Genomic DNA, 57,671 nt, shown 5'->3' on the forward strand with positions numbered 1-57,671 from the left:
CTGCGGGGTCTCACCTGTCCAGCGTTTCCCGCAGGAGTCGAGCACCTTCCGCTCCAATCAACTGACGAAAAGTTTGACTATCACAAAGGAAATGTGGAGATTACATATGCCACTGCTTTTTCATTCGTTGTAGTTACTCATTTTATCTCATAGTCCCTTACTCTTTTTAAACTTATGGTCACAAACTATTTTGCTCTGTCAACTACATACTACTTTAGAGGGTGAAGGGAACTGCGTAGACTCCTACGGAAAACGGGCGTACCGAGAAACCCCGGAAGCGGTTTTTGCTGAGGAGGCTCGGCCGAACGTCCGTGGAAAGCGGGACTGTTCCCTTCACCCTCCTGCACCACAACTTAAATGACAGAGCATCATCTTAGTTTATTTGCGAATAGCAACAATCTTTGCGAAAACAGCCTTATTAAAAAAACACCTATCCTGATTCAGATAAGTGTTTCTTCCCGAAATCATTTATATAATTTCTTCAATTCTTCCAAAACAAAGTTCTCCCTTACAATCCATCGATTGTTCTCAAACCGGTCCATCAACCTCTCATTGCTATCAATGGCTTCTTTCAAGGTGACCCATTTGGGAATCATCTGAAGTTCTTTCTCGTATCCTTCTAACTGTTGAGGGATTCTATCATCATCTGATAGTTCACAATGAAAATAGTGTGACGTCATTTCAAATACCGTATCCTCTTCAAATAGGTCCATATGTCTTTGTGTCACGACTCCAACAGGCTCTTTCACTAAACAGTGTATGAACCCGGTTTCTTCAGCCACCTCCCTCCTAAGGGCAGCTGATAAAGTTTCACCTTCTTCAACACCGCCTCCAGGAAATTTATAATCACCGCGATTCGAATGCATTAGAAGAATGTTATGATCTTGAAAGATGACTGCTTTAACGGCAGTCCTGTACTTCATTTTATATGGGGATGTCTCGCTTTTCGGTTTTCCTAATTCGGTTTCAAACAATAGTAACTCTCCTTTACATGTATTAAATGATGGTTAATCCAACAACCTGGTCGGAAAAGACAATCATTTCATGCATCTCCATAATAGATTCGGGGGCAGCAAGAGATCGAAATCGAACATTTTTAATATGAATAGGAGCCGTAACATTAGCAGCCCTCATCTCAGGTGGAAGTTCAAGGAGTTCTTCCCCGAATCGATCGAGCCCATATTCAAGAAATGTCTGCTTCTCTTCGTCCCCGTCAAATAGATTGACTTCACCCTCAATCAAGGCAGTTTGAGTTAAGACTTGAAGACTGCACTGTGTGAGTACAATCGACTTTTCAGGAATCAATCCTTCGTCTAATTGTTGCTTTTGATCAACCAGGTGAGTGATCAACGCTTTCTTGTAATCCATTGATTTATGAATATGTTGAAGTTTTAACAAGGCTATTCTCCTTTATTTTATATTTAGTTTCAAAAATTAACCCATATACCTTCAATTCGACAAGGTATCCCAATATCCTCCAATTGCATGGGCGATTATTTCATTCCAGCATGATCCTTCAACATGGAAACTGTCATCCACATAGGGCATCAAAAAAATCGATTTCATTCAAGCATTGAAATTGATTCGATATTTTCTCGAATATGCTTTATTTGTTTCATCCCTACCATCGTCGAAAAAATCCCTTTCGTTCGTATGATATCAATTAACAATCTCTTAGGATTTACATCTTTACCGAATACTTTTCCCAGCTGAAAGGGAGCACTGGTAGTGGATAATAGTCCCAATTCTTCTGCAGCATGTAATAAGCTGTACATTTTATTTTGGATTCGTTGATTTTTGAAGGTTAACGATTGAGAGATCTTCTTATTTAAAGGATATTGGATAAATTGAAAATGATGATCATCTCCTGCAACTGCCTTGGCTTTATTCATCACTTCTTCAAGGGATATAAACCCTTTTTCATCCGGTGATTTTAAAAATCCATTCCACGTGGCTATACCATAATATCGAATATTCCCAAGTTGAACTTGAGATTCTAAAGTTAAAAAAAGATTTTCCAAATGGTTATAAAAGGTTTCAGGCTCAAGGGTCATCATGGAGATTTCCGGATTGTGAACATAGTAAATGTCGATTGTATCGAGGTTAAGATGTTGTTTACTTTTGGCGATTGCAAACTTATAGTAGCTTGGATTCAGAACATGTCTCTGATGCTGAAACTCATTAAGGTCACTTTCCTGAATGATACCAGGCTCCAGCAATTTCTTCTGAAGATAATCCTTCGGTACAAGATTCTCCATGACATCCCCGGGTATGATACCTGCTTTTGATGAAACGATAACAGCCTCACGGTTTAGTATTTTCTTAGAAAGAATCAAATCATTTAACACGCATCCGATATCCCGTTCCGATCGCATCCCGCGGTAGTTAATGGCAGTATCAATAAAATTGATTCCGTTTTTCAACGCGTATTGTATTCCTTCCTTGTACAGCCTAGAATCTTCTTCATTCATCTCACCAAGGTGGGTACCTATAGCAATTGGAGATACAAGAAATCTGGAAGATCGACGATACGGTAAATTGAATTTGTGACAATGCCTACTCGTTTCATTCAGTGTTGCATAGCCGCTTATCATAACATGATTCCCCCTCTTCACTCAGTTTATTGGATAAATAATCCAAATAAAAGGCTCATATTTTAATGGGTTATTTGGTATAATGAAAATATAGACAGCCCCAGATCAAATGACGTCTGGGGCTGTCTATATTTTTTATGCTATTTTATTTATCTTTAAAACGACAAGCATCTTCCCCTAAGTCGAATACTCTTGCAGAAGGAATTTTACTCTTGTCCCACCGTAGCACTCTTATCTGATAGGCGTTTACCTGTCAGTTTCTTTACTAGCGTTTTTTCAACCTAGTCGTCTACCTATATACTCTGATTGCGGTCGGTAGATTGAATTGTTTTCTGCCTGCTCCATTACATGAGCTGTCCATCCGACGATGCGGCTGGCGGTGAATGTCGGTGTGAAGAGATCCGAAGGGAGATGGATCGACTTCATGATGGCGGCTGCGTAAAACTCAACATTTGTATATAGAGATCTACCCGGCTTGAGTTCAGCTAAAAGTTCGACTGCCTTTTTCTCCACATGGAGTGAAAGATCCAGTGACTGATCATCCCCAGAATTTTCTACAAGTCGCTTTTTTAGGGCAATGGCTCTTGGATCATGTGTTTTATATACACGGTGACCAAATCCCATCAGTTTTTCTCCTTTCAGTAATTTTCTTCTAATAATATTTTCTGCCTTCTCTACCGTACCAATTTCGTTTAGTAAGTCAATGACCCCGGATGGTGCTCCCCCGTGTAGTGGCCCTTTCATCGTTCCGATGGCAGAAGTGATGGCTGAAACTAGATCAGATTCCGTTGAAGCTGTTACCCTTGCCGAGAAGGCAGAGGCATTCATTCCATGCTCCAGAGTCAACACCATGTATGCTTCCAATGCCTCTGTAACTGCTTTGGACGGATTGTTCCCTGTCAGCATATATAGATAGTTCTCTACATGGTTTAGCTGTGGATCGGGATCGATTAGCGGTCTATCCATTATCATATTAAATCGGTAGGCAATAATGGCTGGAGTGACTGCCGTCAATCTCATTGCCTGCTCAATCGTGGGCTTCCATTTGTATTCTGCTGACCCCTCGGAAGAAACGACAGTTCTTAACACACTCATTATATCCATATCTTCTGGCAAAGCATGAAGTATGGATTTCATCTCAGGTGTCAAATATCTGTATGTGCTCAGTTCCTTTTGGATCTTCATTGCATCCTCCTCATTCGGAAGATGGCTGTGCCATAATAAGAAGGCTGCTTCTTCAAATGACAAGTGACTGACTTCTCCTATATCATATCCCCTATATAGGAGGACACCTTCCTGGCCATTGATATGACTGATCGATGTTTGTGCTGCGATAATACCTTTTAATCCTTTGCTATACATCCATTTCATCCCCTTTTTGCTTTGTTACATTTATTGTATAATGGATATATAATTATGAAAATTAAATATATTTAAATTATTTGATTACGGTTATTAATGAATCAAGGGGGTGTAAACATGGACTTAAATGTAGTGAAAACGTTTATTTCCGCTGCTGAATTCAGTCATTTCAGAAAAGCGGCTGAGCGATTATACATCTCTCAGCCGACGGTTACCGTTCATATAAAACAACTTGAGAAGAAACTTGGGGTCAAGCTGTTTGAAAGAGAAGGAAAGAAGATTAAGTTGACGGAAGCCGGGAGGAGCTATCTTAAACATGCCAAAAGATTGATTGAAATCTATGAAGAAGGAATTACTGCTCTGCAATCTATAAGTCAGGGATATACTAAAACGCTTAAAATGGCTATATCCCCCCTGATTGCTGATAATGTTTTACCTTTTGTCTTAAAACAGTTTTTAGAAAATCATCCCCAGGTAGAAATATCGGTTGAAATCATTGAGTCGGATGAAATAGAGAAGGCTGTTTTGGAAGAAAGGGTCGATATCGGTCTTTCCTGTCTTCCCTGCTTTAGTCCTGAGCTTGAACAAACTCTGTTGTTTACTGATAAAGTCATTATGGTGGCTCCCCATGATGGAAGGGATTTTGAATCAGCACCTCCGTTGGAAGAAGAGGAGTTATTGGCATCGAATTACCTGTTGACCCATAATCATCCTGCTTATTGGGATGATCTTTGTTATACGATCAAACAATTTTATCCAAAAACCAGGATGATGAAGGTGTCGCAAACACATATCACAAAACGATTTATAACAGAAGGACTGGGTATTTCCTATCTTCCTGCATCTACAGTAAGGAGAGAGCTGCTGGAAGGAAGACTCTTGGAAGTTGAAACAAAGTCTTTTCCCATGCCGGTGGCTAAAACTTACGCCATCTTAAAATATCAACATGGAGTGCAAAAGGAATTATTACGTTTTCTGTCTCGTTTCAGGTTATAAAAGAAAGAGAAGATATGATCAGAACGGGCTGAGCATATCTTCTCTTTAAATGTATACTTTACACTTTATTTAATTCCTTTTTGAAAAAGTCCAGTCAGTAAGTCCGATGCACCGAAAAGGTTTTCTGACTCGTTTTGATCGATCATTTTTCTAATTTCTATGGGTTTCAACGAATGAAAGACATCTGTCAGCCTGCCCTCTGTATATCCCAGTCCACCCATAAGAGAACCTTTTCGATATACTTCCCAATCTGATATAGCAGAACCTCCTAAACTCCCACCCTGATGAAAACACGTGATACCAAAGTATCCTTCTGGCCTTAATGCTCTTTCTATAAGGTTTATGTAACTTATCCTTCTATGAGGAGCAATATGATGAAAACACCCTGAATCGTAAATAAAATCGTACTTTCCATTCTCAATTTCAAAATCAAAAATATTTCGGTGAAAAAAGTTTATGGAAAGATTTCTTTCATCCGCTCGTTCCTTAGCCCAATCAAGAGATGTCTTTGACACGTCAACTGCATCTACTTCAAAGCCGTTTTCTGCCAGATAAATGGCATTCCTTCCTGGTCCACAACCGAGTTCAAGTACCCTGCCACAGGTGATGATTCCGCTCTTTAAATAAGAGGCCAGGTTTTCGTCTGGTGCGTTAACAAATATAGGGACGGATTTCTCACGATCAGAAAAAAACTCATCCCAAAATGGAGCCGGCTCCCGTAAAAATGAATCCAGCATTCTCAATAAATCATCATAATGGTGAATGGTTTCTTGCATGTATTTCCCTCCTTTTCAATCTAATTCCATTGTACTTTATGACAAGAATAGGAAGGTTACGACGTTTTTACAATAAAGTTATATTTGGCAGAATCCCAAGATTAAAGATGAGGTATGTCTATGCTTTAAAACAGCCAGAAGACCCAATATGGAGTAAGGAGATACTGCTGAAGGGAATATATTCAAATTTCCTTTAATTCGTTGAGAGTCAATCTGGACATTCTGAATGAGACAGATAAAATCTATCGGACTCTTACTTTGTCATATTTGTTACACAAACGTAACATTATATAAGATAAAAGAATGACGCTTGTTCCCTGGTCTGTTTATACATGATTTTCAGCTATCTTAATAAGTCTTTCTCCATGCGTACATCAGCCCACATTTTTTCATTCCAATAAGTAAAGCCAGGTATTCTCGCTATCTCCTCGTATCCAAGCTTTTCGTACAGCCTGTGTGCATTACGATTAAACTCAAAGACTCCAAGTTCAATCCGGAGTAGTCCCTCCTTTCTAATCTCATTCTCCAGATATTGGATAGCTTCAAACCCTATACCCTTACCTCTTCCCTCGGGTTCACCGATTGTAATGCCCAGCCAAGCAGTTCCCTTCACTTTTTTATGAAGGTGACCTGGATCGATCATGTAATTCATTTCTCCCACAAGCTTATCACCCAAGTATATAAGATAAATATGGTGAGAATTCAGTCGACTTCTTAATTCATCCAATGTCATATGTGACCGCTTTTCAAGTTCCTCCCCGTTTCGATTTGGGCGGATGAGGTGAATTAAATCCGGATGATTATCCCACTTATTCAATGTCTTGACGATTTCCGTGTCAGGATTAACTAATTTTTTGAAATGAACTTTCATTCACTTTACCTCCTTTTGATTTATCTATAGCTTCCATCAGTGGCAGTTCGTGAAACAGAGGTTTTTTGACAACTCCTATTTTCTTAAGGATGGAATGTTAATAGTGCAACTACTCAGCAATAAACCTGTATAGTTAGACAATTGATTATGTTATGCTAAATGTAACCAACCTTTTAAGGACAAGGTAAATGATTCCCTGAGGCCAAGATTTCCATTCGATTGAGAGGTGAGGATATATGGAAGTGTTAAATGAAAAATTGGAAACGTTGCACAAAGGTCATGTCTTTTATCAATTTCAGGAAGATAATGCTTATATTCGGAACCTTATGATTTTTATTCGCGCTGGTTTGGAAAATAATCAACATATGCTGATAATAGAAAGCATGAGGAATATCACAAAAGTTAAAAGTAGAATGAACATGTTGTTTACACCAGAACAGGTATCATCCATCTCCTTAGTTGATAACTTTGACTACTACTTTTTAAATGGTGATTTTAACACTCAAAATATTCTCAGGAACTTCCAGAGGGATCTAACCGTTATAAAAAATTTCAATCCTTCTATTAGAACATGGGCTCACGTCGAATGGACTTCAAAAGAACCTGAAACAGCTCTCCTTAAAGAATTTGAATCAACGGCTGATGATTATGTTCTGCAGGAAGGCTTACTTTCAGTCTGCGCCTATTCCCAAAACAGGCTGTCGAATACCTTGATACTAGCACTGGAAGAGGTACATCAGTTTGTAATGACCGACGATGTCCTCAGCCTTTCGATGGCGTATAAAAGATAATAAATTACTCTTGAAGACCCGTCGATTAGACGGGTTTTTTTGATCATACTCTGCAGAGCATTTTAATAGAAGATTATATTGATCTGAATCGCCGGTATATCCTTATTTTAACATTAAACCTTTATCCGCTGTTTTTTTATTTGTTCGTTCTATCTGTGCCCTTCCTTCAGTAAGTATAACTGTAGTACATGCAATAGTTATACCTAGGAGGTGTCCTTGTGGAGGGATTCATTAATCCCATTGGGCTGAATGAAGTCATAAAGTATGATGATCTCTTTCTTGGAACGGATAACAGAACGTCCCTGAAGGCTGGGCGTATAGTACGGATAGTTTATTGGATGAAACCTGGTAAATCTTTAATTACCTATGACATACTTAATGGGAAAAAGAAATACGTGAATATTGAAGATTGCCCATCCCCTCCTTCGATTAGAAGATCTGAAATCAGCTATGTAACGCTATTTGGGTTGAATCAGTCGGTCAATATCGAAGTGGCAGGGGTGCAGAGATCTTCTGTTATCGTATCCATCAACACCATTTGGGACGATGAAGGTTATACGGTTTATTATGGGGTGACAGATCGGACGGATACAACGTACTTTGGGGTGAAAGAAGAGTTGCTTGTGAAATGGAATCCGCAATATGCTGAGTGGAATGATTAAGAAATAACACCTGCTGAATACATTCAAAAAGGGACCGTGGTCTTAGCTCAGACCAGAGTCCCTTTTTATTCTTCACTTATAAAAAACTTTATCTACATTATATTTAGCTTGTAATTTATTAATGATATATGTCTCATATATGTCGCGATCCATTGCGTCCTCTACTATGGCTACATCGATACGGTAGACTTCGCCTCTATGATTTCGTAATGGAGACACTGTATCTTCAAGATGCTTTTTGACTCTTTGTCTCAGCTTCCTGGCCTTACCTACGAATAAAAGCTCATCATTAATATTGTAGAATAAGATGATTCCGCCCTTGTCTCTTGGAATTTCATGAAGGTCGATAAAGCCTTGTATGCTTTTGATTTTTGGTTCTTCTGAGCCTCTTGGCTGTTTGCGTTCCGTTATGGATATATCCGCTTGTGGGATTTGAATCTTAATCATGAATGTTCACGTCCTTTGTTTGCTCTAAGAGGTAATGGTAACATATAAAGGTTTGAATTACTATACAACGTTGCACTTAACGATAAAAAAAGCGAAAATCACCTTATAAATAACGTAGTCCGATACGATTGTTAAATGTTTGATTCTTGTTTTTAAATATAAAGAAATTATCTCTGAAGTCAATCGTCAGTTCATGGTCGTATGTTTCTTCGAAATGATCGTCAACGATAAACTCAAGGTTTTCGGAATTGATCATTTTTTCATAGGATGCTGGTTCTCTTCGTTCTACTACTTTCATTTCATAGACATTATCGACAATGTCGCAGCTTCCTTTATCAAATGATAATTGAATGATTTTGTCTTCGGGGATTTCGTTTAATTTCTTTTTCGCTGTCTGAGTGACTTCTAGATCCATTCGAATCTCCTCCTACTCTTTTAATGGAATGAGTATGTCTAAATGTTGCTTTAAATTCTCAATTTCTACGGGAAGCTTATCCCCTTCGTCACCATCCACATTTGCAATCATTTCATAGGTGGATGATGCTTCCAGTTTGGTTGTTTTAATATAGTGGACGTGCTCACTATCGGCTAACTCACCAGACAAAACCTTTGGAATGAGCATAAGGAATTGAGGCAATGCGATATCTTTAATGATAAATACATGAAGCATTCCATCATTAACTTCAGCATCTGGTGCTATCGTTTCCATCCCGCCCACAGAATTAGTGAGGGCCACTAGCATCAATAGGGAATCTCCTTTCCAGTCATGGTCGGATTGAACACTTAGCTCGAAAGGCTGTTTTTCTTTCATTTTCTTCATTCCTTCTATTATATATGCGAGTGGACCAAGCTTTGATTTCTGCTCGATGGGAGTGGAGAACGAAGCCTCAGCCAATGCACCCACGGCTACAATATTGATGAAGAATCGCCCATTGATCTTTCCGATATCGGTTCTCTGCACATGATTCTGTTTGAAGATATCAATTGCCTCTTCGGGATTCATTGGAATATTGAGTGCACGTGCAAAATCATTGACCGTCCCGAGTGGGATTAGGCCAATTAATGGACGATTCTCCTGTTCAGCCATTCCGTTAATGACTTCACTGATTGTTCCATCCCCTCCCAATACTGCGACAAATTCTAATTTGCCATCACACGCTTCCCTTGCAAATTCCTTAGCATCTCCTTCTCCTTTGGTCTCCCGTACTTCTGTTTCATATCCCATTTCGTTCATGGTCTTAAGAGCATGATCACTATACTGTTTCCCAAGTTCCTTCCCTGAAGATGGATTTACAATGAGCATGGCTTGCTTCACGATGGTTCCTCCCTTTGTGTATGTATTCAATTGAGGTATACCCTATTTGGAAAGAGAGCAATCCTTCTCCATAAGGAATGAAACGAAAGTAGAGTTATTAAATAGTAAAGGTTTACCCATATATATTTCTAGGTTAATGAAACAAGCCCGACTCTTTCGATTTTCTCATAAATGCTTTAGTACGCTTACTTAGTGGTCCCTTAAGGAACGCTCCGAAGAGTATAGCAAGCACACCAAAAAGTCCAAGTATCAAAATATCCCGATACGCCCTCTCCCAAATGATACCACCTACGGCTTCCCTCATGAGATCGATGGCATATGAGAATGGCAAAAAGGGATGAATCGTTTGAAAAAATGTTGGTAAAAGAGCCACTGGATAAGTCCCGCCTGCCCCTGCAATTTGCAGAACAAGCAGCACGATCGCCATCGCTTTCCCGACGTTACCAAACACAGACACCAACGTATAAACGACAATCATAAAAATGAAGCTGATGAATAATCCGAATAATATAAACCAAATTGGTTCAGCGATGTGCACTCCTAAAACATAGATATCACCAACTGTTACGACCATTGCTTGAATTAATCCTATACTAAGAAATGTTAAAAGCTTACCAAAATAGATTTGTGGTTCTGAAAATTCATGCTCACCTAACACCTCTGTAGCTAAAAGGGAAATCAGAAGGAGCGCACCTACCCAAATGGCCAGAACGGTATAAAATGGTGTCATTGCCGCTCCGTAATTTTCGATCGGGAATAAACTGTTCTTGTTTAGAACTACTGGCTCTTCAAAAAAGCTTTTCTCAAGCGTTGGATCATTTTGTAAGAGACTAATGATTTCATTAATATCCGTTTTTCCTTGAATGTCCCTGATACGATCGGCCAACTGGCTGATTTTTTCTTTTACATAGGGATATTGTTGCATCACGCGCTGAAGGGTCTCAGTTCCTTTATCGATATTACCTTCTGTATTAGAAAGAATGCGCTGTACTTTTGGAATCGTACTCTGGATGTCTTGAAGAATCCTTCTTGCTTCATTCAATGTTCCCTTGGCTGATGCTACCTCATCCAGGACTGCCGGTTCAATCGTTTGTTTATATTCGTTTATAAAGGCATCTATTTCAGATTTCGTTTTGACAGCACGTTCTTTGATGCTGGTTATTACATTGTCCACGTCGTGTTGCTTTGTTGTAAGAAAGGCATTTAGTTTCTGCCCTTCTTGTTGAACCGTCTGTATTTCCTGCTTGACCATATCGAGCTTGATGAGAGCTTGTTTTATTTGTTCCTGATTTTGATTTTCTTCATTATTTTGCAAAAACTTTAAGGAAGATTCAATCGTATCGATTGTTTGTATTGAAGTTGAAAGTCTCTCTTTTATTTGATTATTAATGGTTTCTGCTCCACTAAGGTCGATTTCGGATGATTGTATCTGCTGGACGAAGTCGTTCACCTTAGCAGCCATATCTTGTACGTTTTCCAAATCTTTTTGAATGCCGGGAGCGACCTTATTTAATCGGTCCTCAGCTTTCTTTAGAAAAGCGGTTGTCTGGTCAATCGTGTCGAGTCCTTGATTCGTCAAACGCTTGGCATCCGGTATCCCTCTTTGTGCTTCATCGATAATTCCTTGGGCACTTTTGGCATCTGCTAAAGATTCATTTAAGACGTCACCAATCTCTGGTAGCTTCTCATCGATCTTAAATACGTACTCTTCAAATCTTTTGATATCGGGAAGGTCCTTTTCAATCTCGATACCCAGCTCATTAAACAACTCGAAAATAGTTCCGTTTACGGTTGAAATAAATGAACTGGTGATTTTGTCAACTATACCACCTGCTCCAGATTCCGTAATTTTAGGAGCGATGGCATTAATTTTTTCATTTACGTAGTACTCCAGTCCGGCTTTTTCAGGTTGATCCTCGATGACAGTGGCTAACTTACTGGAAAAATCTTCTGGAATGATGATAACTGCAAAATAATCCCCGTATTCCACACGATCCATCGCCTTCTTCTTATCAACAAACTGCCAGTTCATGTCGTCGTTTTTCCTCAATTCCTTTACGAGATCCTTTCCGATATTTATTTCTTGTTCTCTAATTTTCGCACCATTATCTTCATTTACAATTCCAACAGGAAGCTTATCCGTCTTGCTGTAAGGATCCCAGGAAGCTTCGATGTTGAACCATGCATATAAAGAAGGTAATAGCATCAATCCACCTATCAAAAAGGCTGCAACTCCGTTTCTTGATACATTTATCATATCTCTTGAGAAAATACGCCAGATGTTTTTCATTTCAAATCCTACCTTTGTCCCGAACTTTTAGTCTGGCCCTTAGTATGCCCATCTTCTATTTCCTCACTACCACAATGATTAAATACTGGAAGTCAAAAAGAGAAGATGCCTTCGGTATAAGGCATCTTCTCATATCATTCATCACCATTAGCATTTATTCGAAAATGGGGAAGCTCAATGTTTTTTTAATACATTTACCACTTCCTCATCTATACTCCGCAGATGAAGGTCTTGTTGTGGAAAGGGTATCTCAATTTCGTGTTCCTGAAGGGTTTTGTATATTCGAAAATGTAAGTTGCTCTTGATTAAAATGACTTTATCTGGATTCGTAATCCACACAAAGAGCTCAAAATCCAAAGAAGAACTGCCAAACCCAACAAAGTTCACAAAAGGTTTAGGCTCTAACAGAACGGTGTCGGATTCGATTTCTTCTTCTTCTGCAACCTTTAATAAAAGATTTCTCACCTGCTCAACATCACTACCATACGACACTCCGACAGGTATGACCAACCGAAGTCTCGGATCAGAATAAGAGCGATTCACTACCTGTTCTTCTAAAAAATATGAATTGGGCACAATGATATGTTCATTATCCAAAGTTTTGATAATCGTTGCTCTCATATTGATCTTTTCAACATCCCCAATCACATCGTTAACAATGACACGGTCTCCCACTTTAATGGGACGTTCAAATAATAAAATAATACCTGATATGAAATTGGATGCGATATTCTGAAGACCGAAGCCGATCCCAACTCCAATTATCCCTGCAAATACAGTCAAAGCACTTAAATCGATCCCCACTGTTGTCAAACTGATGAGTATCGCTAAAACCATAATGCTGTAATGAAAGATCTTATCGAAAGTGAATTGAAGTCCCCTATCCAAGTTGTAGCGTTGATAAATAGTAGGAAGTAAATACTTTGTCATGATATAAGAGGATCTATTGGCGATTGAAATAATGAGAATGGCAATAATCAGTAAAAAGAACGTCACTTTCACATTGCCTACGGACACTATTTCACGAAACATCCAAGAGGAATTTGAGAAGTAAAATAACATAAATAACAGTATCCCGTATGTCGTGATCCAATTTAAGATATAACGTACAAGGGAGTCCATTTGGAACAAAAATTTATTATCACTATTCTTCATCCTTTTTGTGAATGATAATATGATCATTCGGATAATGAAAATGAGTGCAACGTATACCAGAAAGATTAATAGGTTCAACCAGTCGAACTGTTCAATAACTTGATACCAATCAGTTGTCATTTTGTCTATTTCTTTGTTCATTTTTTTGACATCACTACCTTTATTCTTTTACAGATAGATTTTCCCCTTCTGATTCATGTGTAAACGATGATTTAGCCATATTTCCTTTTTCATTATTCCAACCCGTACAAAATCAGGGGATTAAACCTTGTTTTCACTCACCAATAAGCCCTTTATATGCATCAATCTTCTTACTCAACATTTCATTTGTAGACAGTAGGACTTGAATCTGTTCCTGTATGTTTTTCTGATGATCCTCTAATAACATTAGTCGATCTTTTGTTGTTTGGGGTCCTTCCAGGAACAATTGTGTATACTTCTTAATATCGGAAATTGGCATTTGTGTTTCCCTTAACTTCATCACGAAATTCAACCATTTTATGTGCGAATCAGTATAGCTTCTAATCCCTGCCGAGGAGCGGTCAGGGGTTATAATCCCTTCCTTTTCGTAGTAACGCAACGTGTGTGGATTCACCCCAAGAACTTCTGATGCTTCGCTGATACTATACATATATGTTTCCTCCAATGAATAAACACTTGACTTAGAGTCCACTCTAACCCTTAGGATTAAATTGTACCATAACAAGTTAGGAGGAATGAAACATGAATTATACAGTCATTACGGGGGCAAGTTCGGGAATCGGATATGAAGCAGCACTTGCATTTGCAGCCCGTGGGAAAAATATTATTGCTGTTGCAAGACGGGAAGACAAGTTAAACGAGCTGAAAAAAGCGATATCATCCATTTATCCAGAAGTGGATGTTGTCACAATGACAGCAGATCTATCTATAAGCGACAACGTTTACTCATTTTATGACAGCTTAAAACCTTATGAAATTGAAACGTTTATCAATAATGCGGGATTTGGTAACTTCGATTCCGTAGCGGATCAAAACCTTTCTAAAATCCAAAGCATGCTTAGGCTTAACATCGAAGCATTGACTGTGTTATCCTCCCTATTTGTACGGGACTATGAAAATGTAGCCGGCACACAGCTCATCAATGTTTCTTCAGGAGGAGGGTACACCATTGTCGCAGATGCAGTCACTTATTGCGGAACAAAATTCTATGTAAGTGCTTTCACGGAAGGACTCGCTCAAGAACTTTCTTCAAAAGGTGCACATATGAAAGCGAAGGTCTTGGCTCCGGCAGCGACTGAAACCGAGTTTGCTCAACGCTCCTTTGATGTAAACGAGTTCGAATATAATGGTACCGTCCCACAATATCATACCGCCAAGGAAATGGCACAATTCATGCTGGACCTTTATGACAGTGACAAAGTGGTAGGGATTGTGAATGGTGAAACTTACGAGTTCAGTCTGGTGGACCCATTATATCCTTATGCTAAAAGATCACGAAAATAATACCGACCATCTCCCTGCCAGATAAATATATTTTCTAAGCTCAGGATATATCCTGAGCTTTTTTCGTCGTGCTCCCCAATTCGAAAGAAATAGAAAAATTGTACAAGATACAAAAGAAATCATGACAGGTGTTCTATCAGCATTCCAAAATCAAACGTAAAAAAGTTCAATTTCTCTATTGAATGGGTTTATTCATCATTACATCAGGGTATAAGAAACATATTTGAGTTATTTGTACATATAAACAAATTCGATACTGTTGTTAATGGGGGTATAGGGCATGCAAAAATTTGATATTGATGTGAATGGATCTCTATTTGATTGGGATTTAGAAAAAGGTTCCATAACATTTGAAAATGACGAAGTGGTTTTATTTTGGGTGAATACTGCTTTTAAAACGTTAATTGACTCCATTGAGGAAATCGCTGGCGAAAAGGAAGCGAGACTGGTGCTCGAAACAGCCGGATACCGTACAGGACTTATCGTAAGTGACTTTTACCTTGATTCCATCGGAAAGCCTGACGAGATTCTTGATAAATTACCCAACACTTACGTAACTGCCGGATGGGGAATCACAGAAATTTTATCGTACTCAATTGATGAGAGAAAAGCCGTTGTCCAATTCTGTAACGGCTGGGAGTACAAAGTAAACATCGCCCAGGGAAAAGAGATAGAAGGAACCTTTATGCCTGGCCATTGGGCTGGTGTATTAACTGGTATATTCGGTTCCAAAATGTGGTATCGGGTACTCAAGAGTCAGATACAGGGTGATGATTGTAGTGTTTATGAATTTTTCGCATCGGATATCTCCCCTTCTTTGAACGTCAGCGCTCTTATTGAGGAACAAACAATTGCAGCACAGGAAGAATTAGAGCGTGTTACGAAGCAGCGGACTGAGATTTTATCTGAGATCATTAAAGAGATTTCTTCTCCCATTATTCCAGTACTAGAGTCCATTCTTGTCGTTCCACTTGTTGGTCGCTACGACGAGATACGTGCTGAGGAATTGTTGAATAAAACACTTCTCAATCTCCCCCGCTATAAGGCTGAGTTCCTCATCATTGACTTGACAAGTCTCAGCCGTGTCGATGACTATACCCTATCATTTATACAGAAGTTCGTCGGGGCAGCCTCCCTTTTAGGGACCAATTGTTTACTCGTCGGAATCTCTTCTGAACTAAGCATTAGAGTGACCCAAAGTGGTTATCGGATGAATCACATTCCATGCTTTTCCCTTCTTCAACAGGGTGTGAACCATGCACTTGAACAATTAGGAATGGAAATCGTTAAAAAAGTGTAGGATAGGATTACGAAATGGCAGGAATGTGATCGTCATGCCTGATTCCATTTTTCACAACACTACATTCCTACAAAAAAGAAGGATCACGATTAATTGTGATCCTTCAATCCATTGTACAACTAATATAACTGAATCTCATAAGTTCATTTAATAATAATATCTTCAAGAATGGATTCCGCCGTTTTTTTACCGTTTTGAATACAGGCTCCAATCCCCACTCCGTAGTAAGACGCTCCTGCTAATTTCACATTAGGCATTTCGCTTAAGAGGACATCATTCAATGACTGAACGGATTGATTGTGTCCAAGGTGATAATTGGGCATCAGATTTTCCCAAGCAGTCACTTCAACCGAGATTGGACTTGCATCGACTCCTACGCTCTTCTTAATATCCCCAAGTGCCACTTTCATCAATTCTTCTTCGTTTAATTTTTTTAACTCATCATAATGACCGTTCGAGCTCTTGTAAAAAAGTCTCACAAGGAGATTCTCGTTCCTGGATGTGTGCTTCCATTTACGACTGGTCCATGTACACGCATCACATTTTACTTCACTGCCTTTAGAGACGATATACCCTGTACCATCGGCAGGTAATTCCTTATCAGGAACATCGAAACCAAGATAGATCGATATAAGGGATGAATTTTTTAATTTATTGAACTCAGGCTCTAATTTTTCATGTGATAAAATGCGCTGAGTAACATCATGGGGTAAAGCCAATATGACGTAGTCGGCTAGAATGCTTTCATGACCATTGACTGTGAGCTCGTACTTGTTACCCACCCTTCGAAGATTCTGCGTTTCTGCACCTTTTAAAATAGTAGCATCACTGCATTTTTCTTCTAAGCGATTAATAATCGTAGATAAGCCATTTTTAAATGATATGAATTTTTTATTGGAGGAACCTTTGAATATCTGTTTATTAGCAGCTAACCCTTTGATGATACTTCCATAGTCATTTTTATAGTCCAGTAGATATGGTAGAGTAGAGGCCATAGTCAATTTGTACAAGTTACCCGAATAAACCCCGGATAAAACCGGCGCAATCTGATTTTCTACCATTTCTTTTCCAAGGAACTCTTCCAAAAATTCACCGATAGAACTTTCTTTCGTGAAATGTGTATTAATGGTCTCCAGATCCAGAAGCGCTGCTTTTTTTCCTTCTTCAGAAATTAGTGTGCTCTCATTGACTGCCGCCACACTCATAGGAATCCCGAAAATTGTATCGATGGGAATCTTATGCAATTCTCCATTTGTGTATATGTAAGATATTCCGGTTTCGTTGTATACAAGCTCTTCATGCAAATGGAGTTCATTGACCAGGGGAAGGACTCCTTCGTTACGGGCAACGATAGAATCTGCTCCTGCTTCCATGATGAAATCACCTTCCTTTACGGTTCTGATCTTACCACCGAGCGTGTGATTCCGTTCAATTAATAGTAACTCCATTTCACAATTATGTTCTCTTGACATTTTACTAAGGTGATATAAGGCTGATAAACCTGTTATCCCCCCACCTACGACGACCACTTTCTTCATTCCATTCACTCCATTAATTGCGTTTATGTATACAGACTATCATGTTTCAAAGTGAATACAAAAAAAATCTTTGACAGAAATACGAAAAATCACATTAATAAAAAGTTTTATTTATTCCATAGTAGGTCTATGTAATAGAAAATCATGCAGCTTCTATCAATCGGTTCATCCTAAAGCGGAACAAAATAAAAGAGTTCAATTGAACTCTCTTATTTTATAATACTGACTTCGTGCGGGTCCGGTTTGTAGGCTGATTCTTCATTACATCCTATAATACTTATCCAGAAAAACAGAGGAACTGTCCCGATGAAGACTCAGCAAGAGATTCTATCCGGTAGATCACTGTGCTAATTTCACAAGCATTGCATTGAGAAATGATTTAGTAAACAATTTAATAGTCCATAACTTCTTTAAAAATGGAGATAAACAACTATTCGTACTGAGCTTACAGGAACTTGAGGACGAGTATCCTACTATACATTAAGATTGTCATCCTCACAGTGATACCGGTTCATTCCATTGGAAGAATCTAAAAGAACAGCCAGAAAAGCACCAATCCAGGAAAATGGATTGGTGCTTTCCCATATCTTTATTTATATTATTGCCTATTCACCCTTACATGCACAAAAGTCATTGCGCATTGACTTCCACAGCATCTTTCTTATAATATTCAGCAAAGATCTCCGCAAAAGCTTCGGTAGAGTTATATAATTCAACCAAATTATTTTCGACTCCACCAAATTCCAAGAGCATAGCACGTTCTGTTAGATCCTGATTATAAACCCCATTCCCTTCCGCCTTTGTTTTAACGAAGACTCCACGACTGATACCTGGGTATTTTTCTTCTAATTTAGCATTTAATTCTTTCGCGATTTTCAGATTTTTTTCAAAGTTTTTATTTTCTTTGCCTACGATAAAAAATAAACGCGCATAGTTTTTACCACTAATGGTCTTGGTTGTTATATTTCTTGGTTGGGAGTCCCGATGGATATCAATTAAGTAGGTTAAGTTCTGATCTTGTGCGATGGCCTCCTGAACCAGTCCCCTTGTTAACTTATAGGATTCAAAATAGGTCCATGATTTATTTTTCAATGCCTGATTTACATCTGTCTTGTCCTGAACAGCTCCGATTCCCCGTGATTCAAGCTCTTGTTTCAGTTTTGATCCTACTGCAATCACGTTCACCTTTTCGTTTGTACTCGCAGGGTCTTTTGAATCATTGTTTTTAATCAAAGGGCTGAAAGCTTCCCAACTGTGAGAGTGATAGATAAAGACAGACTTCTCGTCAATTTCTTCCACTCCATCCCCTGAGTTATGATTTGCCTGGTCAATTTGATTCTGATCGATTTCCTGATCCTTTAGCTGGTCTTCAGTTGGCGCAGGCGACTCGTTCGGAAGATTGGTAATATCCGTTCCTTTACCAGCAACTGCGATGTGGGTATGGTAGTTCTCAATTCCCGGTATCTCACGTCCAAACAAACTTCTTGGGTCAAGGAGTGATACATTTGTTACGCTTTCCAACCAATCAAAGTCATGATCCAATGCATCCTTGTTCTCGATGCGTAATCCCGTCATTTCCTGTGACAACAGCATAAGGAATGTTTCCTTAGGCACAAGCTCGGATACGGAAGTATAAAACAAGCTGTCCACCCTCAATTTAATGGCTGTGGAAGAAATCAGCCAAACCGTTAAATACATGAGGATGATCCCTATCAATATGATCCGGATGACCGCTTTCATAGAAACGAACACTAGTGGGACTAGGCTATTATTATTTCGAGACTTATACGACATCATCAGTACCCCTATATAAAGTATTTAATAGTTAACTTTATGCAGAGGTCGGAAAGAGTAGAAGAAATTTTGTCCATTTCGGTCTGAATACCTAACGAGAATACCTGATGACCTTTTTCCCCACAGCAAAAGACAGCCATTCAGGGTCGTTAAAGATTATCTTTCATTCACTTCATAAGCTGCCCTTACCCCTGACTCAACCGCACCCTCAATCCATCCATGAAAAAATGATGTGTGTTCACCTGCAAAATGAATTCTCCCTTCAGGTGTGCGGACATATTCTCCAATGTCGGCTGCCTGACCTGGGGTGTAAAGTGTGAAACAACCTGCCGAGAATGGATTTTTACTCCAATTATATATAAAATAATTGAGGAACTCTGAGTATACACGGTTCCCATATATCTTTGATAAATCCTGCAAAACCTCATCGATGATAGCCTCTTTTGGTTTACTATTCCATAATAAAGCGTTCTGCCCCCAACTGTAACTCGCCAGCATTACCCCCGGATTATTGCTTCCCATATCATGACTTGGCATATAGGTAAATCGTGTAGGGAGATCTGAAACGATATTTCCATAGTCCAATTCTTCCCAGAAGCGAGTTCTGAACTCGATGCCCACCTTTACTGAGGGCACATTGGTCACTTCCCGGATAGCCTGCCATTTTTTGAATGAAATAGAGTTATAGGGTACTACTTCAATGAACTGAAATACGGTGAACGGGACTGTGACGATCACGTAATCGCCTTTTAATTCCTCCCGAGTGCCATCCTTTTGATTTATTGTGTGGACAGTAACTCCCGACGGGGATTGCTTAATTTGGGTCACTTTTTGCCTAAGGAAAATGTGAGACCGTATTTCTTCCATAAACGAATAAGGCAAACGATCATTTCCTCCGGTTATTTCATAGAACTTTGTTTCTTTTCTGAATATCGGAAAAATAATATCTTTTAATATATCGACAAATGAAAATTCCGGAAATCCTTCTATACCAAGAATCACATTGATCTTTCGTATTGCATTTAATGATAAAGATTTTCCAAAAGGATTATTAGAAAGAAATTGTCCCATAGAATAATTCGAGTATTTCTTTATCAAGTTCAATTGCTCTTCATGTTCACTATTCTTGTACAAATCTATAAAGGGCTTGGTCGCTTCCAAAAATAATTCAGATGCGGTTTTTCCTTTCTCATCTTCAGGAAGTGGATAGTTCAGGATATCCGGATTTTCTTCATACTGTTTTCGTGTAACCAAAATGTTATTAACTAAAAGAAGATCTCTAGGTGAAGAATTCTGAAAGGGTTGATATCGTAGATTAAACTTCCTGATATACTCAAAAACCAAAAGATGGTTATCGGGGATCCTCATTGCACCTGCTTCTAAATAATTTCCGGAGGTAAACGGTTTTCGAACTGTATATACCCTTCCTCCTATCCGTTTATTGGCTTCCAGGATCGTGACTTGATGACCGGCCTTTTTTAATAAGGAAGCTGAAACCAGACCACTCATTCCTGCTCCGATGACAATGACCTTTTTGGAAGTTGTGGGCTTTAACCCGTGACGAATAATAGAAAGCATATCATCAGGATATTTCAATTCAGAAGGGGCATCCCTGCTTAATCGATTTTCCATTTCACACCCGCCTCCTTTGTTCTTTCATCATATGAATCCCTCTAAGTATCTATACGTATGTTTCCTATGACATAAAGCACATTTTCAGTTATTTCCAGAACGCATGTTTCTATTATTACTCATCTATGTTATACTTGAAGTTCATTGGGTCTACGAGACTGTATTTAGTCAATCCCTCGAGCAAGTAGAAGGGAGACATGTTTAATGTCGCTAGAAAATATCGTAACCATGCTCAAGACTCTTAAGGAATTCAAGGAAAGTGAGATTGTTCACACGATATCTGACCATGACAACTCACCTATTATGACCGTAACGTATCAATTAGACTTGGAGCGCTTTCAAATCACTTATGTGGATACGATGAAAGTGGAAGAATTTACTGACATCAGCCTATTGGCGACTACTATAGAAAGTATTTTACTTGTGGAATCTTCATGATAATGTATAAAGAAAAGCCATTACTCTTTCTCGTAATGGCTTTTTTAGTATTTGGATTTTGATATATTATGATATGCTAAAAGTAAAAGGAGCGAGAAAATGTCTTTTTACAGTCAGCCTTACATACGAACAGTGTCCCTGAAAAGGGAAACTATCCCCTCATTTCACTCCTATCCCTTTCATATCCCAAGTATACGTTCCTTAAAGGATCTTTCCCTTCATCCGAATGTGACGTTCATCGTAGGTGAAAATGGAATGGGCAAATCCACACTTCTAGAAGCGATTGCGTTGGCAATTGGATTCAATGCCGAGGGGGGAACACTTAACTTTTCATTTTCAACGTATGATTCATACTCTGTCCTGGATCAGTATTTGAAGATAGTAAGAGGGGTGGACAGACCTCAGGATGGGTTTTTCCTGAGAGCAGAAAGTTTCTATAATGTATCGACAAATATCGAGGAAATGGATAGTGAGCCCTTATCAGTCCCAAAGATCATAGACTCATTCGGAGGTAAATCCCTGCATGAGCAATCTCACGGAGAAGCGTTTTTTTCCACCTTTATGAATAGGTTTCGGGGGAAAGGCATCTATATCCTAGATGAGCCGGAAGCTGCACTTTCACCTTTAAGGCAATTATCCATGCTTTCCCGTATACACGAACTAGTTAATGATCACTCTCAATTCATCATTGCTACCCATTCCCCCATCCTAATGGCTTATCCATCATCTAAACTTATACAGTTAACCGACAATGGGTTACATGAAACATCCATTGAAGATACTAGTCATTATCAGATTACGAAACAATTTTTTGATGACCGTGAACGAATGTTGCATCACTTATTAAAAGATGAAGATTGATACAATGTCTTAAAGGTCCGTCCCTCAAAAAACGAGCATAACCGCTGGAGAGTTATGCTCGTTTTTCTTTCATGCTTAAAATGAAGGAAGTTCACTAAGGTTATTCTCTTTTAATCCGTCCGGTTCACTTCGCAGTACATCCCTGCCATATCGATGAATCACATCGACATGTGCGATTTTTCCGGCTTTTGCTTCTTCTAGTGCAGTCAAATAATCCAGTTCCCTTCCGCTTTCGGTTTTGAAAGCGATAAGATCATTATCGTTATTTCTCCGTACGGCAATAATCTGTTCAGCGCCGGAAGAAAGTTCTTCAACCATCTCCGCCTTAGCCTGAACTTTTCCCTGTTGCTTATATTCTGCATAAATTTTTTCGAAGTTTTTTTCTTCCATTGAATTCACCTCCCGAACATATGTTTAGTATTTGCGTTATGACGTAGATTTATTATGTGCGCTTTAAATTGATCTCTATGTATGTTGCACGAAATGGGTCGGGTTATTTTGAGGAGGTTCGTCCATTTAATCACTTTCCATAATAGTTAATCAGCTAAAAAGAGTGCCAATCTTTCAGCACTCTAATCCCAAAATCATTTCAATTTTTCGAGAGAATCCATAAGCAATGCTTTCTGAATTTCCATGGCTTTAAGAGCATTTTCAAGATTCCTTTTGTAAACAGACAAAATGCTTTGTCCATACGTTGTTCCTGGTACAGCCCACTTACCATTTAAATCTGTCCAGTTTTTTGCAATCCCCCTGGTGACAAGTGAAAACCGTGGATCGACTAGTGGCGCTCCATTCGGGAGTGGTTTTGTGGTAGCATACGCGTATAGATGCTGAATATGTGCTAGCACGCCTTCTTCAGGTGTGGCGAATGACGCCCCATCTTTTCCAGGTCCGGTAGTCCCAATCCCTGCATAATTGTTTTGAGAAGGTTTAACTTGTCCTGTGAATCTGAAATAATTGGTTTCGTGTATGGCTTGAGCAAAAGCTATATCTCCGCGAATACCATATAGGTCCCCGTAATAGATGTAGAATTTCCCCAGCATTGGTGCAGAAGGATTCACGGTTTTAACAAAATCATCTAATTGCTGGGATTGGACAATAGATGGTCCAAGAATGGAATAGTCTATACCTGGTGGCTGCGGAGGCATAGTAGGCTTTGGCGGTTCTGTTGGTGGAGGTTCTGTCGGATTCGGAACTGCCCCCTCTGTTAAAATGAAGGCATCAATTCCGATACGACTTAGAGCTTTTACTTGATCTTCTGCATTATCCCGTTTGGAAAAAGCACCTATTTGAACTCTATAATAGGTTTTACCAGACACAACCACAGTATCAATAAAAGCTTCGAATGCTCCAGCTTTCAATTCTTTGACACGGTCTTCAGCATTCTTTCGTTCAGCAAATGAGCCTGCGATGACCTTGAAGAGCTGTTTGTTACCTGACTCTTTTGCTGGTAGCGCTAGAGCTTTGGCTACTCCTTTGGCAAGGGCAGTCCCTACTGATTGTCTGAAAGTTTCATCATTTAGAAGTGCAACGTCCTTCTGATTATCAACAAATAAAACTTCAACTAACACCGACGGCATTGTCGTTTCACGGAGCACATGAAAATTTGCTCTCTTCTTTCCCCTATCTGTTACATTATATGGTTTAACGGCTGCCATCACTTCATCGTGGATAATGCCTTGATATGATAAAGTTTCTGACGGCACGCTTCCATTGTAAACATAGCTTTCAAATCCAGTCCCTCCTCCCGCATTGTGGTGAATGGATAAATAAAAATCCAGATTCGAACGATTGGCAAGGTTGGATCTATCGGACAAGGATAAGGTTTGGTCACCAGTTCTAGTCATCAGTACATTCACATTGTATTTCGACACCAAAAAATCTTTGACAACAAGTGCCATCAAAAGATTGAATTTCTTTTCTTCATTTCCTTTATAAGTGGCACCTGGATCTGACCCTCCATGTCCTGGATCAATCATGATGGTTTTCAATTAACATCCTCCTAAGAGCTTGACATATAGTACTATATTCACATATGGACAAGCATGCTTGGACATTATCCTATCGGAACCACTTACCCATATAAAAAAAGGTTCCCCGCTAATGAGCAGGAAACACTTTTCTGTACGTACGTTTCTATTTTTATGGAGGGGACTTTCTTATAGGGTTCTTTTATCTTTATCTCTATTGTATTTCGAAATCCACGTTCTTATTCGCTTTTTTCATTATCATTGAATTACTTGACCGGCGGAGTTTCATACTGTGATCGCTTCAATTTTTTCAGTATGAATTGTTGATCTTATAACCATTGTTTCTTAATTCCTACATGGGGTCTGAGGGTCGCCCCAAACTGTGCAGTATGCTGATTCGAGAGGGAAGGAGATCCCAGATCAAAATTGGCATGAGTTACGGATGGACTCTGAAAAAGATATTGTAGTATTTTTCTTGCCAATGCATCACCTCCATAGAACACTTTATGTCGAAAGTGTCTGGATGGTGAGGACAAGCAACTCATTTTCATAAAAAATGGACAACTTTTTTCACCCTATAAAATCTTCAATAGATCAGATTCCTTTTTCTGAGCCCATAGCCGTTTACAATGGAGGAGATGAAAGTTTTCATCGAATTGAAGTTTATAAATATCAGGCTTAGATGTTCCTTTCCAAAAATCAAGACCATACTGATCAGAAAAGTATTTCATCGTACAGGTCATGATGAGCCCGTGAACCCCTATCGCAATCTTTTTACCTTTATGGGCTGAAATGATTTCCCTTAGAGCCTCAATCCCCCTTGCTTGCACTTCTATATTTGATTCTCCCCCAGGGTAGTGAAATAGCGGATGATCAAAAACATATTTAATAGCCTCTGAAGGATCTTCAAAATGATGATCTCTTGCAGCCAGGTCTCTTTCCCTGAAACGTTCATCTAAGATAATTTCTTTCTTTAGTTTCCTGGCAAGACCTTCGACGGTTTGTATGGCACGTGTATAGGGACTTGATATTATGTAGTCTATGTTTTCTTCCATCATTATTTCGGTGACTTCCTTTGCATCTTCCCATCCTTTTTTCGACAATCCCCTCGTTTCTTCATCCTCTAACGAGAATACTGAGTGTGCGTGTCTAACAAAATAAATTTCAGTTTCCATGGAATCCCCTCCAATTATTCACTTCATGCTCCTGTCTCTTTTAAAAATATCACTAATGGAGGTTGGTGAACGTAAGTATGTTAACTAAGGTCCGTCCCTCCCCTATTTCATAAATTTTAACATATTTTTCTATAAATGTTTGGAATAAAGAAGCAGATGATAAAAGGAGAACATTAATGACTGGAGGAATGAAATTGAAAAAGTTTGGGGTTCTTTTGTTCGTTGTCCTGATTTCCCTTTTTTCATTACCATTAATGCCTGAAGCCAAGCAGGATTCTTGTTTAAGTGAAGCGAGTATAATGGCACGGGAAGAAATGAGGACACTATGGACCGATCATGTCTTCTACACAAGGAATTATATCATTAGTGAAGTCGATGGGTTGGAGGATACTGATGTTGTACTGGCAAGGTTGCTTCAGAACCAAAAGGATATCGGGAATGCAATCAAACCCTACTATGGAGAAAAAGCAGGTGACAAATTAGCCGACTTATTAACCGAACATATAATACTGGCAGGAAAAATCGTAGGTGCTGCGAAAGGTGGCAAATCGGCTCAAGTAGAACAACTTAATAAAGAATGGTATCAAAATGCCGACGATATTGCCCGATTCTTATCAAGTGCCAATCCCTATTGGTCTGATAAGAAATTGAAAGATTTGCTATACATGCATCTACAGTTCGTTACCGATGAAGCAGTGGCAAGGATTAATAAAGATTGGAAAGCTAATATCAAAAGCTTTGATGAGGGGAAGGCGCATATCCTTCATTTGTCTGATGCCTTATCTGATGGAATATTGAAGCAGTTTCCTGAAAAGTTTTAACTAAAGGAGCTGGGAAGTCGGTCTTCCCAGCTCCTCTTTTCTATCTTATTCCTACCATTATCATTTCTCTTCCAAATCAATTTTTTTGATGACGCGGGCAGGATTACCACCGATCACTACATTGGATGGGACGTCTTTTGTAACAACAGCACCGGAAGCGATCACTACATTATCTCCTATATTCACTCCAGGATTAATGATAGCACCTCCGCCAATCCAGCAGTTGTCCCCGATAGTGACAGGCTTTCCAAATTCAGGTCCCTTGTTACGCTCGAAGGGGTGGACGGGATGAGTTGCTGTGTATATATGTACCCCAGGTGCCAGCATGCAATTTTCTCCGAAGCGGACTTCGCAAACATCTAATATCACACAGTCAAAATTAGCAAAGAACTTATCTCCTACGTGTATATTGTATCCATAATCACATCTAAAGTTTGGCTCTAGATAAACCGTCTCCCCCGTTGAACCGAATAGCTGTTTTATAGCAGCCACTCTTTCATCTCCCTCTTCTTCAGTTGTAAAATTCAATATCCGCGTTAAATAACGGGCTTTTTTCCTCTCTTCCATTAATTGAGGATCCCATGGTTCATAAAGTTCACCATCAAGCATTTTTTGTTTTTCAGTTTTCATGTTGACCTCCTTCTTTATTTGCTTCTTAAGTTAAATACTAACTTAAATATTACCCCAATGCGCAAACGATTGCATTGAAGATGCCTTACTTCTTCATCTGATCATTTTTAATCTCTTCACACGACTAATATTATGTGAAAATAAGCTATCTCTAGTGGTTGATTAGAGATAGCCCCATTATATCGACATAGCTTTTAACTCTTTAATCTTTCTTGTTAGAAGAATACCCGGCTTTATCAGGAACAAGGTGACTGTCTCCACGTTCCTGACAAATGCGGAGTGCGGTGGCATAAAGAAGCTGAACACCTTTTACAATATCATCCATCTCGGCAAACTCTAATGGATTATGACTGATGCCTTTTTCACAGCGGACGAAGATCATGCCATAATCACTGATATAGGACATGATCAAGGCATCATGGAATGGTCCGCTCATTAAGGTCGGAGAATAGAATCCAAGCTTTTCATCTTCTTCTCTCATGATTTCCTTGATCCAATCTGCACAGTACCTTGGTTCACTCCGTGTATCTTCTTTAATTTCGTATTTAAGATGGTACGTTTTAGTGGTTTCTTCAATTAATTGATATAGTTTACGCTCAAGTATTGTACGTGCTTGAACGTCGATATCCCGCAGGTCGATGGTGAACTCTACCTTTTCGGCAATGATATTCCTGGAATTTGGAAATACCTGCATGCTTCCGACAGTCCCTACCGTTGTGTTCGTTCCTTCTTTTTTGACCAGTTCATCAAACTTCCGGATGATTTGTGAAGCACCTACAAGAGCATCCTGCCTCATCGACATAGGTACGGATCCTGCATGCCCTGCAAATCCTTCAAGTGTTACCGTCAGCCATATCGGGCCAGAAATCCCAGAAACAATACCTACCGGCTTGTCTTTCCCTTCAAGTACCGGACCCTGTTCTATATGGAGCTCCAAAAAGGCTTCGATGTCTCCTTTCTTGTACACAGGACTTTCCGTCAAGTCCGTATCGACACCAAACTCTTTCAACGCCTCCCTCCTTGTCACTCCATTCTTGTCTTTTCGTTCGAGCTCCCCTTCTTCCAGCATCCCAGCTAAAGCTCTTACACCGAAGATTCCTTTGTTAAAACGGCTTCCTTCTTCATCGGAAAAACATATCACTTCAATGGTGCGTTCTGGGATGATACCATTGTCATTCATGCTGTGAACGACTTCAATTGCTCCAAGCGCTCCGACTGTTCCATCGAATCTTCCGCCGTATGGCTGGGAATCTATATGAGATCCAAGAATAAGGATTGGTTTGTTTTTATCCCGCCCCTCAAGCCTCCCAATGAGATTTCCAAACCCATCAATTCTGGGCGTTAATCCGGCATCTGCCATCCAGCCTTTTACCAGATCCACTCCCTGCCGATCTTCTTTTGAATGTGCCAGTCGGCAAACCCCTGTTTCTCCTATCTTCCCAATTTCAGCTAACTCTTCCAGATGACGTTCTAATCTTCCCCGATTAATTTTCATAGAATCACCCTTTGTTAACATATTTTAATACTTATTGACATTGTATAAGCTACTGCGTTCCTAATCATTAGACACATTGTCTATAAATCAAGGAAGGTTGAGCAGTAAGCTCTAAAGCTATGTATGATAATGTTCTCTGTTATGACTAGGTTCGATAGCTGTCGCGATTTATCCTTCACGTTTTCACAATTGACAAAAAAAAGAGAGGTTTTTCACCTCTCTTAATAATTTGCCGTTCTTTTTGACTGTTGCACTGAATAGATCAGTATTCCGAAAAATACGAGAACCGCTCCCAAAATCAAACCCAGTGAGACTGATGCTATGGAAAGCATCTTGAAAACGACACTCACAGCTACCACCATATAAAGGATCGCCAACATTCGTTTGACGATGACACTTGAGAACCGTTTTAGCTGGATGGATCCGATTGGTGTGCCGATCAGCGCGCCTATGATAAGAAGGATCCCGTGTCTATAGTCAAGTGACTCCCCTGTATACATAAAGGAGGCAATCCCAGATAATACGATGATCGAAGCAGCCGAAATACTGGTCCCGATCGCTTTATTCAGATCCAGTTTAAGCCACTTTGTAAGTAACGGTGTCATGACAAATCCCCCGCTGACTCCCATAAGTGAGGAAATCATTCCTGTGAATAGTCCAATGACCGGTGCCGCAAATGATCCTTTTGCTTGGGTATCTTCTTGACGTTTACTGAAGAACTGATAAGAAAACCAACTTAAGATGCCAATGTAAACTATTGATATAAAGGTAGATGCTCCATTTATGGAATCAAGCCATTTTACAAATGGTACAGTCATGACGGAGCCTATCACTCCTGACACCCCTAAGAGGACTGCCAATTTCTTATTGACGTTCTTTAATCGCAGATGTGAGACAGTACCTGTCACTGTTGACCCCAATGTAAGCATTAAAGAAAGTATGATGGCCTGACTGGGTTCATACCCCAGAACTAATAAAGTAGGAGTAAGGACGATTCCGCCTCCTATGCCAAAAAAACCGGAGATGATGCCAATGACGGCCCCACCTATCATAAATAATATCCATTCCATGTCGTACGTCACTTCCTTCATGTAACATTATACCTCGAGATTAGTTATAATAGAAATGAATAATGATAATATAGTCGATTACGTTTTATAATGGAGGGGGCATAATGCAACTGGACTGGATTCGGACGTTTGTTACACTCGCGCAACTTCAGCATTTCACTAAGACGAGTGAATACCTGAATTTATCGCAACCAACCGTCAGTGTTCATATCAAAAAATTAGAACAGAGCCTGGGAACGGCTCTTATCCATCGTTCCTCCACCAATCAGCAATTCGAGTTGACACCTGCTGGAGAGCAGGTGTTTGAGTATGGGAAAGAAATGATGGAGTTGTGGAGATCGATGGAACAGGTCAATCAGAAGAAAGAAGAAATCCAACTACGGATTGGCTCGACCCATACGGTCAGCGATGTTCTGCTACCGGACTTTGTTAAAAAAATAAAAGTTCTCAATCCTCAAGTCCGTTTACAATTGATGATCCATAATCACGAGACGATTGTAGAAGCCTTGAATTCGAATGAGCTCGACCTTGCACTTGTTGAGGGAACGAAGGGATTAGAGCCGTTTCATGTAGAGGTGATCAGTCGGGATGAACTCCGCTTCTTCGCGAGCAGCAGGATGAATCTTCACTCTTCTCCTTTCATATTGAGGGAACAAGGTTCAGGTACGAGGGAATATGCGGATGATTTCTTAAAATCGGAGCGCATCGTCCCGGTTGAAATCCTTGAAGCAAGCAGCCATTTCCTCATTAAGCAACTCGCTGTGAGGGGCCTTGGCATCGCATTTCTCTCGAGCTCCATGGTCAAAGAAGAAGTGATTCAAGGAAAACTCGTCCCAATCGAACCTTACGTCATCCACCGCCCCTTTTATGCCGTTCATCCTGAACACGTATCTTCACTATCCGTCATAAAAGAGCTGGTATCCTTGATTGATGATACGAATTAAATGGAGAGGGACCTCTTAAAGCAAGAATTGAAATAGTTTTTTCACACACTCAAGCAATACTTGATAGGAAATTCAATTATCAACAGATAGACTTAGATTATACTATTAAAACGAGGTGAGTATTTTGTTTGATATGACTAAGGTTGGGAAACAGATTGCACAATTTAGGAAGAACCAAAACATTACACAGATGGCGCTCGCTGATCAGCTTGGGGTCAGTTTCCAGGCGATCAGTAACTGGGAGCGGGGACAAACCATGCCGGATATATCCAAATTACCCGAACTAGCTAGAATATTCAGTATCAGCATTGATGATTTGTTAGGCAATAGTAAAGGGACAAAGCTGGTGAAAGATTTGGTTGATAATGAGTCTTTGGTTGAATCACATCCAATTGATAAGGATGAGTTGATTCATATTGCTCCTATTCTAAGTGAGGATATTGCAGACAGATTGTATCATAATGTAGATGGTGAGCTATCACTGGAGGATCTGGCATTGATTGCTCCTTATATTCATCAGAATTCAATTGATCAATTAGCCAACAGACAATTTAAAATGAATGGTCTTGCAGGATTGACCTCCATTGCCCCTTACATCAGTCAGGATAAGATTGACGATTGTGCCCGGAAAGAACTTGAGTCAAGAGGGATGGAAGGTTTGGCGCCTATGGCAGCATTCATTAGCTCAATGGTTATTGATGAGTGTGCCAAGAAGGAATTCGAAGCGAATGGAATAGTAGGTCTTGCCGCCCTTGCTCCGTTTATCAGTCAATCCGTTATAAATGAGTGTGCTCAGAAGGAGTTTCAATCGAATGGTTTAGATTCCTTATCTGCTATTGCCCCATTTATCAGTCAAGAAACATTAAGTCAATGTGCTAAAGAATCTTACCTTACGGATGGAATACATTCCATCGTTCCCATCGCCCCTTTCATTCAAAAAGAACTACTAAATGAACTTGCCATAGACGCCATCACCAAAAAAGGAATGAAGGAAATCATCCCGATCATGCCATACATCGACCACCACATCGTTGAGGAACAAATTATTAAATAAGAAAGAGGGACGGACCTCCAAATGGAGGTCCGTCCCTCTTTCTTATTTACCCGTTCGCTTCAGATCGATCAACCACCGCGGCTCCTACAATGTCGCCGGTTACGTTAGATGCCGTTCCACCCATTCCGATGATGGCATCGACTCCTGCAATGAGAGCAACGATTTCGAGTGGTAATCCAAACATCGTTAACACGGCCGATAATGTAACCAATCCTGCAGCTGGGACTCCTGACGTTCCAATGGATAGTAAAGTTCCAACCAAAACGATCATCAAGAGGTCTGTAACAGAAAGGTGTAAATTCGTGACGTTTGCCGCGAATACAATCGATACGCCCATCCTCAGGGCTCCCCCATCTGAATTAAAGATGGCCCCCAACGGTAATGCAAAATTCGCCGTTTTATCAGATATACCGGCCTTCTTGGCTGATTGAATGGCTACCGGTAGAGATGCAATACTGCTTGAAGTGAAAAAGGCAGTGCTGTATGCTTCTTTCGTCTTCTTGAAAAATGTGATAACCGGATTACCCGTCAGCTTTAAGAAGCCCGCATAAACTATAATCCAGAGTAAAAGAATTCCCAGGTAAAAGACTCCCACAAACTTTAAGAGAGATTGAATCGTGTCCCACCCCTGCTGACCAAATGTCGCAGCACTGATAGCAAGCACACCAATCGGCGCGTATGCCAGTACCCCTTTCAGGAGGATATAGAACATTTCATTGAAGGCAGTGAAAACATTATCCAGTAATTCACCGTATTCCCTCAGCTTACTTTCTTGAGAGAACTTCATCCAGGATATGGCTATCCCCATAATGATCGCAAGGAACATAATCGCCAGAGTATCGCCACCTGCAAAAGCCTGGAATAGATTATCAGGGATGATCTGGAGCAGTACATCTCCGAACTGTGGTACTTTTGGTTCCGCCACCTGGGCATTAGGAAGTTCTAAATTCGTACCTGGGTTGAAAAAAAACGCTAATCCAAGACCGATGAAGACCGCTGCTGCCGTGGTTGCTGCATAATATAGAATCAGCTTCCACCCCATCCGACCAAGCTGGGTCACACTCATCTTGTTCACCGCCTGCACTACAGTGAGGAAAATCACCGGGATGGCTATCAAGCTCAGAAGGTGAATGAGCACCGTTCCGAATGGCTTCAGAATTTCAGCATCTGACTTAAAGACGAGTCCAATGATGATCCCTAACAGGAACCCAACAGACATCTTCAAAACAAATGGGACTTTCATATATTGCTTCCATATGTATTTCATTTACACCTACGCCTTTACACATATTTTTTCAGACACCCATTATATCACTTTTACGGGAAGAGGGACGGACCTTCTTTTCGAGGTCCGTCCCTCCCTATTACTAAATTCAAATACAATCCCTTTCTTTGCCCCGCTTTTCTATTTCCCGTTTATATTCATCATAATTGCCACTGTAACTTTTTAATGTATGCTCTTCAACCGCGATGATTCTCTCAGCCATTCTGTTGATAAAATAACGGTCGTGGGAGATGAAGAAAATGGTACCGCTGAATTCGTCCAGGGCCTCCTCAATCGTTTCAATCGTATCAATATCAAGATGATTCGTCGGCTCATCCAAAATCAATAGATTGATATCCTGAAACAATAACATCGCAAGTTTTAATCTGACTCGCTCCCCTCCCGAAAGATGTTTCACTTTCTTGAATACACTTCCTTTATAAAACATGAACCTTGAAAGATATTCCCGCGCCTTCCCTTCTACTATGGAAATATCCTCCCTGAAAGTATCAAGGACGCTTGCTTCATCATTATTAAATAGTATCGTCTGAGGTAAATAGGCCGCATTGACATTTGCACCGAACTGGATTGTGCCTCCATCAGGAAGATCTTCACCTATAAGCATTTTCAGGAATGTGGATTTCCCACTCCCATTTGGACCCAGCATGGCGACTCTTTCTCCATAACGGACCATCACATCGGTTTTAGCAAAAATCAACTTATCGTCAAACTGTTTCGATAAACCAACGCCTTTAATGGCTTCTTTCCCTGATCTGCCTGAAGCTTTCAAGTCCAGATGTATGCTCCTACTTTCGAAATTGGGTTTATCGATAAGCTCCAACTTGGACAGTTTCTTTTGAACGCTTGCTGCCCTTTTAAAGAACTTCGTATTATCAGCCCTCAATGCCCAATCACGTAAACTCATCACTGTATGTTCCATGCGTTTGATTTTCTTTTGCTGTTCCTTAAAATGCTCATATTGGACTCTCAAATTCTCTTCTTTTTGAAGAATATATGATGTGTAATTCCCTTTATATGAAATCGATTTTTTATTCTCGATCTCTACAATATTTGTCACTACGTTATCTAAGAAATAGCGATCATGGGAGACAATGAGTACCATACCTTTATAGCTCTTCAGAAAGCCTTCCAGCCATTCAACCGATAACATATCAAGGTGATTCGTCGGTTCATCCAAGAGCAGGATGTCGGGCTGATGAATTAAAAGCTTCCCAAGCCCGACAGTGGTTTTCTCCCCGCCACTTAACAGGTCAAAGTCACGCTCCAGCAAGCTTTCTGTAAGTTGAAGCCCTGTACAGACCTTGCTTATTTTCTCTTCCTTCTCATAACCTCCCTTTACTTCAAATAATTGAATGAGTTCACTATATCGACTCAAAGCTTTATCAAGTTCATTCCCTTCCAACACGCTCATGTCATTTTCCAATTTACGCATTTCTACTTCTATTCGATCTACTTCTTCGAATGCTGAATACAGTACATCCCTAGCCTTCATTCCTTCTGGGTAGACAGGCGATTGTTCCAAATACGCACTGGTTGCCCCCTTTGACATGTGAATGAGACCTTCGTCATAACCGTAGCTTGAGGTTTGAGGGTATCCAGGATAATAATTCATCCGCTCAATACCGGCGATCAGTTTCATGATCGTACTCTTCCCGCATCCGTTCTCCCCGACGATTCCTACTTTGTCTCCTTGATATACTTCAAGAGAAACATCTTCTACGACGAGTGTCGCTTCCATATATTTTTTGATTCTATTTACTTTTAACTCCAACATATGCGTTCCTTCTTTCGTTCGAAATGAAGTTACGCTATTTATGGACAGGCCAAATAAAAGATTTACTCCTATTCATTTTTTACAATAAAAAAAGACCACAAGAAGGGTATTCCTTCTCACAGTCATGAATCATGATCAACATATAACCCATAAAGGGTCCACCACCGTCAATATAGTGCTGGCGGTGCTTAACCTTCATGAACATTTCATCTTGATATCAGGACAGTAAGCTTCCTTCTAATTGCCTGATTCCATAAAGAGCATAACAAATAAACCTATAATACACAGGCAATTTAAGCTCATTACAAAATCCTTATTAATTTAAAAAATCAAATTAATCAGCAATTAGTTGGTTCCATAAACTTACTATCCCTCCCCGCAACATTTTCATTATTATCTCATTATTAGATAAATTTGTAAATAGAGGGACGGACCTCTATTTTCACTTTAGAGGTCCGTCCCTCCACCAATTACTTCCCTAAAAAGCCGCCTTCGGATTTTATGAGTTGTCCTGTAATCCAGGCGGATTCTTCGCTGGCCAGGAAGCTGATCAGTTTTGCAGCGTCTTCCGGTTGGCCGATACGGCCGGTTGGAAATAGAGGTAGCAGATGTTCCCTTATTTCATCAGAGATCCAACCTGAATCTGTCGGTCCCGGATCTACCGAGTTCACTGTGATCCCGATAGGTGCAAGTCCAACTGATAATGGTTCTGTAATGGATATCAACATTCCTTTTGTAGCGATATAGGCTAGGTTATTGGGGTCCGGTCCTTTTGAAACCATATTGATGATCCGGCCGTGTGCCATTTTGGGGACAGCTTTTTCAAATCGTTTGGCAAACTCCGTTGTCAACAAAAGTGTCCCGCTGTTGTTTACTTGAAAATGTTTGTCCAGAATATCTTTATCCAACGTGGAATAACTTGCCGGAGCTTCGTACGTCGCGTTATTCACTAATATCGAAGGTGTACCTAGAATTTCTTCTACCTGATCCATTAAACGAGCGTGGGCTGTTCCTTCACCCAGGTCCAACTCCATATGGGCAGCCCGCACGCCATTTTTTTGCAGTTCCTTACTTAATTGATGAGGAAAGCCTGTATCTGCACCATTCCCAGTCATTTCATCAAATGAACTAAAATGGGTAAAGAAAATATCTGCTCCTGCAATGGCAAGTGATCGGCAAATTGCTGCTCCGATTCCCTTTGAACGGCTTGCTCCCGTAACGATGGCTATTTTACCTGTTAAATTGGTCATTTTAGTTTCCTCCTATTTCTAAAAGGAGAGGTCAACTGGCATTTAGAGTTTGGCGTTGATACATACCCAGCTTAAAGTCCTGATTTCTTAAGTACACGCCAGGCATTTTCTACATGCATTCCTTCAGTTTTGATCTCCACGAAGTCCTTTAACGGTTCCTCAGCTGAAGTCAAAGAAAAATCGCTTTCAAGATTTTTCCGATATGAAATTTCATCTTTCCACCCGGTTAAGACCAGGAATTGATTCACTTCTTGTTGAGAAAAAGCATATGTACCACCAATCAATCCTTGTGCAGCAGCCCTTCCTGAATTCCAGGTTGCTTCCTGAGTGTTGTCAGAATTCTCCTTCTTATCTTCTTCTCCCTGACCTACTGTCACGCGAATATATTGACTTTGACGTATGAGATCACTCATCTCCCCTGCCGAATTCAAAGCCGAGCCGAATCCCTCATACAATTGAACTTCTATAGAGGAATAAGTGCTTCCTTGAGCAGAATCGAAAAAAATCTCATCATGTGTTTTTTCCATAAATAAATCGTAGTCCTTGCGGGTTTCCCAAAATGCAAACACACAAGCAGTGAGGTTTGGATCATAGCGCCAGCCACCTAATTGTCCAATGAACCCCTTCACTGAATGTAGACGGCTCCATTGCTTTTGAGATTCAAAGAATAATTCTTTCTGATACTCTCTCACTCTGCAGGTAATTCTCTTGATCAACATATCCTCACCTTAAATATTTTCATAGATTTCTAATAAAGCACCCTCGGGATCGCGGAAATGAGCGACCCTCATGCCCCACTCAACTTTTTCCATGGGCATTGTGATAAATTCCACTTTTTCTTTCAGTTTTTCATACGCTTCCTCTACACTTTCTACTTCAAAAATCAATGCAACATGGTCGACAAGAGATGCATCTTGATTGTTTTCAGTACCCAGTGCATCCGTCATCTGTTTCCGTTCGAAAATACCTAAATGTGCCTGTCCGACTTTAAATTGTCCATACTTAGAGTCTTCATCTCCCCAGGATACCTCAAATCCCAAAACATCCTTGTAAAAAAGGAAGCATTTTCTATAATCCTTCACCAGTAACCGGGTATGTGTTAAATTCAAAACAAAAACCTCCTCTAACACTTTGCTACTACCAATTATTTCAAATTATCTTTTTGAAGACAATCATTTTCTTACAGGAAATTAGGAAAAAGGGCGAGCATTAAATCACTATACTCTATTTATGACATACATTAACTATATCAAAAAGAAAATCTGAAATTGGAGGAAGGAAATTGAGAAAAAAAAGTAGGGCTCAACACTATGTCAATCAGGGCATCCGATGCACACCAGAATTCCCTCCAAAGAGCTGTCATACATTTTATCCACCAGTTCCGATACCACAAACTCCCGGCATCCTTAAGACCACTACCTTTCAGTATGTCGCATATTCTGATGGAGCCAAAAGGAATTTCACTAATCAGGATCGTTCCGAGGAATATAGTACGTCCGGGATTCTTTGCCCACAACAAGTCTCGTATATGAATCTCTTTGTAAATGCCATGCTTCAGCCGCCATCTTTATATAAAGTAAGAGAGGGATTGCTCACACTGACTTCAGCGGACCTCCCTGCTGAAGGGGTACCGGTCATCTTACAATATATTTTAATTCATAGAGAATAGAAAAGAGCGATGACAAATCATCGCTCTTTAATCACTAAGTTTCAATAGTAGTAGAAGCGGTTGGTACGTAGTTGATCACCTCAAGCACAATCGAAGAATCCTGGATGATGGAACCTCCACCTGCCGGGACATCGATGGCTAAAGAACCGACCCCAGTTGCACCAGGTGTGTACGTATAAATCCCCTCCATCTGAAGTGCACCATTGATGTACAAATTCACATAACTGTTACTGGCAGCCAACGCAGGAAGAGCCGTCGCAGCAGCTCCAGTGTCTTCAAAGAAATCTGCTGCATCAATAGTCAACGTTGCACCTGCAGCCGTTTCAGCAGTGGTAACATTGAAGAACTTTGCAGTATCTGGTGAGACGGAAATGGTGGAAGTAGCAGTAGCCTGTATTTTCATTAGTTGCAGAGCCAAATCATTCCCCCCTTTCTTTAGTAAAATCGTATTACTCTATTAGTTATATGCTTGCTCTAGTAGAATGATTGGGATTTTGGAATAATTTGGTTAATACAGGTCATGGAATAACAAAAAGCCCAGTCTTTAGATACTGGACTTTTCAATACTTTAATAGAGGCGAAATGGAATTTAGAATTATTGTCAGTGTCTCATTATTGCCCCGTCCCGCCACCAGAGTCACGACCACCACCCATGGTGTAGTTTCTGTCTTCCCCTGGTTTCGCACCAGGATCTATCCCCGGGGTGTGCCAGTCGTTTCCTCTTCTTTTTCGTCTGATATCTATAACCAGTGCAAATAACAAGATCCCAACAATTAAAACAACGAACCACGTCATTACTATCTCCCCCTCATAGATCATATGTTGAAGATGGAAATGAAATGCAATCCTACTTATCTGACTAATTTATTCGATCTAAAAACTTTTGTACTGTTGAATTGAATTCATCCGGTTCATCAATATTTGCTGTATGCCCTGCATTCGGGAGTAAGCCGACCTCAATTTCCGGATTTGATTTTTTGATATAAGCAATGGATTCCACTTCATGCACATCATGACTTCCGTTCAAAACCAGTACTGGCCGTGTGAGTCTTTGTAAGTCCTCTTTTGTAACGGCGGGATAATGATAGGTCATTGTATGAAGTACTCTTTGAATCGTTTCCTTCCATTTACCCCCATGCAGTTGCAGAAAATGCTGTGCAATATCCTCGTCATTCTCTTCAATACGCAGGAAGTAATCATTCTGTTTCTCCATAATCTCATTCAACTCTTCAGGAATATGAGGTGAGTAACCAGTCAGAATGACCCCCTTCACAAGTTCCGGCTTACGTAAAGCGATATGTATGGCCAGCGATGCTCCCAGTGACAACCCCAAAATATAACCTTCACCTTTTTCCTCTATAATTGAATATAGATAATGAAGGGTATCTTCAATGTAGTTATCGGAAGGCTCTGTTGTTGAATCCCCATGTCCCGGCAAATCAAGTAGTACAAGCTCGTAGCGATCTTCAAAGTATGCAATCTGATTTGAGAAGTGCGTACGTGCCGTGCCCATAAAACCGTGAAGCATATATATTTTTTCCATTGTCATCCCCCTGATTCTCCTCTTCCACAGCCATCCTTAATGCTCCTGAAAGGTTTTCCTGAATCCATAAAACGGTCTGTATCCTTTTTGTTCATAATACGTATGGGAGGTGCTGCTAGCGAGCATCTCTATTCTCGTATCCGGATATAACCCATGTACGTACTGCAGGAGTGCGTCACCAATTCCCTTCGCACGGAACTCCCGATGGATCAGTAATTCACAGATAAAAAGGGTGATGGATTGGTCGGTCAATCCCCTGATATAGGCAATGATTTCTCCTTCATGTAATGCCACAAAGGCGATAGTAGAGTTGTTCCAGGCATTTTTTGTACTATCTTTCTTCTCCACCAGGTTATTCCACTGTTCGTCTGAGTTAAGATGATGAATATAATTAAAGTCTTCTTCTCTATATTCTCGTATTTCGATGATTACATTATCTTTCACGCTTATTTCCATTTCGACATTCCTCCCATTCCGCTTCTAATAATTCCGTAAGTCCGCCATTCATCGCTTTGGAAAGATTCACCCATATGACTGCACCCATTGGATGCTTGTAACGAAAAGGTTTATCAAATATCGAAGGCTGATCCAACACCCATGCATATGTCCTTTTATAAGGAAGCGAGAGCGCTTCCTGTCCATCTCCGCCATGCTTAATGGAATTCTCACGGTAATTATCCAACGTCAATTCTATACTGTCTTTGATTTCAACTGTTCCTATGACTGTCCCGGTGCCGCTCTTTATTAATCCGACGCGCCCCCTGACAGCCGTGTTAGAACCGCGTATCTCCCAGGTCTTTCCCCCTTTAAGAATATAATCGATCCATGGTGCTCTGATTATTAACCCTTTCATTGAATACTCCTTAACTTTTCATTCTGTGAACAGGATGATCGACTGGATTCCGAAACGATCTCCTGAATGTAATCCTTTATTCATTAATAGAGAAATCTCCAGTACTCTTCCACTTTAACATAATTATCCAATACCGATAATCCTTTTTGATGAAAAAGAAGCTAACCTTTGGATTAGCTTCCTGAACAGTACGATATAAGTTAATTCCAATCAACGACAGGCTTATCAGTCTGAACCCTGATCCCCAGTTCTTCTGCAGCGGCAAAAATCAATTCTTTTCTGAAATAGTAACTGATATGATGCACGATTTTCCCGTTCTCCACTTCCTGGTATTGTATGTCATGGATTTCAGGACCTTTCTCGCCATCTGTTAGCTTGACGATAACATTACGTCCCCATAAACTGTATTCCACAGCCCTCATAACTGGAAGTCCATATTTCATTGAACCGGAGCGCATCTCTTCTTTGTTGAATTCCTGGAAACCGAGGGCGGCATCATTTTGTGCTTCTTCACTGATCAATGCCATCACAGCGTCAATATCCCCATCATTCATAGCTTTCAGGTATGCCTTGATGATCGGGTGAGTTTCAGGTTGAGTCTGTTGACTTCTGCTTTCACGAACATCAATCGTTTTCAGTTTTTCCTTTATACGACGGACCGCAGCGTAGACCCCTCCTGGTGTTGTCCTCACCATGCCAGCCACTTCCCTCGCATCGAACCTGAATACCTCCCTCAACAGGAAGACCGCGACCTGCCGGGGATAAAAATGGTTAAATAGGATGTGTAAAGCTTCTTCTGCTTCCAGATCATCTTTTGGGGTATCTTGAAGGAATTCATCTTCTTCAAGGAGACCCAGATGCCTTTTTTCTTTTCTACACCGGTCAATCCATGTGGTTGTGGCCATACGGTATAAATAGGCTTTCGGGTTTGTGGGATGCCAACGCTGGTAGTAGCCTCCGAACGCTTTTAACATCGTATCCTGAAATAAATCTTCCCCATCCCACGGTGACCCCGTTAAATATCGGCAATACTTCCATAATCCTTCTTTAAATTCTTCCATCATGGATTGAAACTCACTCGCCAATTCCCTGTTTTTTTCCGTGAACGATTCTTCTATCGTTTCCCGCATTTTCATCCCCCTCTATATTTTTCTAGTTCATATGTAAAACGTTTAACCACTGCCAAATTATACGGGCAGGACAATAAAAGTGAAAAATATTTAGATTTTTCACTTTTCATTTTACTATATTATTCAATTTGCATAATCATAAAAATTGGATATTACCTGGTAAGAGAAACTAATCTTTCCGTTCATTTCCCCTCTTGAAATTCCCTGTCACTTTTGCCATTATTAACTGTTTGTTTTTTTCATCGTAAGTATCTTGTATTCTTTTCAAGAATTTTTCCGCGTCTTTCCCCTTCAAAATTTTCACTTACTTCCCCTCATAACCAATAAATACGCTTAGATCTTTATTGACCTGGTAGTGAAAAGGCATTTCATCCAGGCGGTTCCTTTTATCGATATTGCCCATCGTTCATCTCAACTTCCTTTCATAGTTGTTCATGCTGTCTTCTTTTGTGAGCCTGCCACGTTCGGATCACACTTGGTACACCGGCGGACATGCTCACCATAAAACTCCACATGACGTACATCCACTCACCGGTGTACAGTGCTACACAAATAAAAAACAACAATTGACCCAAAAGGGCTAACCACGAAGCGACCCATGCTATAGTCAGATTTTCTTTCAAGCCAGATCCTCCTCAAAATGAATATAATTGTTGAGCAATTTTTAGAAATGTATCATTCTAAATAATCGATTTAAGAAGCAACCACAATAATAATCGTGATTGCTTCTAAATCCATTAATTCATGACCCATTTATCCTTCAAGAACAGCACTCTTCCAATCATAAAGATGATAATCATAATCACCAGGTTGCTTCCGATCGTAATGGCGATGTGCTGATAATCCACCACACCCATCAACAACTCTTTAAATTGGCTGAAGAGGTTCAGAATCGGGATGGCGAAATGTTTAAAGGTCAGCTCGTTCAGTCCGACATTTGTGATGAACATGCCTGGGAACGCAGCAAGCATCATGATCGGTGCGCTGTAACTGCCTGCTTCCTTGACGGTCTTTCCTAGAATGCTTGTGATCATCTGCAGGGAAGCAATAAATACGGCATACACAACGGTAAGTAGGAGGGAAATCCCGACAATTTGATAAACATTCTCACCGAAGGATACTGCTTTTTTCAGGTTTTCTGTAAATAAACTGATTTCAACTGTGAGAACAATGAGGGTGACAAGTCCTGTGATGACCCCGACAGAAGCAATGGTCAACCACTTAGAAAGCATTAATGTGGAACGTTTGACAGGTGTCATGAGCAATGCTTCCATCGTTTTTTTCTCTTTTTCCCCTGCGAATAAGTCTGCAGCTGATGGAGCGGTTCCCACTCCTATGGATATTGCCAGGATAAGAGGTACAAGGAAGGATAGCAGGAATATGCTTCCCTCATCATCCGAGACTTCCTGCTGTTTAATAGTGAACGGCTGAATGATGGCAAGGTCCGTCCCTTCTGCTCTTAATCTCTCTGAAGTAACTTCTTTTTCATAGGCGGTTAGGGCGTTTGTAGCCGCATTCATAAGATTGCTTGAATTCTGGCTGAAGGAATCCCCGATTAAAGTGATCTCGGCTTCCGTTCCTTCATCGATACTTTGAATAAAATCCGTGCTTACAATCATGGCGGCAAGTGCTTCTCCCTCTTCAACAGCTTTTCTCGGGTTGTCTGATTTAACAAGCTCAATATTTTCGAATCCTGAGAATATTTCCGAGAGTTCACGACTGATGGAAGTGTCCACTGCAAGGGCATAGGATTCCCCTTCTCCTCCTGAAACCATATTCTCATAGAAAAATACAAGTCCACTCATCATAAATAACGGAAGGAAGACGGTGAGCAGAAGAGTTCTGCGGTCTCTGAAACTGTCTTTCAATTCTTTCAGATAGATATTAAGAAGCATAGTGCTCATCCCCTCTCACCAATTTACTCATAAAGATATAATTAAGATCCCTGCTCTTTTCAGTCTTGTATAATTCTTCAATATCGCCTTGGTACACCAATTCCCCTTTATGCATCATGGCCACTTTGTCACATAGCATGGATACTTCCTCCATGATGTGGCTGGAGAAGAGGATGGTCTTCCCTTCACGCTTCAGCTGATGGACAAGCTGGCGAAAGACATTTGAAGATGTGATGTCTAGACCTGTCGTCGGTTCATCAAACAAGATGATATCTGGATTATGGATCAATGTCCTTGCAATAGCGACCTTCTGACGCATCCCTTTGGAAAATCCACCTACCCGCCTGTCAAGATAATCCCTCATTCCGAACATCCTCGACAGATCATCGATCCTCACTTTCGTTTCATGCTTGCTCAAGCCGTATAGGCGAGCGAGGTATTGCAGGTTTTCCCTTGCAGATAAACGGTCATATAAACCCGTTTCCCCTCCAAATAAGACACCGATCTTCGTTTTGATTTTGTTGGGATTTTCAATGGTATCGTAACCTGCAACTTCTATCGTGCCCTCTGTAGGTGTCAGTAAAGTTGCAATTGCCCTTAGAAGCGTGGTCTTTCCTGCACCATTTTCACCGAGCAGCCCGACCACTTCCCCTTTCTGAACGGAAAGAGAGACATGTTTTAATGCGGTTATATAGTTCTTTTTATCCTTAAACGTCTTTGTCACTTCACGAATATGAATCAATACAATCACCTCAATAATGTTTAATATGTTTTTATCATACAAATGAATTGGGGGAGAATCTTTACTTATGTCGTGAAAAGTCCATTTCTTGTCGTGAAAATGCCAAATTCTTCTTTAAAAATGGTAAAATGAAGTAGAATGATAGAAATGTGAGGGGAATGGAAATGAAGATTGGTCTCGTAGACGATCGAATGATCGATTTAGATAAGTTAAACGGCATCGTTTCCCGGGCACAGGGTGTGGAAATCGTCTTTTCCACCACCTCAGCCGAGGAAGCCTATGACCAAATCAAGAAAGAAACCATCGACGTTCTGATCGCGGATATTGAGATGCCCCACCTATCTGGATATGAACTGGCGGATATCATCCACTCTCACGCTCTCAATATTTCGGTCATTTTCGTAACAGCAAACAGTGGATATGCTGTCCACGCCTTCGAGTTGAACGTCCATGACTACATCATGAAGCCGTATACAAATGACCGCCTGATGAAATCCATCGAGCGTCTAATGGAAAAGTCGAAGGCGGCTGAACTGAAAGGACGCCTCTATTTAAAACAAAAAAATGATATACATATCGTACAAAAGAAAGATATCGTCTTCATTGAAAGATCCGGCCGATCCACGACGATTTATACGAAAGAAGAAAGAATCAAAACCTATTTAACGTTGAATGAATTAGAAGGAGAACTGCGTGAAAGAGATTTTATCCGTTCCCATCGCTCCTTCATCATCAACATACACTATGTGAAGAATTTCTCCCTTTATGCGAAAAATTCATATATCATCACGTTTGAAGGTCTCGATGCACAGGCCATGATCACAAAGGAAAAAGTAGAGTACCTGCAACAACATTATTTCTAAAGGGTGAAGCCGCATTGAAACGAATGATTATCTATTGGTTCGTACTATCGTTAATCGGATTTATACATATTGAACAAATACTTATGAATTTATCTTGGCAATTGCCATACTATCTCACTTACCCGGTTATTCTCATCATTTCTTATCTTCTCATTAAAAAAATGATGATCCATACGATCGATATCACACAAAAATGGCACATCCTGCTCTCATTAACCCAACTATTATTGTTACTTACCTATATTCCCATGAAACCATCGTTGCTGATGGTAGCAATATTCTTGATCTTTATAGGAATCGAAATTGCCAGATGGGATGTAGCAATGAAAATGAATCTGCTAATAAATGACCAAAAGCAATATGAAGAGGAGCGCTCTCACCTTACAGAGACGTTCCGGATAGTCCGTAGTGAACGCCATGATTTCCTTAAGCATGTGGCTTCCATTCACTACATGCTGGAAAACCATCACCACGAAGAAGCAGCCGCCTATCTGGATGACCTCGTGGATGGTTATGAAGAAACCAACCTATCCATTAAAGGAGAACGGGGCAGTGTAGCGGGCATCCTCCAGGAAATGTACAATCGTGGGAAGGCTTCGGGGGTGACGATGATCTACGATGCAGACATGCCATTTTCTACCCTTCCAATGAAAGATAAACATATCGTCACACTGCTTGGGAATCTGTTATCAAATAGCATTGAAGCTTCCACCGAGTGGAAAATACATTCCGGTAAGCAGGCAAACGTTAGCCTGCAGTTCTATAAGAGAAGTGGGCTGTATATGATTATTTGCCAGAATCCTTCCTTGCCAATTCCAACGCCAATCCTTGACCGTCTATATCAAAGTTTCGGTCAAACGACAAAAAATAAGCACGAAGGCCTTGGGACAAAAATCATCCACGATACTGTCCATGACTACATGGGTTCTCTCGACTTCACGTATAAGGAAGAAGAGTTTACAGTAAAAATCAAGATTCCTGCAATTCATCAAGGAAAAATAGAAGAAAGCTCAGAATAACTCTGAGCTTTCAATAGTAAAATCTATGATTATATTATATTGAGAGAATGAATAGATTAACATCCCTTTTAGAAACTATACTATTTATTAATCTTCATGGGTTCATTCTGAAACTGAAGCCCTTTCTCGATACTAGCAATATCACAAAGTGGTACAAAACTTGTTGTACCTGGAACAAGAAGGTCATCGATTTCAACTACACTATTTTTCAAACTTCTAAATCTCCCAACGAAAATACCTGCTGATGCCTCTCCAAATATAGTAATCCCAATGGTGTCCCCACAACGAAATTGATCCATAATAGTCTTCTCTAAACCAATAACACAACAATTGCATGTATCTACTTGTAGATGGTCACTATGATCATCATGCTTGTACGGATTACATTTGTTGCAATTATTGTCACTATATTTTCTATTCACACTTTCCCTCCTTTCTAATCGAAGGATACACTAGTATATGAAATGTTAAGTAGGAAAGTATGGGCATAGCAATCAAGTCTATGAAAATGTGCTCAACACATAACAATCTTCAACAGATTCTCTATCATTCGTAGTGTATTTTAATCACATGCATCAAACACATCCAAACGTTTCTACTAATAACATGTGGGGAATATTATTGTGAACGATTAGAGAGGAGGAACTTCAATGATTGGAGCATCCGGAGTTGTATTTTATATTTTCATTCCACTAATCATTATTGCAGGCATTATCGGAATAACAATTGGTTACTTTAGAAAAAAAGCGAGAAAAAATAGAAATTTTTAAAAACCGACATACAAACAAGGCTCAGTATTTGTTCTGAGCCTTTCTTAATATTTACTTATATTTCTTAATTTGATATATCGATCGCTCCTTTTCTGAAGTATTTTAGAATACATTCATTCATTTTTCTGTATCATAAGGAGGTTCTTATTTCACTTCGCTGAATTATTATCTACCGATGTCCCTGTTTACGTGCCTTAATGTAACCATAATACGCACATGTTCCATTTTCCTTTAAGTCTTTCACCTCGAATCCACACATTTCATAGAATTTGAAATTGTTCGCAGAGGTATGAGCGAACCAATCTCCATGAGGCAATTTACCGACACAGAGCTGAACAAGTTTCTTTCCTATCCCCCTCCCCCGATAATTAGATAGAACCACTAAATCCATTATATTGGCTGCCATGATCTTGTCTGAAATCACCCTTACCATCCCAATCATCTCGTTCTGATCCCAAACAGTGAAGGCCCATGTCGAATTCGTAAAGATCAAAGAAAACTTTTCTTTCTGCCATGCTGGAATATTCCTTGACCAACCTGCATCTTTAAACAGCGCTTCCACTGAATGAGCAGGAACCCCTTCTGTCCCTTCCCTGATGATCAATCCATTGAAATACTGATACAAATTGACTCCACCTCCTATTTAAATCAAGAAAATATTCTCAATTGCTTCATTTGTATTTTGATTCTGCTGAATCTTTTCCTAACTTCACTTCGATCATCGGGCAGTAATGTAATTTCAAATAGATCCGCAATTGATTCCGCAACCTTTTCCACAGCCAGGTTGTTTGTAAGGATACGATTTTCAAAGGTTTTGTTTGACAAGCCTTCCATGCATCTGTCGATTTGTTTTGCCGCCCATGAATTCTTCCTTTCTCCCCTTCTTCTTAACCTTTTTTCAATTATTTCTTTGTCCGCCCAAAGAATGGCGTGCTTGACTTCTACGCCCTCTTTTCTTAATTCGTCTATAATTTCATTGAAATAATCTGCATCGACGATCGTCATGGGCACAATGACGACACCATCATAATGTTCATCAATATATTTCAGGATTGAATAATTGCATTCCCGCCAAGGTGCGTAATCTTGAAAATCCTCTTTCGACGCCTGTATAGGGATCATCTTCCTCAAAAGGAATCCCACTTCTTCCGGGTCATATACAAATGAATCCTTCATTCGCCTATGTAACTCATATGCCGTTTGTGTCTTACCGGAACCAAACGCACCATTAATCCAAATAATCAATTCATTCACCCCAATCCCTTACCTGCTATTTTGGAAAATAGCTCTATACACTTCCCCTATCAACCCTTTCATCTGATGAACACCCGTGTCAGTATTTGTCATGATCACAAGTCCTGTTTCTTCATAAGGATTCGCGACCATCATGCATTGAAAGCCAACACCCCAACCAAGTGAAGAAATCTCTACCCTCTCACAGCCCGGATCAAGAAAGACCCCCAAACCTGCCCAATCCTTTCCTCCCTGAGGCTTTATCATTTCTTGGGCGGCAAAGGACGAGAGAAGGTTTCCTTTTCCCTTCAAAGCAAACATTAATTCCATGACCAGTTGAGCCACGTCTGTCGGGGTAGTCCATAATCCCGAAGCAGCAGGATATGGATAAATCGGGTATTTCCTCTCTACTAATCTATTAGCCTTCATGTGACCACAAGAAAATTGTGTCCTGATAGAAGGCAGATCATATGTACTATCATTCAACCGCAATGGCTGAAATAAATATTCCCGGATCACCTCTTGAAAGGATTTCCCCAATACATTTTCAATTACAAGCTGAATCATGCAATAACCGGCATCTGAATAACAAAACTCTCTTCCAGGCTCCACTTTCGCTTCAACCAGACTACTGCAATAGGGTGTCACCCCTTCCAACAGTTCTTTCATTGCAGGCTTCCCCCACAGAGGATTTAATTCCCCGAACCCGTTGCTGGGATCTTCAATTCCCGACTGATGACAGAGTAGGTGTCTGAGCGTAATAAATTCGTTTGAAAATTTCTCAGGGACAATCCTTGTTGACAGATGTTTGCTTACATCTTCATCGATATGTAAAATACCCTGTTCCGATAAGGTCATTACCAACATAGAAGTGAAAAACTTACTGATGGAACAAGCATTAAAGATGGATGCCTGTTCCACTCTTTTAGTCGAACCTATTTCGAGGGAACCAAAGCAGTCCGTTCTGCTTATCTCAGCACCTTCAATCAAAACCATACTGACTCCCGCTATTTGATATTCTTCCATCTTCCTTTTAATGTTGATAGGTAGTGGTTCCATCTTTGCCTCCTATGCTTGTTTTGACATCAGGATTATCTAAAGCTGAAACTTATGGGGACATCCCTTACTTTCCTTGTCCATATCATATGATCTGAACCTTCCCCCCAGTAATCCTTCAAACAATAATCAGGCGTTCCTAATATATGGGACCATACCTTTTGAGACCCCGCATATCCACTATCCATGCAAAACTCTTCAATGCCTCTATTCAGGAACGTCAGGAGCATGGCATTTAGAAGGAGTGAGCCAATACCCCGCCTTTGAAAGCCGGGATGTACAAATACCGTCCCTATTTCAAACAATCCCTTTAAAGTACCGTCTGTTACAGTATTGATCAGGTCACTGGACGGTCCATATTCTATCGTCCCCACGATCTTTTGATTTTCTTTCGCTATTAGAAAATATCGGTTCGCCCCACCGCTTTCAAAGTCAGAGCGCAAATAGTATGTCTTGGTTATTATTTCATTCTTAATGTCCTCATGAAGTGAAGTTAATCCTTCTTTTGCAAAAGTGTCTTGAATGACCGTACAAAAAAAGTGATTCAATTCAGCTTCATCCTCGATTCGAGGTCGATGAATCTCAATGCTATTCAATCTGTATCACTTCCCTATTAATTTAAGAACAGACTCGACCACGACATCAGGACGATCAAGGAAGATGGAATGGCCGGCCCCCTCTGCGAAGATCACGTCGCTGTTTTCCGACAGACTCCCTTGTTGGATGATTAACTCTTCCCATTTCTCTTCAAATGTTCTTAATTCCCATTCAGGTATGTCCGCCTCTGAGTCTGATAGAATGCTATGTTCTTTATCCCGTCCGATCACAACAAGAGGGGTGTTTGTAAGCTCATTCAATTTCTTTATGATTTCAGCATCCTTCTTCCAGTTTTGAATTTCGGACGCCATAGCTTTGTAAAGTGAGGGGTTGCATTGAAACGAAATTAACCTTTTTTGAATGTCTACAGGAAATTGTTTATGTTTTTCCAGAAGGGAAGGTTGGATAATATTCGTTAATTGCTCCTTCTCCATTGAAGCATATTCGAGGCATCTGAGCACCCATTTTTCATCAGACTCTTCATTTAGAACGGGAAGGTCCAGTTCATCCAACTCTCTTACATTCACCGAGGTAGAATCCACAAGAACCATTCCAGCCACCATTTCAGGATGCACTTTTACAAAATGCTGTGCACATAAACCTCCATAAGAGTGTCCCACTAAATAGATAGGCTCTTCTATTTTCAAGAAGTTAAGAAGCTCATACAGGTCCTGGACTGTGGCAAAAGTATTTCTCATTTCCGCTCCCAGTTCACTATCACCAAGACCGGGGCGGTGATACATGAGGACTTGAGTTGTCTTCCTTAACTCTTCTGTGACTTCATACCACTCCTCAAATGAGCAGCCCATCCCTGTGAGAATGACGATGAATGGACCGGTATGACCTTTTTGGAGTATTTCCAATTTGTGATTATTGATGATTTGCACACTGTTCATAACAGGATCCCTTTTCATGATCACATGTGACTATGGCTGTTACTTGCGGTAAGCAGCCTTCTGGTCATCCGGATTTGACCTCTATGATTGATCTCATCTTCAAACACATGAAACCAAATAAAGTAATGGTTGGATGCATGACCCTCCCATAAGATGTCTTCAAATAGCCATTCATCATCGCGTTTTGAGAGTTCCTGGAATGTTCTGCTCCTTACCTCATGAAGTTTTGTCAGGTAAAATTCTAAAGGATTACCTATGATTGTTGATCTTCCATTTCCCCCGAGACCATAGGCTGCACCCCATTCATCGATTTCGTGTTGATTGGGTCTCCTTCTTTCAAATAGTTCAATCTGAAACCCTCTCTCAACAGCCGCCATATGCATTAATAAGGCTCCGATACTGTTACCATCCTCACACGGTAAAAAATCCAGTTCAGCTGGGGTTAATCCCTTGACACTATCCAATGTGGTTTTTCTGACATAGTCCATCTGGGAGACCAGGTAACTGATTTGCGGACTGTAATCTACTTGCGTTTTGATTTTGTATTCCAATGACATCTGCACCTCATCTGTCGTATTTATTTACCCTGCATGGGTCAAAGTTCGTTCTTTCATCTGAGAAAGGACATCTTTAGGAATCCATCCCTCTTCCCCATTTTTCTTAATTAAGCTGTACCCTGCACAAGTGTTGTCAACAACAGAAACGACTTCCCCCTTCTTTACCGATATCTGTGCACAAGATAGGTCAGTCTTTGCCCAGAATGTCCCATCTTTACTTTGATGAAGGTATTCATTTTTAACATATAACTGATCCCCTGAATCCGCTTGTTTACACAGTGTAAAGTGCTCTGATGACTGTATAGGGATCAATTTATAGTGTGGATATGATATTGATCCCTTCATAGCCACCGAATGAAAATCCTTCATAACTTGACAGGTTGATAAATGATCTGTATGTACATGGGAAAAAGTGTCTCCACCTTCTGCTCTATGTATGATAAATGCATTTAACTGTCCTGAAGATTTTATGGCGTTGCCTCCATCGATGGAGATGATTTTCTTTTCTTTATCCACAATTGGATTATTTGAAGGGATATCACTGGTATAGTTGACTACAGGCCAGTGTCCGACAATCACATACTTCCCTGAGCCAGGTGATTTCTCAAGGAAAGAAGGCATCGTGATGGCTGCAATTCGATCTGTTTCCCGCCAATCATCTTTGTCCTCAAGACCTGCATGGACAAATATATAGTCTTCTGTATCAATCACAGTCGACAATTCCATCAGCCAATTGATTTCTTTTGAGAAATGGTGAGTAAGGATTTCCTTCACCTCTTTAACCGTGGTACGATCATTTATGTCAAATCCGATTTCATCTAGCCATTCCTTTAAAATGGAATGTTTTCTGGAGCGTATGTAATTCATTAACTTTGGGTTCTCTTCAAGAAGGTCCTCCACCACTGTGTCACAGTTCCCTTCAGTTACATGGACATTTTCATTTCTCATTGATAAGTCCATAATAAATTGGAGCACACCTTTACTGTTCCTTCCCTTTTCACAAAGATCACCGTTAATGATCAAAGTATCCTCACAACTGAAATGAACTTTTTTTAGAAGATCCGTAAACAAGTCCAATTCTCCATGGATGTCAGAAATCACGATGATCCGCCCATGACTGGGTAAATGTAATTTTTTAATTTTTTTCAATGGGGATCTCCTTTCACTAGTAAGGTTTTTAACTTAAAAGCGCTGATCAGGTCTGCCTGATCAAACACTCAAAATATATCCTAGTAAATCCTTGATATCCCCGGAGCACTTTTCCACTTCGGGTAAATGGTAGAAGGTGGTCGTAGTGGCAAAGTCGTCTATTTCATCCCCTGGAGAATACAAAATGACCCTTTTTTGAAGACCAAGGGCGATGCCGAGTTCCACGTGACTGCCTTTTCCCCCGGGAAGTAAGAGAACGACTAAATCTGACTCGATAATGGCATCTTTTTCACATTGACCAATGTGCTGAAGATCTTCTACTGTCGCTGCTCTTTCATTTTGAGTCCAATCATATGTATGGATATACCCTTTCCGTTTTAACTGTTCACTTACATACCGTACAAGAGGTGCATTTGAAAATCCTGATGCCAAATAAAACTTCATGTTTCACTCCTTTTCCGGCTTATGAAACAATTTTCGCTGTTTCATGTAATCGATTGCCTTTGTTTTGTTTTTTTGTTTGACTACATACGCCGCTTCATTCTTATCCCTCTGATAAGCTAGGAGTCTCTCTGAATCAAGATCGCCATCTTTGATGGCTGCTTTCACGGCACAACTTGGCTCGGTATTGTGGGTGCAGTTCGTGAATTTACAATTGACCGCAAGTATCGCGATGTCTTCAAATGTGTCGGGAGTATGCTGTTCTGGATTCATGATTTCAATTATTTTCTGATTGGGTTTCATTATGACACCTTTCTGAATTTGGCATTTAAGTGAATATTCAAACGTTGGGGTGAGGATTGATTGATAAAATGATCTAATCGAAATCACCAGCCCATCTTTATACCTGTGAACATATACGTCGAATATTTCTTCCTGTCGGCGCCTATCCTCAATTCCAAAAGACCGACCGTAGCCGGATACACACCAGGCATTGCCATGAAAAAAGGTAAAATGATAAATGATCTCACTTTCACTTTTTCCATCCGGGATTTTCGTTTCACAAATCCACGAATGGATATATCACTGTATATTCCAATTATTCCAAATCATCTCATAGAAAACAATGGTTTTCCGATATAAAAAGGTGCCAAACCCTATACGGTTTGACACCTACTCTATTCTGTAACCCCATCTGCTCTTCGATCGATGTACAGTGTACCATTTTCCTGAAGCTCGACATAGAACGCATCTTTTACATTGATCTGGAAGTGATTAAGCTGATGAAGAAGCCATTCTTCAGAAAGCCCCGCTTCCTTCAAATTTTGATCTAGTATGTTCCCACCGACAATTAGTTCTGTTGGTATATATTTAGGATTGCCTGTAAAGACATTTTGGTCTCTTTTGGTTAACGGTCGGTGACCTGGTTTAAGTGTTACCGTTAATTTTCCGTCCGGTTCAAAGATGGCAGTAGAGACTTCACTTAATGAAAATACATTTTTCTCCCGTAAGAGCATACTTAAGTCATCCATATTTAGATGATGTTTCCCCAATGTCTCTTCAAGTATTTTCCCATCCTTTATAACAATGACGGGCTGTCCGTCAATCACTATCCGGGCTTTTGAAGATTTCAGACCGAGATAGCCTAATAGGAAAGTTAAGAAACTCCACCAAATAAGGCTTGTCAAACCTTCAAAGAAAGGAGTCTTTGACTCCCCCGCAATGTCTGCTGCGATGGAGCCGATGGTAATGCCGGTTATATAGTTAAAAAACGTCAATTGGCTTAATTGTTTTCTTCCGAGTAGTCTTGCGAGCAGGAGGAGAACCATAAAACTCGCAGTTGAACGGACAATCATTTCTATGAAAACGTTGTGGAACAAAGCGTTCGACCCCTAAGAGTTTTTTATTAGTATTGTTCTTCACGCACCTAATATACTCTGTGGTACCGTTATTATTCGTTCGGTTATAGCGTATAAACACGTCCATCTTTGGAATTAATGACAATATCGGCCGTCTCTGCCGGTTTGTACCGATTCTCGTAATATTCTTCAGCTTTCCAATATCTGTTTTCGAACTTTAGTACATTTTGTTTTGTTTCAAATGATTCCCGTTCAAACCTTGTGGCTCTCGGACAATCCAGATAGACAACTCTATCAAAGAAACCCTTCCATTCCTTTCGTTGAAGGAAGACCCCTTCGATAATGATCAACCCTTCCTTTGGTAACTGGATAGTCCTGTTCTCATGAGCATCCGAATGATTCTGATATATAGGGAGAGTGAGCTGTTCGTTTCCTCTTAATCGTCGAAAGAAATGCTCACTTAGCCATTCAACATCCCATTGTAAATGGAAATACTCATACCACTCCGCAAAGCCAGTGTCATATCTCCGGTTCCGCTCTACAATAAGATCATCGAGATGAAAAATATAATATTGTCGACTCTCCTTATTCAAATACCGGCTCAACTCATCAACAAAAGTTGTTTTCCCCGAACGGCTCAAACCGTCTATCCCTAAAACAAATCTCCCTTCTCCAAAAAGACCACCGATCTCCCTCAATAAATCCTTCACATTTTCCACTCCCTCGTTGGAGGGACGGACCTCATATTTCAGGCCAAAATCCCTCCAGACTAGGATTCATTGGCGAAAACAGAGGTCCGTCCCTCAAAATGCTTTTTCTATGAAGGGGCTTGGTTCCCCTATGCTGAATAGTTGTAGTTCGTGCATGGCTCTTGTGCATGCGGTGTAGAATAGTCTGCGGAGATTTTCGTCTCCATATGTTCTGTCTGAGGCGTTGTAGATGATGACGGCGTCGAATTCAATTCCTTTGGCCAAATATGCAGGAATGACAACAACGCCTTGTTCGTATTCCAGTGTTACGTTTGTCATGAGTTTAATGTTTTCTACATGACTTAAAGAATCGAATACCTGTTCACTTTCTACAGCGGTTTTACAAATGACGGCAATGGAATGATACCCCTTTACCAGCCATGTTTCTATCGTTTCAGCCACTTTCACTTTAAGTTCTGTCCGGTCATTCACTATAGTGAGGGTTGGCTTCTCCCCTTCCCGCTCAAAAGCAGATATGTCTTGACCACCCGGAATCAGCCGTCGGGTGAATTCGACGATGGGCTTAGTGGAACGGTAACTCTTAGTCAGGTTGATCAGCTCTGTTTCATCCCGACCATACAGATTTGTCAAATTGCCAAAGTCAACATGTTCATTCGCATGGGCAAAGATCGCCTGATTGAAATCCCCGAGAACGGTCAATTTGGCCGAGGGGAACAACCTCTTTATGAATTCGAATTGAAAAGGCGAATAATCTTGTGCTTCGTCGATCAGTACATGCTTGATAGATGTATTGGTCTGGAAGCCTAGAATCAGCTCTTTTAGAAGTAAAAATGGAGTTGCATCCTCGTAATGAAGCATGCCGTCTTCTAGCATGCTAACTGTAGACCGGCAAATATCCTCCCATCTTTCAGGTGGTTCTCCATTCAATATCGGCCTGATGGTTGAAGTTTCATCAAAGAGTTGTTTATACATCCCTTTTATATCTACGTAATGGAAGGATTTGACCCGTTCCCGTAGCTTCTTGAACCTTTTTCGGACAATTAATCTTCTAAGAGCTTCATACTCCAATTCATAGTCATCGGGAATATTGTTTTTACGAAAATATTTCCGTGCCTTATGGTACTCATCATTGCTCATCAACTCGATTTCTTCTTCCACCCATGATTCCATTCTCTCTTGCTTCTCTCTCCGATGGATTTCACCGATCAGCCATTCGGTCAGTTTCTCCAGCCTATTATGGAAGCGAAGGGAACTGTCACTAGTATAAAAACGTTCAGTCATTTCTTCTGAAGTGACGATTTGCTTTCCCATAAACTTGATCCCCTTGAACTTCATTCCTGCATCCTCGAGGGATTTCCTATATGATTGTATCGCTTCGAAGAATTCCGTCGATGCCTTGAACTGAATACCGGCCGTTCGCGCACGATATGGGCGGCTATTTTGTTCCCAGGCCAAGACATACTCCAATTGTTCATAGGGATTTCCCACGTGAAATTCCTTACTTAACCTATGATCCAAATATTCCTGGAAAGTCACCTGCTCCATATTCTCCTCTCCCAACTCCGGGAGGACATGAGATACGTAACTATTGAACATCGAATTTGGGGAGAACAGTACAATTTGATCGGCTTTCAATGTATCCCTGTATTTATAAAGCAAATACGCGATCCTCTGTAACGCAGCCGATGTTTTACCGCTACCTGCAGCTCCTTGGACAATGAGGAGTCTGCTCCGGTCATGCCTGATGATCTGATTCTGCTTCTGTTGAATGGTAGCGACAATGCTATGCATATAGTTATCTGTCCTTTTCCCGAGCACTTCCTGTAAAATTTCATCCCCTATCGTGAGACTTGTATCGAACATGGACTCAATTGCACCATCCCTGATAAGATACTGCCATTTCTTCTCTACTTCTCCTGTAACGACACCTCCAGGGGTGATGTATTCTGCGGCACCCGGTGGATAGTCATAATAAACACTCGAAATAGGCGCACGCCAATCGTAAATGAGGAAATCCTCCCCACTTTCATCTGTCAATGTTGAAATGCCTATATAAACCTCTTCAGTCGATGTCCCTGTCTCCGTAAAATCGATCCGCCCAAAATATGGCTTCCCTTTCATTCTGTGCAGAGCTGATAATTTCTTTAATGCTTGTTTGTGAGTGCTTTCGGAAACGGTCAACGATTGAGCTTGCTGCCTTAATGCCAGAACAGTTTCTAGAAAATCGTCGAAGGTATCTGTGTTAACCTTTACTTCATCCCAAAAATGCTTGCGGATCTCCACCACTTCATTCTGGCGTCTACCAGTTTCTCTTTCCAACATTTCTATTTGGTCCTTGATGCTCTCAATTACAACGTCCACTCGTTTTTGCTCGCGACTAATTTCAAGTTTCATTAAAGCACTCCTTCAATTATGAGATTAAGGGTTGACTCGTAACAGTCTTGTGTGGTATGATTATCATTGAGGGAATATGACTATATTTATTTATTGTTAAAACGTTTCTGTTTAAATTTATCATAATTTCCAGACACTATCAATAACAAATTAAACCTGCACCTACTATTTTTCTAAGTGGTGCAGGTTTTTCTAATATCTCATAATCCTTTAACCCTTTACGGTGCCCAGTGCGTGTAATTTAATCTTAAGGGATTTAACCTAATGTGAAATCCCTTAAAATATACCATTCTCATTTATCATATCTTCTGGAACAGGTTGACCTACGTCCCATAATTCTACGATTCTTTCATTCTCGAATCGAAAGATGTGAACGACAACCGCTCCTAAATCTTCAGGGTATTGCCTTACATGGGAATGAACCACCACTTCATTTCCCTCTTCCATTGAACGTTTCACCTCAAATATTTTGCCGGGGTTTTTCTCTGCATTTTCTTCCATGGCAAGCATGAGCGATTCTGCATCACCGCGAAAATAGGGATTATGGTGGTGAAATTCCTTTGCTGTATAATCATTGAATGCTTCCCGAATATCTCCCGAAGCAACCCGTTCCAAAAACGACACAGCCTTTTCCTTCTTGGTTATTCCTAAAGTTTCTGACATTCCCATCACCCTTCCACTAGTATAATCTCATTATATATGAAGTACGGAGGAGACATAAGTCCCCTTACAGGCAAAATACCTGCCCCCTCATGCCAATTTCGCTTCATAGAAGCTCGCTCGCATTTAAAAAAATCCCCATATCGCCTACAGTGCGAAGAATTAATTCCAATAAAAGATAAATCTCTACACCGTCATCTTCCAGCTTGACTTTGCAAGCCACTGCTCTTTCTCTTTATAATCCGGCACGATTTTCCCAACCAGCCGCCAGAAAGAGCGGTCATGATTAAGGTGTACCATGTGGCACATTTCATGGACTACAACATAATCGATGACATCCCGTGGAGCCATTGCCAGCTTC

At 40.3% G+C, this 57,671-nt stretch carries 63 protein-coding genes and 1 pseudogene (1 of these 64 running past the window's edge); 14 read left to right on the forward strand and 50 right to left on the reverse strand.

The annotated features are described in order from the left end of the window. Window positions 1–464: 464 nt before the first annotated feature. The 4 genes from SLH55_RS08450 to SLH55_RS08465 form a co-directional block, all read right to left on the reverse strand. Window positions 465–974 carry an NUDIX hydrolase gene (locus SLH55_RS08450; RefSeq protein ID WP_320323175.1) on the reverse strand — a complete coding sequence of 170 codons (510 nt, stop codon included), beginning with the start codon at window positions 972–974 and terminating at the stop codon, window positions 465–467. 22 nt (window positions 975–996) lie between these two features. Then, complete coding sequence (locus tag SLH55_RS08455; protein WP_320323176.1) at window positions 997–1,398, reverse strand: hypothetical protein; 402 nt, start codon at window positions 1,396–1,398, stop codon at window positions 997–999. Between the two features lie 164 nt (window positions 1,399–1,562). Further along, window positions 1,563–2,594 carry an aldo/keto reductase gene (locus tag SLH55_RS08460; RefSeq protein ID WP_320323177.1) on the reverse strand — a complete coding sequence of 344 codons (1,032 nt, stop codon included), beginning with the start codon at window positions 2,592–2,594 and terminating at the stop codon, window positions 1,563–1,565. 276 nt (window positions 2,595–2,870) lie between these two features. Then, the gene (locus tag SLH55_RS08465) at window positions 2,871–3,965 is read right to left on the reverse strand and encodes a citrate synthase/methylcitrate synthase (protein WP_320323178.1); all 1,095 of its coding nucleotides are present in this window, start codon (window positions 3,963–3,965) and stop codon (window positions 2,871–2,873) included. Between the two features lie 108 nt (window positions 3,966–4,073). On the opposite strand from SLH55_RS08465, the gene SLH55_RS08470 reads away from it, so the two are divergent. Next, window positions 4,074–4,952 (forward strand): LysR family transcriptional regulator, encoded by an 879-nt coding sequence (locus SLH55_RS08470; protein WP_219170226.1) that lies wholly within the window; start codon window positions 4,074–4,076, stop codon window positions 4,950–4,952. 65 nt (window positions 4,953–5,017) lie between these two features. Here SLH55_RS08470 and SLH55_RS08475 read toward each other — a convergent pair whose 3' ends face one another. Beyond that, the gene (locus tag SLH55_RS08475) at window positions 5,018–5,728 is read right to left on the reverse strand and encodes a class I SAM-dependent methyltransferase (protein ID WP_219170228.1); all 711 of its coding nucleotides are present in this window, start codon (window positions 5,726–5,728) and stop codon (window positions 5,018–5,020) included. Window positions 5,729–6,071: 343 nt separating this feature from the next. Continuing rightward, window positions 6,072–6,599, reverse strand: a complete 528-nt coding sequence (locus tag SLH55_RS08480) for a GNAT family N-acetyltransferase (RefSeq protein WP_219170230.1) — start codon at window positions 6,597–6,599, stop codon at window positions 6,072–6,074. A 236-nt stretch (window positions 6,600–6,835) separates the two neighbouring features. On the opposite strand from SLH55_RS08480, the gene SLH55_RS08485 reads away from it, so the two are divergent. Further along, window positions 6,836–7,390: an MEDS domain-containing protein gene (locus tag SLH55_RS08485; RefSeq protein WP_320323179.1), complete on the forward strand. Its 555-nt coding sequence runs from the start codon at window positions 6,836–6,838 to the stop codon at window positions 7,388–7,390. 218 nt (window positions 7,391–7,608) lie between these two features. Continuing rightward, window positions 7,609–8,052, forward strand: a complete 444-nt coding sequence (locus SLH55_RS08490; RefSeq protein WP_320323180.1) for a hypothetical protein — start codon at window positions 7,609–7,611, stop codon at window positions 8,050–8,052. A gap of 72 nt (window positions 8,053–8,124) precedes the next feature. Here SLH55_RS08490 and SLH55_RS08495 read toward each other — a convergent pair whose 3' ends face one another. The 6 genes from SLH55_RS08495 to SLH55_RS08520 all read right to left on the reverse strand — a co-directional run bounded on the left by SLH55_RS08495 (window position 8,125) and on the right by SLH55_RS08520 (window position 13,890). Beyond that, entirely contained in the window at window positions 8,125–8,499 is a 375-nt protein-coding gene (locus tag SLH55_RS08495; RefSeq protein ID WP_219170236.1) for a nucleotide excision repair endonuclease, read from the reverse strand. A 103-nt stretch (window positions 8,500–8,602) separates the two neighbouring features. Beyond that, complete coding sequence (locus tag SLH55_RS08500) at window positions 8,603–8,914, reverse strand: iron-sulfur cluster biosynthesis family protein (RefSeq protein WP_219170238.1); 312 nt, start codon at window positions 8,912–8,914, stop codon at window positions 8,603–8,605. 12 nt (window positions 8,915–8,926) lie between these two features. Then, window positions 8,927–9,814: a diacylglycerol kinase family lipid kinase gene (locus SLH55_RS08505; protein ID WP_320323181.1), complete on the reverse strand. Its 888-nt coding sequence runs from the start codon at window positions 9,812–9,814 to the stop codon at window positions 8,927–8,929. Between the two features lie 133 nt (window positions 9,815–9,947). Then, window positions 9,948–12,104 carry a YhgE/Pip domain-containing protein gene (locus tag SLH55_RS08510; protein ID WP_320323182.1) on the reverse strand — a complete coding sequence of 719 codons (2,157 nt, stop codon included), beginning with the start codon at window positions 12,102–12,104 and terminating at the stop codon, window positions 9,948–9,950. A 174-nt stretch (window positions 12,105–12,278) separates the two neighbouring features. Continuing rightward, window positions 12,279–13,400, reverse strand: a complete 1,122-nt coding sequence (locus SLH55_RS08515; protein ID WP_320323183.1) for a mechanosensitive ion channel family protein — start codon at window positions 13,398–13,400, stop codon at window positions 12,279–12,281. Window positions 13,401–13,533: 133 nt separating this feature from the next. Further along, a complete protein-coding gene (locus tag SLH55_RS08520) occupies window positions 13,534–13,890 on the reverse strand; it encodes a MerR family transcriptional regulator (RefSeq protein ID WP_320323184.1) in 357 nt (118 codons plus the stop codon). Between the two features lie 92 nt (window positions 13,891–13,982). On the opposite strand from SLH55_RS08520, the gene SLH55_RS08525 reads away from it, so the two are divergent. Beyond that, window positions 13,983–14,744 carry an SDR family NAD(P)-dependent oxidoreductase gene (locus SLH55_RS08525; RefSeq protein WP_320323185.1) on the forward strand — a complete coding sequence of 254 codons (762 nt, stop codon included), beginning with the start codon at window positions 13,983–13,985 and terminating at the stop codon, window positions 14,742–14,744. A 280-nt stretch (window positions 14,745–15,024) separates the two neighbouring features. Further along, window positions 15,025–16,044: an STAS domain-containing protein gene (locus SLH55_RS08530; protein ID WP_320323186.1), complete on the forward strand. Its 1,020-nt coding sequence runs from the start codon at window positions 15,025–15,027 to the stop codon at window positions 16,042–16,044. Between the two features lie 143 nt (window positions 16,045–16,187). On the opposite strand, the gene SLH55_RS08535 is transcribed toward SLH55_RS08530, so the two are convergent. Beyond that, a complete protein-coding gene (locus SLH55_RS08535) occupies window positions 16,188–17,582 on the reverse strand; it encodes a protoporphyrinogen oxidase (RefSeq protein ID WP_320323187.1) in 1,395 nt (464 codons plus the stop codon). Window positions 17,583–17,949: 367 nt separating this feature from the next. Here SLH55_RS08535 and SLH55_RS08540 point away from each other — a divergent pair, with 367 nt between their 5' ends. Further along, window positions 17,950–18,066 (forward strand): Fur-regulated basic protein FbpA, encoded by a 117-nt coding sequence (locus SLH55_RS08540; RefSeq protein WP_257475191.1) that lies wholly within the window; start codon window positions 17,950–17,952, stop codon window positions 18,064–18,066. 146 nt (window positions 18,067–18,212) lie between these two features. Here SLH55_RS08540 and spoIIP read toward each other — a convergent pair whose 3' ends face one another. Beyond that, the gene (spoIIP, locus tag SLH55_RS08545) at window positions 18,213–19,376 is read right to left on the reverse strand and encodes a stage II sporulation protein P (RefSeq protein WP_320323188.1); all 1,164 of its coding nucleotides are present in this window, start codon (window positions 19,374–19,376) and stop codon (window positions 18,213–18,215) included. Window positions 19,377–19,532: 156 nt separating this feature from the next. Continuing rightward, window positions 19,533–21,008: a flavin monoamine oxidase family protein gene (locus SLH55_RS08550; protein ID WP_219170260.1), complete on the reverse strand. Its 1,476-nt coding sequence runs from the start codon at window positions 21,006–21,008 to the stop codon at window positions 19,533–19,535. A gap of 204 nt (window positions 21,009–21,212) precedes the next feature. Between SLH55_RS08550 and SLH55_RS08555 the strand changes: the two genes are divergently transcribed. Together SLH55_RS08555 and SLH55_RS08560 are read left to right on the forward strand one after the other, a co-directional pair. Then, window positions 21,213–21,446 (forward strand): hypothetical protein, encoded by a 234-nt coding sequence (locus SLH55_RS08555; protein WP_219170262.1) that lies wholly within the window; start codon window positions 21,213–21,215, stop codon window positions 21,444–21,446. Window positions 21,447–21,545: 99 nt separating this feature from the next. After that, window positions 21,546–22,307 carry an AAA family ATPase gene (locus SLH55_RS08560; protein WP_320323189.1) on the forward strand — a complete coding sequence of 254 codons (762 nt, stop codon included), beginning with the start codon at window positions 21,546–21,548 and terminating at the stop codon, window positions 22,305–22,307. A gap of 75 nt (window positions 22,308–22,382) precedes the next feature. Here SLH55_RS08560 and SLH55_RS08565 read toward each other — a convergent pair whose 3' ends face one another. The 3 genes from SLH55_RS08565 to SLH55_RS08575 all read right to left on the reverse strand — a co-directional run bounded on the left by SLH55_RS08565 (window position 22,383) and on the right by SLH55_RS08575 (window position 25,452). Continuing rightward, window positions 22,383–22,697 (reverse strand): DUF3892 domain-containing protein, encoded by a 315-nt coding sequence (locus SLH55_RS08565; protein ID WP_320323190.1) that lies wholly within the window; start codon window positions 22,695–22,697, stop codon window positions 22,383–22,385. Window positions 22,698–22,891: 194 nt separating this feature from the next. Then, window positions 22,892–24,298, reverse strand: coding sequence for an N-acetylmuramoyl-L-alanine amidase (locus SLH55_RS08570; protein ID WP_320323191.1), 1,407 nt, complete (start codon window positions 24,296–24,298; stop codon window positions 22,892–22,894). Window positions 24,299–24,852: 554 nt separating this feature from the next. Then, window positions 24,853–25,452 (reverse strand): histidine phosphatase family protein, encoded by a 600-nt coding sequence (locus SLH55_RS08575; RefSeq protein ID WP_320323192.1) that lies wholly within the window; start codon window positions 25,450–25,452, stop codon window positions 24,853–24,855. 188 nt (window positions 25,453–25,640) lie between these two features. Between SLH55_RS08575 and SLH55_RS08580 the strand changes: the two genes are divergently transcribed. Next, window positions 25,641–26,273: a glycosyltransferase gene (locus tag SLH55_RS08580; RefSeq protein WP_320323291.1), complete on the forward strand. Its 633-nt coding sequence runs from the start codon at window positions 25,641–25,643 to the stop codon at window positions 26,271–26,273. A gap of 60 nt (window positions 26,274–26,333) precedes the next feature. Here the strand turns inward: SLH55_RS08580 and SLH55_RS08585 are convergent, their stop codons facing one another. The 3 genes from SLH55_RS08585 to SLH55_RS08595 form a co-directional block, all read right to left on the reverse strand. Beyond that, complete coding sequence (locus SLH55_RS08585) at window positions 26,334–26,903, reverse strand: sugar O-acetyltransferase (RefSeq protein ID WP_320323193.1); 570 nt, start codon at window positions 26,901–26,903, stop codon at window positions 26,334–26,336. Window positions 26,904–27,105: 202 nt separating this feature from the next. Then, window positions 27,106–28,398 carry a M20 family metallo-hydrolase gene (locus tag SLH55_RS08590; RefSeq protein WP_320323194.1) on the reverse strand — a complete coding sequence of 431 codons (1,293 nt, stop codon included), beginning with the start codon at window positions 28,396–28,398 and terminating at the stop codon, window positions 27,106–27,108. Between the two features lie 221 nt (window positions 28,399–28,619). Further along, window positions 28,620–29,489, reverse strand: coding sequence for a sulfite exporter TauE/SafE family protein (locus SLH55_RS08595; RefSeq protein ID WP_320323195.1), 870 nt, complete (start codon window positions 29,487–29,489; stop codon window positions 28,620–28,622). 83 nt (window positions 29,490–29,572) lie between these two features. On the opposite strand from SLH55_RS08595, the gene SLH55_RS08600 reads away from it, so the two are divergent. Then, complete coding sequence (locus SLH55_RS08600; protein WP_320323196.1) at window positions 29,573–30,412, forward strand: LysR family transcriptional regulator; 840 nt, start codon at window positions 29,573–29,575, stop codon at window positions 30,410–30,412. Window positions 30,413–30,545: 133 nt separating this feature from the next. Continuing rightward, complete coding sequence (locus SLH55_RS08605) at window positions 30,546–31,466, forward strand: helix-turn-helix transcriptional regulator (protein ID WP_320323292.1); 921 nt, start codon at window positions 30,546–30,548, stop codon at window positions 31,464–31,466. Between the two features lie 46 nt (window positions 31,467–31,512). On the opposite strand, the gene SLH55_RS08610 is transcribed toward SLH55_RS08605, so the two are convergent. The 5 genes from SLH55_RS08610 to SLH55_RS08630 form a co-directional block, all read right to left on the reverse strand. Further along, complete coding sequence (locus tag SLH55_RS08610; RefSeq protein ID WP_320323197.1) at window positions 31,513–32,733, reverse strand: dicarboxylate/amino acid:cation symporter; 1,221 nt, start codon at window positions 32,731–32,733, stop codon at window positions 31,513–31,515. Window positions 32,734–32,839: 106 nt separating this feature from the next. After that, complete coding sequence (gene abc-f, locus SLH55_RS08615) at window positions 32,840–34,525, reverse strand: ribosomal protection-like ABC-F family protein (RefSeq protein WP_320323198.1); 1,686 nt, start codon at window positions 34,523–34,525, stop codon at window positions 32,840–32,842. Window positions 34,526–34,995: 470 nt separating this feature from the next. Beyond that, window positions 34,996–35,775 carry an SDR family oxidoreductase gene (locus SLH55_RS08620; RefSeq protein ID WP_320323199.1) on the reverse strand — a complete coding sequence of 260 codons (780 nt, stop codon included), beginning with the start codon at window positions 35,773–35,775 and terminating at the stop codon, window positions 34,996–34,998. Window positions 35,776–35,846: 71 nt separating this feature from the next. Further along, window positions 35,847–36,491, reverse strand: coding sequence for a DUF4937 domain-containing protein (locus SLH55_RS08625; protein ID WP_320323200.1), 645 nt, complete (start codon window positions 36,489–36,491; stop codon window positions 35,847–35,849). Window positions 36,492–36,503: 12 nt separating this feature from the next. After that, window positions 36,504–36,884 (reverse strand): VOC family protein, encoded by a 381-nt coding sequence (locus SLH55_RS08630; protein ID WP_226673805.1) that lies wholly within the window; start codon window positions 36,882–36,884, stop codon window positions 36,504–36,506. 173 nt (window positions 36,885–37,057) lie between these two features. Here SLH55_RS08630 and SLH55_RS08635 point away from each other — a divergent pair, with 173 nt between their 5' ends. Next, window positions 37,058–37,444 (forward strand): DUF4183 domain-containing protein, encoded by a 387-nt coding sequence (locus SLH55_RS08635; RefSeq protein ID WP_226673806.1) that lies wholly within the window; start codon window positions 37,058–37,060, stop codon window positions 37,442–37,444. A gap of 34 nt (window positions 37,445–37,478) precedes the next feature. Here the strand turns inward: SLH55_RS08635 and SLH55_RS08640 are convergent, their stop codons facing one another. The 9 genes and pseudogenes from SLH55_RS08640 to SLH55_RS08680 form a co-directional block, all read right to left on the reverse strand. Next, window positions 37,479–37,862, reverse strand: a complete 384-nt coding sequence (locus SLH55_RS08640) for a DUF4183 domain-containing protein (protein ID WP_320323201.1) — start codon at window positions 37,860–37,862, stop codon at window positions 37,479–37,481. Window positions 37,863–38,056: 194 nt separating this feature from the next. Continuing rightward, complete coding sequence (locus tag SLH55_RS08645; RefSeq protein WP_320323202.1) at window positions 38,057–38,239, reverse strand: hypothetical protein; 183 nt, start codon at window positions 38,237–38,239, stop codon at window positions 38,057–38,059. Between the two features lie 64 nt (window positions 38,240–38,303). Then, window positions 38,304–38,987: an alpha/beta fold hydrolase gene (locus SLH55_RS08650; RefSeq protein WP_320323203.1), complete on the reverse strand. Its 684-nt coding sequence runs from the start codon at window positions 38,985–38,987 to the stop codon at window positions 38,304–38,306. Between the two features lie 36 nt (window positions 38,988–39,023). After that, window positions 39,024–39,443, reverse strand: a complete 420-nt coding sequence (locus SLH55_RS08655) for a GNAT family N-acetyltransferase (protein WP_320323204.1) — start codon at window positions 39,441–39,443, stop codon at window positions 39,024–39,026. Then, complete coding sequence (locus SLH55_RS08660; RefSeq protein ID WP_320323205.1) at window positions 39,421–39,840, reverse strand: ASCH domain-containing protein; 420 nt, start codon at window positions 39,838–39,840, stop codon at window positions 39,421–39,423. The genes SLH55_RS08655 and SLH55_RS08660 overlap by 23 nt, the downstream gene beginning before the upstream one ends. Before the next feature lie 200 nt (window positions 39,841–40,040). Beyond that, window positions 40,041–40,970, reverse strand: a complete 930-nt coding sequence (locus SLH55_RS08665; RefSeq protein WP_320323206.1) for an RNA polymerase sigma factor — start codon at window positions 40,968–40,970, stop codon at window positions 40,041–40,043. 169 nt (window positions 40,971–41,139) lie between these two features. After that, window positions 41,140–41,373 (reverse strand): annotated as a pseudogene (locus SLH55_RS08670) (hypothetical protein). Between the two features lie 334 nt (window positions 41,374–41,707). Next, entirely contained in the window at window positions 41,708–42,865 is a 1,158-nt protein-coding gene (locus SLH55_RS08675; protein WP_320323207.1) for an ABC transporter permease, read from the reverse strand. Further along, window positions 42,855–43,607: an ABC transporter ATP-binding protein gene (locus SLH55_RS08680; protein WP_320323208.1), complete on the reverse strand. Its 753-nt coding sequence runs from the start codon at window positions 43,605–43,607 to the stop codon at window positions 42,855–42,857. Before SLH55_RS08680 ends, SLH55_RS08675 begins: the two co-directional genes overlap by 11 nt. Window positions 43,608–43,771: 164 nt before the next feature. On the opposite strand from SLH55_RS08680, the gene SLH55_RS08685 reads away from it, so the two are divergent. Both SLH55_RS08685 and SLH55_RS08690 read left to right on the forward strand, forming a co-directional pair. Next, a complete protein-coding gene (locus SLH55_RS08685; protein ID WP_320323209.1) occupies window positions 43,772–44,470 on the forward strand; it encodes a LytTR family DNA-binding domain-containing protein in 699 nt (232 codons plus the stop codon). 23 nt (window positions 44,471–44,493) lie between these two features. After that, window positions 44,494–45,489 (forward strand): sensor histidine kinase, encoded by a 996-nt coding sequence (locus SLH55_RS08690; RefSeq protein ID WP_320323293.1) that lies wholly within the window; start codon window positions 44,494–44,496, stop codon window positions 45,487–45,489. A gap of 80 nt (window positions 45,490–45,569) precedes the next feature. Here SLH55_RS08690 and SLH55_RS08695 read toward each other — a convergent pair whose 3' ends face one another. The 15 genes from SLH55_RS08695 to SLH55_RS08765 form a co-directional block, all read right to left on the reverse strand. After that, a complete protein-coding gene (locus SLH55_RS08695; protein WP_219168653.1) occupies window positions 45,570–45,911 on the reverse strand; it encodes a hypothetical protein in 342 nt (113 codons plus the stop codon). A 517-nt stretch (window positions 45,912–46,428) separates the two neighbouring features. Then, window positions 46,429–46,884 carry a GNAT family N-acetyltransferase gene (locus SLH55_RS08700; protein WP_320323210.1) on the reverse strand — a complete coding sequence of 152 codons (456 nt, stop codon included), beginning with the start codon at window positions 46,882–46,884 and terminating at the stop codon, window positions 46,429–46,431. Window positions 46,885–46,907: 23 nt separating this feature from the next. Further along, window positions 46,908–47,504, reverse strand: a complete 597-nt coding sequence (locus SLH55_RS08705) for an AAA family ATPase (RefSeq protein ID WP_320323211.1) — start codon at window positions 47,502–47,504, stop codon at window positions 46,908–46,910. Between the two features lie 18 nt (window positions 47,505–47,522). Continuing rightward, a complete protein-coding gene (locus SLH55_RS08710) occupies window positions 47,523–48,551 on the reverse strand; it encodes a serine hydrolase domain-containing protein (RefSeq protein ID WP_320323212.1) in 1,029 nt (342 codons plus the stop codon). 32 nt (window positions 48,552–48,583) lie between these two features. Beyond that, a complete protein-coding gene (locus SLH55_RS08715; RefSeq protein ID WP_320323213.1) occupies window positions 48,584–49,144 on the reverse strand; it encodes a GNAT family N-acetyltransferase in 561 nt (186 codons plus the stop codon). Window positions 49,145–49,150: 6 nt separating this feature from the next. Next, window positions 49,151–50,041, reverse strand: a complete 891-nt coding sequence (locus tag SLH55_RS08720) for an alpha/beta hydrolase (protein WP_320323214.1) — start codon at window positions 50,039–50,041, stop codon at window positions 49,151–49,153. 20 nt (window positions 50,042–50,061) lie between these two features. Further along, window positions 50,062–50,598, reverse strand: a complete 537-nt coding sequence (locus SLH55_RS08725) for a DinB family protein (protein WP_320323215.1) — start codon at window positions 50,596–50,598, stop codon at window positions 50,062–50,064. A gap of 24 nt (window positions 50,599–50,622) precedes the next feature. Then, window positions 50,623–51,747 (reverse strand): metallophosphoesterase, encoded by a 1,125-nt coding sequence (locus tag SLH55_RS08730; RefSeq protein WP_320323216.1) that lies wholly within the window; start codon window positions 51,745–51,747, stop codon window positions 50,623–50,625. A gap of 60 nt (window positions 51,748–51,807) precedes the next feature. Continuing rightward, window positions 51,808–52,191 carry a nucleoside 2-deoxyribosyltransferase gene (locus SLH55_RS08735; protein ID WP_320323217.1) on the reverse strand — a complete coding sequence of 128 codons (384 nt, stop codon included), beginning with the start codon at window positions 52,189–52,191 and terminating at the stop codon, window positions 51,808–51,810. 3 nt (window positions 52,192–52,194) lie between these two features. Continuing rightward, entirely contained in the window at window positions 52,195–52,491 is a 297-nt protein-coding gene (locus SLH55_RS08740; RefSeq protein ID WP_226673836.1) for a hypothetical protein, read from the reverse strand. 374 nt (window positions 52,492–52,865) lie between these two features. Further along, entirely contained in the window at window positions 52,866–53,567 is a 702-nt protein-coding gene (locus tag SLH55_RS08745) for a DUF421 domain-containing protein (protein ID WP_320323218.1), read from the reverse strand. A gap of 83 nt (window positions 53,568–53,650) precedes the next feature. Further along, on the reverse strand, window positions 53,651–54,256 hold the full coding sequence (locus SLH55_RS08750) for a kinase (RefSeq protein ID WP_320323219.1): 606 nt from the start codon (window positions 54,254–54,256) through the stop codon (window positions 53,651–53,653). 93 nt (window positions 54,257–54,349) lie between these two features. Then, a complete protein-coding gene (gene helD, locus SLH55_RS08755; protein ID WP_320323220.1) occupies window positions 54,350–56,650 on the reverse strand; it encodes an RNA polymerase recycling motor HelD in 2,301 nt (766 codons plus the stop codon). A gap of 276 nt (window positions 56,651–56,926) precedes the next feature. Beyond that, window positions 56,927–57,319, reverse strand: a complete 393-nt coding sequence (locus SLH55_RS08760) for a nuclear transport factor 2 family protein (protein WP_413787085.1) — start codon at window positions 57,317–57,319, stop codon at window positions 56,927–56,929. Window positions 57,320–57,496: 177 nt separating this feature from the next. After that, window positions 57,497–57,671, reverse strand: partial view of a SprT family zinc-dependent metalloprotease gene (locus SLH55_RS08765; RefSeq protein ID WP_320323222.1) — the 3' end only. It continues 533 nt past the right edge of the window; the window shows 175 of its 708 coding nt (coding positions 534–708); the start codon falls outside the window, past its right edge; the stop codon is at window positions 57,497–57,499.

Source organism: Rossellomorea sp. YZS02 (genome assembly GCF_033963925.1).
Lineage (GTDB): Bacteria > Bacillota > Bacilli > Bacillales > Bacillaceae_B > Rossellomorea.

Coding starts and splice junctions, on each gene's coding strand:
- SLH55_RS08565 (WP_320323190.1), bottom strand. CDS start 22,697: ATGGAAGAAAAAAACTTCGAAAAAATTTATGCAGAATATAAGCAACAG.
- SLH55_RS08655 (WP_320323204.1), bottom strand. CDS start 39,443: ATGGAAATAAGCGTGAAAGATAATGTAATCATCGAAATACGAGAATAT.
- SLH55_RS08760 (WP_413787085.1), bottom strand. CDS start 57,319: ATGGGAATGTCAGAAACTTTAGGAATAACCAAGAAGGAAAAGGCTGTG.
- SLH55_RS08520 (WP_320323184.1), bottom strand. CDS start 13,890: ATGTATAGTATCAGCGAAGCATCAGAAGTTCTTGGGGTGAATCCACAC.
- SLH55_RS08515 (WP_320323183.1), bottom strand. CDS start 13,400: ATGAACAAAGAAATAGACAAAATGACAACTGATTGGTATCAAGTTATT.
- SLH55_RS08720 (WP_320323214.1), bottom strand. CDS start 50,041: ATGAACAGTGTGCAAATCATCAATAATCACAAATTGGAAATACTCCAA.
- SLH55_RS08580 (WP_320323291.1), top strand. CDS start 25,641: ATGAAATTGAAAAAGTTTGGGGTTCTTTTGTTCGTTGTCCTGATTTCC.
- SLH55_RS08600 (WP_320323196.1), top strand. CDS start 29,573: ATGCAACTGGACTGGATTCGGACGTTTGTTACACTCGCGCAACTTCAG.
- SLH55_RS08510 (WP_320323182.1), bottom strand. CDS start 12,104: ATGAAAAACATCTGGCGTATTTTCTCAAGAGATATGATAAATGTATCA.
- SLH55_RS08735 (WP_320323217.1), bottom strand. CDS start 52,191: ATGAAGTTTTATTTGGCATCAGGATTTTCAAATGCACCTCTTGTACGG.
- SLH55_RS08595 (WP_320323195.1), bottom strand. CDS start 29,489: ATGAAGGAAGTGACGTACGACATGGAATGGATATTATTTATGATAGGT.
- SLH55_RS08500 (WP_219170238.1), bottom strand. CDS start 8,914: ATGGATCTAGAAGTCACTCAGACAGCGAAAAAGAAATTAAACGAAATC.
- SLH55_RS08725 (WP_320323215.1), bottom strand. CDS start 50,598: ATGTCATTGGAATACAAAATCAAAACGCAAGTAGATTACAGTCCGCAA.
- SLH55_RS08465 (WP_320323178.1), bottom strand. CDS start 3,965: ATGAAATGGATGTATAGCAAAGGATTAAAAGGTATTATCGCAGCACAA.
- SLH55_RS08550 (WP_219170260.1), bottom strand. CDS start 21,008: ATGGAAAATCGATTAAGCAGGGATGCCCCTTCTGAATTGAAATATCCT.
- helD (WP_320323220.1), bottom strand. CDS start 56,650: ATGAAACTTGAAATTAGTCGCGAGCAAAAACGAGTGGACGTTGTAATT.
- SLH55_RS08585 (WP_320323193.1), bottom strand. CDS start 26,903: ATGAAAACTGAAAAACAAAAAATGCTTGATGGTGAACTTTATGAACCA.
- SLH55_RS08740 (WP_226673836.1), bottom strand. CDS start 52,491: ATGAAACCCAATCAGAAAATAATTGAAATCATGAATCCAGAACAGCAT.
- SLH55_RS08610 (WP_320323197.1), bottom strand. CDS start 32,733: ATGAAATACATATGGAAGCAATATATGAAAGTCCCATTTGTTTTGAAG.
- SLH55_RS08535 (WP_320323187.1), bottom strand. CDS start 17,582: ATGAAGAAAGTGGTCGTCGTAGGTGGGGGGATAACAGGTTTATCAGCC.
- SLH55_RS08575 (WP_320323192.1), bottom strand. CDS start 25,452: ATGGAAACTGAAATTTATTTTGTTAGACACGCACACTCAGTATTCTCG.
- SLH55_RS08555 (WP_219170262.1), top strand. CDS start 21,213: ATGTCGCTAGAAAATATCGTAACCATGCTCAAGACTCTTAAGGAATTC.
- SLH55_RS08495 (WP_219170236.1), bottom strand. CDS start 8,499: ATGATTAAGATTCAAATCCCACAAGCGGATATATCCATAACGGAACGC.
- SLH55_RS08560 (WP_320323189.1), top strand. CDS start 21,546: ATGTCTTTTTACAGTCAGCCTTACATACGAACAGTGTCCCTGAAAAGG.
- SLH55_RS08525 (WP_320323185.1), top strand. CDS start 13,983: ATGAATTATACAGTCATTACGGGGGCAAGTTCGGGAATCGGATATGAA.
- SLH55_RS08645 (WP_320323202.1), bottom strand. CDS start 38,239: ATGACGTGGTTCGTTGTTTTAATTGTTGGGATCTTGTTATTTGCACTG.
- SLH55_RS08620 (WP_320323199.1), bottom strand. CDS start 35,775: ATGACCAATTTAACAGGTAAAATAGCCATCGTTACGGGAGCAAGCCGT.
- SLH55_RS08590 (WP_320323194.1), bottom strand. CDS start 28,398: ATGAAAATTAATCGGGGAAGATTAGAACGTCATCTGGAAGAGTTAGCT.
- SLH55_RS08530 (WP_320323186.1), top strand. CDS start 15,025: ATGCAAAAATTTGATATTGATGTGAATGGATCTCTATTTGATTGGGAT.
- SLH55_RS08485 (WP_320323179.1), top strand. CDS start 6,836: ATGGAAGTGTTAAATGAAAAATTGGAAACGTTGCACAAAGGTCATGTC.
- SLH55_RS08665 (WP_320323206.1), bottom strand. CDS start 40,970: ATGCGGGAAACGATAGAAGAATCGTTCACGGAAAAAAACAGGGAATTG.
- SLH55_RS08675 (WP_320323207.1), bottom strand. CDS start 42,865: ATGCTTCTTAATATCTATCTGAAAGAATTGAAAGACAGTTTCAGAGAC.
- SLH55_RS08650 (WP_320323203.1), bottom strand. CDS start 38,987: ATGGAAAAAATATATATGCTTCACGGTTTTATGGGCACGGCACGTACG.
- SLH55_RS08685 (WP_320323209.1), top strand. CDS start 43,772: ATGAAGATTGGTCTCGTAGACGATCGAATGATCGATTTAGATAAGTTA.
- SLH55_RS08710 (WP_320323212.1), bottom strand. CDS start 48,551: ATGGAACCACTACCTATCAACATTAAAAGGAAGATGGAAGAATATCAA.
- SLH55_RS08605 (WP_320323292.1), top strand. CDS start 30,546: ATGACTAAGGTTGGGAAACAGATTGCACAATTTAGGAAGAACCAAAAC.
- SLH55_RS08690 (WP_320323293.1), top strand. CDS start 44,494: ATGATTATCTATTGGTTCGTACTATCGTTAATCGGATTTATACATATT.
- SLH55_RS08480 (WP_219170230.1), bottom strand. CDS start 6,599: ATGAAAGTTCATTTCAAAAAATTAGTTAATCCTGACACGGAAATCGTC.
- SLH55_RS08470 (WP_219170226.1), top strand. CDS start 4,074: ATGGACTTAAATGTAGTGAAAACGTTTATTTCCGCTGCTGAATTCAGT.
- abc-f (WP_320323198.1), bottom strand. CDS start 34,525: ATGTTGGAGTTAAAAGTAAATAGAATCAAAAAATATATGGAAGCGACA.
- spoIIP (WP_320323188.1), bottom strand. CDS start 19,376: ATGTCGTATAAGTCTCGAAATAATAATAGCCTAGTCCCACTAGTGTTC.
- SLH55_RS08460 (WP_320323177.1), bottom strand. CDS start 2,594: ATGATAAGCGGCTATGCAACACTGAATGAAACGAGTAGGCATTGTCAC.
- SLH55_RS08475 (WP_219170228.1), bottom strand. CDS start 5,728: ATGCAAGAAACCATTCACCATTATGATGATTTATTGAGAATGCTGGAT.
- SLH55_RS08660 (WP_320323205.1), bottom strand. CDS start 39,840: ATGAAAGGGTTAATAATCAGAGCACCATGGATCGATTATATTCTTAAA.